Annotated in this window: 51 protein-coding genes and 1 pseudogene (1 of these 52 only partly in view); 19 read left to right on the top strand and 33 right to left on the bottom strand. The window is 71.1% G+C overall.

The window, feature by feature from the left end; translation table 11 throughout:
- On the bottom strand, positions 1 to 556 hold the 5' portion of the coding sequence (locus ACFSKW_RS38785) for an SDR family oxidoreductase (protein WP_379578608.1). 326 nt of this gene lie to the left of the window's left edge; the window shows 556 of its 882 coding nt (coding positions 1-556); its start codon is at positions 554 to 556; its stop codon lies off the left edge, out of view.
- 62 nt (positions 557 to 618) lie between these two features.
- Between ACFSKW_RS38785 and ACFSKW_RS38780 the strand changes: the two genes are divergently transcribed.
- Positions 619 to 1575 carry a helix-turn-helix transcriptional regulator gene (locus ACFSKW_RS38780; protein WP_379578606.1) on the top strand — a complete coding sequence of 319 codons (957 nt, stop codon included), beginning with the start codon at positions 619 to 621 and terminating at the stop codon, positions 1573 to 1575.
- A 115-nt stretch (positions 1576 to 1690) separates the two neighbouring features.
- A complete protein-coding gene (locus tag ACFSKW_RS38775; protein WP_379578604.1) occupies positions 1691 to 2566 on the top strand; it encodes a TIGR03619 family F420-dependent LLM class oxidoreductase in 876 nt (291 codons plus the stop codon).
- Positions 2567 to 2709: 143 nt separating this feature from the next.
- Here ACFSKW_RS38775 and ACFSKW_RS38770 read toward each other — a convergent pair whose 3' ends face one another.
- Positions 2710 to 2859, bottom strand: a complete 150-nt coding sequence (locus ACFSKW_RS38770; protein WP_379578602.1) for a hypothetical protein — start codon at positions 2857 to 2859, stop codon at positions 2710 to 2712.
- A 75-nt stretch (positions 2860 to 2934) separates the two neighbouring features.
- Between ACFSKW_RS38770 and ACFSKW_RS38765 the strand changes: the two genes are divergently transcribed.
- On the top strand, positions 2935 to 3753 hold the full coding sequence (locus ACFSKW_RS38765) for an alpha/beta fold hydrolase (protein WP_379578600.1): 819 nt from the start codon (positions 2935 to 2937) through the stop codon (positions 3751 to 3753).
- Here ACFSKW_RS38765 and ACFSKW_RS38760 read toward each other — a convergent pair.
- The 4 genes from ACFSKW_RS38760 to ACFSKW_RS38745 form a co-directional block, all read right to left on the bottom strand.
- Complete coding sequence (locus ACFSKW_RS38760; protein WP_379578598.1) at positions 3719 to 4420, bottom strand: hypothetical protein; 702 nt, start codon at positions 4418 to 4420, stop codon at positions 3719 to 3721. The genes ACFSKW_RS38765 and ACFSKW_RS38760 overlap by 35 nt on opposite strands.
- On the bottom strand, positions 4417 to 5277 hold the full coding sequence (locus ACFSKW_RS38755; RefSeq protein ID WP_379578596.1) for an ATP-binding cassette domain-containing protein: 861 nt from the start codon (positions 5275 to 5277) through the stop codon (positions 4417 to 4419). The genes ACFSKW_RS38760 and ACFSKW_RS38755 overlap by 4 nt, the downstream gene beginning before the upstream one ends.
- A complete protein-coding gene (locus ACFSKW_RS38750; RefSeq protein ID WP_379578594.1) occupies positions 5274 to 5627 on the bottom strand; it encodes a GntR family transcriptional regulator in 354 nt (117 codons plus the stop codon). Before ACFSKW_RS38750 ends, ACFSKW_RS38755 begins: the two co-directional genes overlap by 4 nt.
- 81 nt (positions 5628 to 5708) lie before the next feature.
- Complete coding sequence (locus ACFSKW_RS38745) at positions 5709 to 8216, bottom strand: helix-turn-helix transcriptional regulator (RefSeq protein ID WP_379578592.1); 2508 nt, start codon at positions 8214 to 8216, stop codon at positions 5709 to 5711.
- Positions 8217 to 8282: 66 nt separating this feature from the next.
- On the opposite strand from ACFSKW_RS38745, the gene ACFSKW_RS38740 reads away from it, so the two are divergent.
- The gene (locus ACFSKW_RS38740; protein WP_379578590.1) at positions 8283 to 9305 is read left to right on the top strand and encodes a phosphotransferase; all 1023 of its coding nucleotides are present in this window, start codon (positions 8283 to 8285) and stop codon (positions 9303 to 9305) included.
- Between the two features lie 111 nt (positions 9306 to 9416).
- A complete protein-coding gene (locus tag ACFSKW_RS38735; protein WP_379578588.1) occupies positions 9417 to 11381 on the top strand; it encodes a protein kinase domain-containing protein in 1965 nt (654 codons plus the stop codon).
- Here the strand turns inward: ACFSKW_RS38735 and ACFSKW_RS38730 are convergent.
- Genes ACFSKW_RS38730 through ACFSKW_RS38700 form a run of 7 tightly spaced genes read right to left on the bottom strand, consistent with a single transcriptional unit; the run spans position 11359 to position 17807 of the window.
- A complete protein-coding gene (locus ACFSKW_RS38730) occupies positions 11359 to 12681 on the bottom strand; it encodes an alkaline phosphatase family protein (RefSeq protein ID WP_379578586.1) in 1323 nt (440 codons plus the stop codon). The genes ACFSKW_RS38735 and ACFSKW_RS38730 overlap by 23 nt on opposite strands.
- Complete coding sequence (gene eboE, locus ACFSKW_RS38725; RefSeq protein WP_379578584.1) at positions 12681 to 13745, bottom strand: metabolite traffic protein EboE; 1065 nt, start codon at positions 13743 to 13745, stop codon at positions 12681 to 12683. The genes ACFSKW_RS38730 and eboE overlap by 1 nt, the downstream gene beginning before the upstream one ends.
- Positions 13745 to 14572, bottom strand: a complete 828-nt coding sequence (locus ACFSKW_RS38720) for a TatD family hydrolase (protein WP_379578582.1) — start codon at positions 14570 to 14572, stop codon at positions 13745 to 13747. The genes eboE and ACFSKW_RS38720 overlap by 1 nt, the downstream gene beginning before the upstream one ends.
- Complete coding sequence (locus ACFSKW_RS38715; protein ID WP_379578580.1) at positions 14572 to 15060, bottom strand: EboA domain-containing protein; 489 nt, start codon at positions 15058 to 15060, stop codon at positions 14572 to 14574. The genes ACFSKW_RS38720 and ACFSKW_RS38715 overlap by 1 nt, the downstream gene beginning before the upstream one ends.
- A complete protein-coding gene (locus ACFSKW_RS38710) occupies positions 15041 to 15898 on the bottom strand; it encodes a sugar phosphate isomerase/epimerase family protein (RefSeq protein WP_379578577.1) in 858 nt (285 codons plus the stop codon). The genes ACFSKW_RS38715 and ACFSKW_RS38710 overlap by 20 nt, the downstream gene beginning before the upstream one ends.
- Positions 15868 to 16680: an SCO3242 family prenyltransferase gene (locus ACFSKW_RS38705; RefSeq protein WP_379578575.1), complete on the bottom strand. Its 813-nt coding sequence runs from the start codon at positions 16678 to 16680 to the stop codon at positions 15868 to 15870. The genes ACFSKW_RS38710 and ACFSKW_RS38705 overlap by 31 nt, the downstream gene beginning before the upstream one ends.
- Entirely contained in the window at positions 16677 to 17807 is a 1131-nt protein-coding gene (locus ACFSKW_RS38700; RefSeq protein ID WP_379578573.1) for an inositol-3-phosphate synthase, read from the bottom strand. The genes ACFSKW_RS38705 and ACFSKW_RS38700 overlap by 4 nt, the downstream gene beginning before the upstream one ends.
- A 126-nt stretch (positions 17808 to 17933) precedes the next feature.
- On the opposite strand from ACFSKW_RS38700, the gene ACFSKW_RS38695 reads away from it, so the two are divergent.
- Genes ACFSKW_RS38695 through ACFSKW_RS38665 form a run of 7 tightly spaced genes read left to right on the top strand, consistent with a single transcriptional unit; the run spans position 17934 to position 28994 of the window.
- Positions 17934 to 18968: a Gfo/Idh/MocA family protein gene (locus tag ACFSKW_RS38695; protein ID WP_379578571.1), complete on the top strand. Its 1035-nt coding sequence runs from the start codon at positions 17934 to 17936 to the stop codon at positions 18966 to 18968.
- A 2-nt stretch (positions 18969 to 18970) separates the two neighbouring features.
- Positions 18971 to 20401, top strand: coding sequence for a sugar ABC transporter ATP-binding protein (locus ACFSKW_RS38690; RefSeq protein WP_379578649.1), 1431 nt, complete (start codon positions 18971 to 18973; stop codon positions 20399 to 20401).
- Entirely contained in the window at positions 20398 to 21423 is a 1026-nt protein-coding gene (locus ACFSKW_RS38685; protein ID WP_379578569.1) for an ABC transporter permease, read from the top strand. The genes ACFSKW_RS38690 and ACFSKW_RS38685 overlap by 4 nt, the downstream gene beginning before the upstream one ends.
- A complete protein-coding gene (locus ACFSKW_RS38680; protein WP_379578567.1) occupies positions 21420 to 22364 on the top strand; it encodes an ABC transporter permease in 945 nt (314 codons plus the stop codon). Before ACFSKW_RS38685 ends, ACFSKW_RS38680 begins: the two co-directional genes overlap by 4 nt.
- On the top strand, positions 22351 to 23577 hold the full coding sequence (locus ACFSKW_RS38675; protein WP_379578565.1) for an ABC transporter substrate-binding protein: 1227 nt from the start codon (positions 22351 to 22353) through the stop codon (positions 23575 to 23577). The genes ACFSKW_RS38680 and ACFSKW_RS38675 overlap by 14 nt, the downstream gene beginning before the upstream one ends.
- Entirely contained in the window at positions 23529 to 24389 is an 861-nt protein-coding gene (locus tag ACFSKW_RS38670) for a sugar phosphate isomerase/epimerase family protein (RefSeq protein WP_379578563.1), read from the top strand. Before ACFSKW_RS38675 ends, ACFSKW_RS38670 begins: the two co-directional genes overlap by 49 nt.
- Positions 24390 to 24422: 33 nt before the next feature.
- On the top strand, positions 24423 to 28994 hold the full coding sequence (locus ACFSKW_RS38665) for a ThuA domain-containing protein (protein WP_379578561.1): 4572 nt from the start codon (positions 24423 to 24425) through the stop codon (positions 28992 to 28994).
- Between the two features lie 60 nt (positions 28995 to 29054).
- Here ACFSKW_RS38665 and ACFSKW_RS38660 read toward each other — a convergent pair whose 3' ends face one another.
- Positions 29055 to 29342 (bottom strand): hypothetical protein, encoded by a 288-nt coding sequence (locus tag ACFSKW_RS38660; protein WP_379578559.1) that lies wholly within the window; start codon positions 29340 to 29342, stop codon positions 29055 to 29057.
- A gap of 213 nt (positions 29343 to 29555) precedes the next feature.
- Here ACFSKW_RS38660 and ACFSKW_RS38655 point away from each other — a divergent pair, with 213 nt between their 5' ends.
- On the top strand, positions 29556 to 30146 hold the full coding sequence (locus ACFSKW_RS38655; RefSeq protein ID WP_379578557.1) for a cysteine hydrolase family protein: 591 nt from the start codon (positions 29556 to 29558) through the stop codon (positions 30144 to 30146).
- Positions 30146 to 30883, top strand: a complete 738-nt coding sequence (locus ACFSKW_RS38650; RefSeq protein ID WP_379578647.1) for an SDR family NAD(P)-dependent oxidoreductase — start codon at positions 30146 to 30148, stop codon at positions 30881 to 30883. Before ACFSKW_RS38655 ends, ACFSKW_RS38650 begins: the two co-directional genes overlap by 1 nt.
- A 2-nt stretch (positions 30884 to 30885) precedes the next feature.
- Here ACFSKW_RS38650 and ACFSKW_RS38645 read toward each other — a convergent pair whose 3' ends face one another.
- Positions 30886 to 31995: a serine hydrolase domain-containing protein gene (locus ACFSKW_RS38645; RefSeq protein WP_379578555.1), complete on the bottom strand. Its 1110-nt coding sequence runs from the start codon at positions 31993 to 31995 to the stop codon at positions 30886 to 30888.
- Positions 31996 to 32027: 32 nt separating this feature from the next.
- Here ACFSKW_RS38645 and ACFSKW_RS38640 point away from each other — a divergent pair, with 32 nt between their 5' ends.
- Positions 32028 to 32930, top strand: coding sequence for a cyclase family protein (locus ACFSKW_RS38640; RefSeq protein WP_379578553.1), 903 nt, complete (start codon positions 32028 to 32030; stop codon positions 32928 to 32930).
- Positions 32931 to 32970: 40 nt separating this feature from the next.
- Here ACFSKW_RS38640 and ACFSKW_RS38635 read toward each other — a convergent pair whose 3' ends face one another.
- From ACFSKW_RS38635 to ACFSKW_RS38615, 5 genes are read right to left on the bottom strand one after another with little or no spacing between them, the layout of a single operon-like run.
- Positions 32971 to 33162, bottom strand: a complete 192-nt coding sequence (locus ACFSKW_RS38635; RefSeq protein WP_431899803.1) for a hypothetical protein — start codon at positions 33160 to 33162, stop codon at positions 32971 to 32973.
- Entirely contained in the window at positions 33087 to 33965 is an 879-nt protein-coding gene (locus tag ACFSKW_RS38630) for an RNA-guided endonuclease InsQ/TnpB family protein (protein ID WP_435191387.1), read from the bottom strand. Before ACFSKW_RS38630 ends, ACFSKW_RS38635 begins: the two co-directional genes overlap by 76 nt.
- Positions 33966 to 34016: 51 nt before the next feature.
- Entirely contained in the window at positions 34017 to 34721 is a 705-nt protein-coding gene (locus ACFSKW_RS38625) for a TetR/AcrR family transcriptional regulator (protein WP_379578550.1), read from the bottom strand.
- 40 nt (positions 34722 to 34761) lie between these two features.
- Positions 34762 to 36174, bottom strand: a complete 1413-nt coding sequence (locus ACFSKW_RS38620; RefSeq protein ID WP_379578548.1) for a glycosyltransferase family 39 protein — start codon at positions 36172 to 36174, stop codon at positions 34762 to 34764.
- Positions 36175 to 36180: 6 nt separating this feature from the next.
- On the bottom strand, positions 36181 to 36636 hold the full coding sequence (locus ACFSKW_RS38615; RefSeq protein WP_379578547.1) for a MarR family winged helix-turn-helix transcriptional regulator: 456 nt from the start codon (positions 36634 to 36636) through the stop codon (positions 36181 to 36183).
- A 59-nt stretch (positions 36637 to 36695) separates the two neighbouring features.
- Here ACFSKW_RS38615 and ACFSKW_RS38610 point away from each other — a divergent pair, with 59 nt between their 5' ends.
- Positions 36696 to 37517: an SDR family oxidoreductase gene (locus tag ACFSKW_RS38610; RefSeq protein ID WP_379578545.1), complete on the top strand. Its 822-nt coding sequence runs from the start codon at positions 36696 to 36698 to the stop codon at positions 37515 to 37517.
- An 817-nt stretch (positions 37518 to 38334) separates the two neighbouring features.
- On the opposite strand, the gene ACFSKW_RS38605 is transcribed toward ACFSKW_RS38610, so the two are convergent.
- The 3 genes from ACFSKW_RS38605 to ACFSKW_RS38595 form a co-directional block, all read right to left on the bottom strand.
- Entirely contained in the window at positions 38335 to 39843 is a 1509-nt protein-coding gene (locus ACFSKW_RS38605; protein WP_379578543.1) for an AMP-binding protein, read from the bottom strand.
- Positions 39843 to 40889: an LLM class flavin-dependent oxidoreductase gene (locus tag ACFSKW_RS38600; RefSeq protein ID WP_379578540.1), complete on the bottom strand. Its 1047-nt coding sequence runs from the start codon at positions 40887 to 40889 to the stop codon at positions 39843 to 39845. The genes ACFSKW_RS38605 and ACFSKW_RS38600 overlap by 1 nt, the downstream gene beginning before the upstream one ends.
- Positions 40890 to 40968: 79 nt before the next feature.
- Positions 40969 to 41754, bottom strand: a complete 786-nt coding sequence (locus ACFSKW_RS38595; RefSeq protein WP_379578538.1) for an SAM-dependent methyltransferase — start codon at positions 41752 to 41754, stop codon at positions 40969 to 40971.
- Between the two features lie 13 nt (positions 41755 to 41767).
- Between ACFSKW_RS38595 and ACFSKW_RS38590 the strand changes: the two genes are divergently transcribed.
- On the top strand, positions 41768 to 43006 hold the full coding sequence (locus ACFSKW_RS38590; RefSeq protein ID WP_379578537.1) for an alpha/beta fold hydrolase: 1239 nt from the start codon (positions 41768 to 41770) through the stop codon (positions 43004 to 43006).
- Here ACFSKW_RS38590 and ACFSKW_RS38585 read toward each other — a convergent pair.
- From ACFSKW_RS38585 to ACFSKW_RS38560, 6 genes are all read right to left on the bottom strand, one after another.
- On the bottom strand, positions 43003 to 44415 hold the full coding sequence (locus ACFSKW_RS38585; protein ID WP_379578535.1) for an ATP-binding protein: 1413 nt from the start codon (positions 44413 to 44415) through the stop codon (positions 43003 to 43005). The two genes, ACFSKW_RS38590 and ACFSKW_RS38585, sit on opposite strands and share 4 nt — an antisense overlap.
- Entirely contained in the window at positions 44412 to 46061 is a 1650-nt protein-coding gene (locus ACFSKW_RS38580) for an NAD(P)/FAD-dependent oxidoreductase (protein WP_379578534.1), read from the bottom strand. Before ACFSKW_RS38580 ends, ACFSKW_RS38585 begins: the two co-directional genes overlap by 4 nt.
- A 68-nt stretch (positions 46062 to 46129) precedes the next feature.
- Positions 46130 to 46867 (bottom strand): SDR family oxidoreductase, encoded by a 738-nt coding sequence (locus tag ACFSKW_RS38575; protein WP_379578532.1) that lies wholly within the window; start codon positions 46865 to 46867, stop codon positions 46130 to 46132.
- A 59-nt stretch (positions 46868 to 46926) separates the two neighbouring features.
- Complete coding sequence (locus ACFSKW_RS38570; RefSeq protein WP_379578530.1) at positions 46927 to 47793, bottom strand: RNA polymerase sigma-70 factor; 867 nt, start codon at positions 47791 to 47793, stop codon at positions 46927 to 46929.
- Positions 47794 to 47973: 180 nt separating this feature from the next.
- On the bottom strand, positions 47974 to 48840 hold the full coding sequence (locus ACFSKW_RS38565; RefSeq protein WP_379578528.1) for an NAD-dependent epimerase/dehydratase family protein: 867 nt from the start codon (positions 48838 to 48840) through the stop codon (positions 47974 to 47976).
- 76 nt (positions 48841 to 48916) lie between these two features.
- Positions 48917 to 49300: an SSI family serine proteinase inhibitor gene (locus tag ACFSKW_RS38560; protein ID WP_379578526.1), complete on the bottom strand. Its 384-nt coding sequence runs from the start codon at positions 49298 to 49300 to the stop codon at positions 48917 to 48919.
- Between the two features lie 85 nt (positions 49301 to 49385).
- Here ACFSKW_RS38560 and ACFSKW_RS38555 point away from each other — a divergent pair, with 85 nt between their 5' ends.
- On the top strand, positions 49386 to 50027 hold the full coding sequence (locus ACFSKW_RS38555) for a ThuA domain-containing protein (protein ID WP_379578524.1): 642 nt from the start codon (positions 49386 to 49388) through the stop codon (positions 50025 to 50027).
- Here ACFSKW_RS38555 and ACFSKW_RS38550 read toward each other — a convergent pair.
- Together ACFSKW_RS38550 and ACFSKW_RS38545 are read right to left on the bottom strand one after the other, a co-directional pair.
- Positions 49999 to 50643 (bottom strand): MerR family transcriptional regulator, encoded by a 645-nt coding sequence (locus tag ACFSKW_RS38550; protein WP_379578522.1) that lies wholly within the window; start codon positions 50641 to 50643, stop codon positions 49999 to 50001. The genes ACFSKW_RS38555 and ACFSKW_RS38550 overlap by 29 nt on opposite strands.
- Positions 50644 to 50658: 15 nt before the next feature.
- Positions 50659 to 51504, bottom strand: coding sequence for an SAM-dependent methyltransferase (locus ACFSKW_RS38545; RefSeq protein WP_379578520.1), 846 nt, complete (start codon positions 51502 to 51504; stop codon positions 50659 to 50661).
- 430 nt (positions 51505 to 51934) lie between these two features.
- Between ACFSKW_RS38545 and ACFSKW_RS38540 the strand changes: the two genes are divergently transcribed.
- Complete coding sequence (locus ACFSKW_RS38540) at positions 51935 to 52996, top strand: thiolase C-terminal domain-containing protein (RefSeq protein ID WP_379578518.1); 1062 nt, start codon at positions 51935 to 51937, stop codon at positions 52994 to 52996.
- 197 nt (positions 52997 to 53193) lie between these two features.
- On the opposite strand, the gene ACFSKW_RS38535 is transcribed toward ACFSKW_RS38540, so the two are convergent.
- Complete coding sequence (locus ACFSKW_RS38535; protein WP_379578516.1) at positions 53194 to 54420, bottom strand: RNA polymerase sigma factor; 1227 nt, start codon at positions 54418 to 54420, stop codon at positions 53194 to 53196.
- Positions 54420 to 54835: pseudogene (locus ACFSKW_RS38530) on the bottom strand (YciI family protein). Before ACFSKW_RS38530 ends, ACFSKW_RS38535 begins: the two are co-directional and overlap by 1 nt.
- Between the last annotated feature and the right edge of the window lie 638 nt (positions 54836 to 55473).

Here is a 55473-nt window from a genome sequence, read left to right as displayed (position 1 = left end):
TGTACGCCCTGCCGTGATGACCGTCCTCCAGCAGCGCGGCGACCGCGACGGCGGCGATGTCGGCCTCGTGGACGAGGTTCATCGGCTCGTCCGCGAACGGGTAGCGGACCACGCGCTCAGCCCGGATGGAGGGTGCCCAGATCTGCAGCAGGTTCGTCATGAACCCGCACGGCCGTACGTGCGTCCATTCCAGCCCGGACTCCTCGACCGCCCGCTCCACCGGGTTGGTGTGCAGACCGGCGGTCACCGACGCCGCCGACAGCACCACGATGCGCCGTACTCCCGCCTGCGCGGCCAGCGCGACGACCTCGCGCGCGCTCTCCTCCACCGAGAACAGGTACACGCGTTCCACGCCTTCCAGCGCGGCGGCCACGCTCGCGGGTGCGGTGAGGTCGCCCTCGACGACCTCCACCTGGGGCGGCAGGTTGGCCTCCGCGGGGTTGCGGGTCAGCGCCCGCACGTCGGCGCCCGCCCTCACGAGCCGGTCAACCACGTGGCGGCCGACGATCCCCGTCGCCCCGGTCACCAGGATCCTCATCTGCGTTCCTTCGTTCATGGAAGCAACGCTAGAGACAATTCATGTCACTTCCTGACCGGAATATGCGGGAACCTGGAATCATGGCGAACACGAGCGCGCGCATGCTGCGGCTGCTGTCCCTGCTGCAGAACCACCGGTACTGGCCCGGCCTGGAACTGGCCGATCGGCTCGCAGTGAGCGAGCGCACCCTGCGCCGCGACATCGACCGGCTACGGGAGCTGGGTTACCCGGTCGACGCCAACCGCGGCGTCGCCGGCGGCTACCAGCTCCGATCCGGTACGGCGATGCCGCCCCTGCTGCTCGACGATGAGGAGGCCGTCGCCATCGCGGTCAGCCTTCGCACCGCCGCCGGCGGCACCGTCGAGGGCATCGAGGAGACCTCGCTGCGCGCCCTGACCAAGGTCGTCCAGGTGATGCCGCCCCACCTGCGCCGCCGTGTGGACGCCGTACGGGACTCCACCGTCGCCGTGCCGACGGACGGCCCTCAGATCGACGCCGCCACGCTCACCGTGATCGCCCAGGCGTGCCGCGACGACGAACGGCTCACCTTCACCTACGCCGGCCCGTCCGGCGAGCCGGCCACCCGGCTGGTCGAGCCGCACCGGCTCGTCTCACTCAAGCGCCGCTGGTATCTGGTCGCCTTCGACCTTGATCGCGCGGACTGGCGCGTGTTCCGACTCGACCGCCTTACCGACCCGGCCGCCACCGGAGCCCGCTTCCGCCCTCGCGACCTGCCCGCCGCCGACGCCGCCGCCTTCGTCCAGGACCGGCTCGGCTCCCGCCCCACCCGGCACGACATCACCGTCCTCCTCCACGCTCCGGCCGGAGTGGTCGAGCAGGTCGCCGCCGTCACCGGCGGCCGGGTCGAGCCCGTCGACGACCGCTCCTGCCACCTGCGGCTGCAGGTGGACGCCTTCGACTGGCCGGTGCTCATCCTCGCCGCGGTGGGCGCGGAATTCGACGTCATCCATCCCCCCGCGTTCCGCCACTACCTTCGCGACGTGGGCGGGCTCTTCCTCCGCGCCGGCGCGGCCTAGCCGGCCCTCCGCTCGAGTCGGTGCGATGAGCCCCGAGGCGGTTGGCGGGCGTGGGGGTTCCCGGGGCTCTCACAGGTTGCCTTGACGCTGGCGTCAACGTTTTAGCGTGGCCGCCATGAAGTTCGGGATCAGCTACAGCACGCCGTATCACGGGGTCGACCCAGACAAGCTCGCCGCCTACGCCCAGCACGCCGAGGAAGGCGGCTTCGAGTCCCTGTACGTGCCGGAGCACATCGTGCTCTACCCCGGCGCGACCATCGGCTCCTTCGCCATGCCGCCGTCGCTGCCGTACGGTGATCCTCTCGACTGCCTGGGCTTCGCCGCCGCGCACACGAGCCGGATCCTGCTGGGCACGGGCGTGCTGCTGCTGCCGTACCACCACCCCGTGACGCTCGCCAAACGCCTGGCCACCATCGACGTGCTGTCGAAGGGGCGGATGCGGCTGCTGACGGTGGGGCTGGGGGCGCTGCCCGGTGAGGCCCAGGCGGTGGGCGTCGATTACGCCACCCGCGGCCGCAGGGCCGACGAGGCGATCGACGTGCTGCGGCTGCTCTGGGAGGGCGGCGAGGAGGGCGTCGGCTACGCAGGGGAGTTCTTCGCCTTCGAGAACCTGAGCAGCTTCCCGAAGCCTTACGGGGTCACGCGTCTGCCCATCCACGTCGGCGGGTCGAGCCGGGCGGCCGCGCGCCGCGCCGGGCTGCGCGGCGACGGGTACTTCCCCGGCGGCGCGCTCCACGCCGACGAGCGGGCCGTTCAGCTGGACATCGCCAGGAAGGCCGCCGTGGAGGCGGGGCGCGATCCGGAGGCGCTGGAGTACACCCGGTCCGCGTCGATGGACATCTCCGCCGAGCAGGTCGCGGCCCTCGCCGAGCAGGGCGTGACCCGTATCGTCGTCAGCTCCGGCGCCACGGAACCGGACGAGCAGCGCGACCAGATGTCCGCCTTCGCCGAGCGCCTCATGGGCCGGGCGGCAGCAGGCTCCAGTTCTTGAGGTGGCGAAGGCGCGGCCGGGTGCGGCAGGTCAGCCGCTCGGCTCGGGCACGGCCCGCTGTCCGGGCATGGCAGTAAGCCGCTCGCCCGGTCGGGTGCGGGCGAGGGCTCAGGTTGCCGGTCCTCCGTCCGGTCCGGCCTGCCTCAATGCCGGCGCGGGCGCAGCCGGTTCAGGAACCGTCGCGCCTTGGCCTGGTTCTGCGGGTCGTTGGCCATGCGCTTGGCCTTCTCGATCGTCTGCTTGCCTTGCGGGCTGCGCAGGTACGCGCGCAGCTTGTCCATGAGCGTGGTCATGGGCGTCCCCTACCCACGATGCCTCCACATTCGCCTCTCGCCCCCTGCGTAGAGTGTCCGGCGATGTGGACCACGATGACTCTTGAGCATGACGGCGTTCGGCTGGTCTGCCGCGACAGCGGAGGACCGGGGCCCGCCGTCCTGTTGCTTCACGGCCTGGCGGGGCAGTCCCGCGAGTGGGAACCGCTCGGCGAGCGCCTCGGTGGCCGCTACCGGCTTCTGGCTCTGGACCAGCGCGGACACGGCGACAGCGAGCCGCGGCCTGGCGACACCTCCAGGGCCGCCTTCGTCGCCGACGCCGTCGAAGCGATCCGAGCGCTCGACGTCGCGCCGGTGATCCTCGCAGGGCAGTCGCTCGGCGGGGTCACCGCCATCCAGACCGCCGCCGCGCACCCTGACCTCGTCGCCGCGCTCCTGCTGGTCGAGGCGGGCGCCGCACCGGGCGAGACCGGACTGCCCGGCCAGATCGACGGCTGGCTCGGCTCGTGGCCCGTCCCCTTCGCCACCCGGGGGGACGCGGCGGGATTCTTCGGCGGCGGGCCGGTGGGCGAGGGATGGGCCGCAGGGCTGGTCTCCACGCCGGACGGCCTGCGCCCGCCGTTCGACCCCGAGGTCATCGTGAACGTCGTCGCCGACCACGTGCATCGCTCGAACTGGGAGGCGTGGGCGCGCATCACCTGCCCGGCGACCGTCGTCCTCGGCGAGCAGGGCATCCTGCCCGCGGGGGAGGTGGCCGAGATGCGGCGCCTCCGCCCGGACGCCCGGTTCGTCACCGTGCCCCAGGCCGGGCACGATCTCCATCTGGACCACCCCGCCGCGGTGGCGGGCGAGCTCGATGAGCTCGCCCGGCGGCTGCTCGTCACACGTTGTTCCGCAACGGGACGTCGCGGATGATCAGCCAGGTGAGGCCAAGCCCGACGGCGAAGGTGGCCAGCCCCGCGGTGAGCGCGAGCCCCACCGACTCCTGGAGGTCGAAGCCGAGCTTGAAGGTGATGAACGGCAGCGGCATCTTGTCGCCGATCGTGCTCTGCGCGAACAGGATCATGACGATGCCGACGGGTACGGCCAGCAGCCCCCCGCCCTGCCACCGGTAGAACGCGGCCGAGACGAAGGCGCCGGTCACGAGCCAGGCGAGGAACATCACCGTGTACTCGACGAAGATCAGCGGAACCTGGGTGGGGGCGGTGAAGAGGTGGGCGTGGTCGAGCGCCCAGGTCCAGCCCGTCACGCCGTACAGCACGGATTCCAGCAGGAAGCTGATCACCAGCAGGACGGACAGGAACGGGGCGAAGATCGCGAGGGTGACCGCCGCCTGGAAGCCGAACTGGCGGCGGCTCTGCCCGTGGGCGATGAACAGCGGCAGGAACTCGGTGACCAGGGCGACGCCGGCGAACAGCGCGTACCAGCGGGTCAGCTGGACGGCCTTCTCCCACACGCTCTCGTCGAGGTCGCCCCAGACGGCGATGCCGACGGTGACCAGCGTGATGACCACGAAGTAGGCCAGCCAAGCGAAGCCCGCGACCCACATGTTGGCGCAGAGGAGGCGGCTGGGGAATCTCATGAGGCCGGGCCTCCCGTCAGGTGGATGAACAGCTCCTGCATCGCGATGGGGCCCGTCTCCAGACCCGCCCTGCGGGCCTCCGCGTGGTCGAGCCTGCCGTAGACCATGGCGGAGCTGGTGGGGCCGAGCTTCTTGGTGCCGAGGACGGTGAGGTCCCTGGTGAAGGACTCGACCTGCTCGGTGGGCCCCGTGACGGAGGTGCCCATGGACACCAGCTCGTCGGCGGGGGAGTGGACGACGAGGCGGCCCCTGTCGATGATCACGACCTCCTCGAACAGGGCGCTGACCTCCTCGATGAGGTGAGTGGACAGGATCATGGTGCGCGGGTGCGCCATGAAGTCGGCCAGCAGCGCGTCGTAGAAGGCCTGCCTGGAAGGGGCGTCCATGCCGAGGTAGGACTCGTCGAACATGGTCAGCGGAGCGCGCGAGGCGAGCCCCACGACCACACCGACGGCCGAGCGCTGGCCCTTGGACATGGTCTTGACGTTCTTCTTGGGGTCGAGCTCGAACAGGTCGATGAGCTCCTTCGCGTAGGCGGCGTCCCATCGGGGGCGCAGGTCCTCGGCGAAGTACAGGGCGTCCTCCACGGTGCCCAGGTCGATCGTCTCCCCCGCGTCGCGGATCAGCGAGATCTCCCTGGTGGTCGCGGTGTTCTCGAAGATGGGGCGGCCGTCGGCCAGGGCGCTGCCCCCGCTCTGCCTGCGGAAGCCCGCCAGAACCGACAGCAGGCTCGTCTTCCCCGCGCCGTTGCGGCCGAGCAGCCCGTAGATCTTGCCGCCGTCGAGCGCGAGCGACAGCCCCTCGATGGCCGTGACCTCGCCGTAGCTCACGCGGAGGTTCTCGACGTCGATCCTCATCGGCTGTTCCTGATGCGGTCGATCACGTCGTCGAGCGCGATGCCGATGGCCTTGGCCTCGGCCACCATCGGGTCGACCACCTCGCTGAAGAAGCCCTCCCTGCGCTCCGCGCGGAGCGTGTCCCGGGCGGCAGGGCTGACGAACATCCCGATACCTCGTTTCTTGTAGAGGACGCCTTCGTCGACCAGCTGCTGGAACGCCTTCTGCGCGGTGGCGGGGTTGATCCGGTAGAAGGCGGCGTACTGGTTGGTCGACATGACCTGCTCGTCTCCCTTCAGCGCCCCGCTCATGACCTCGGCCTTGATGCGGTCCGCGATCTGCCGGTAGATGGGGCTCCGGTCGTCGAACATGGCTTCTCGCTTCGTTGGTTCGTTACTCCTGTAATGAACCATAGAAGCCATGCCGGGGCGCGTCAACATCGCGGGAAGGGCTCAGCCCAGCAGGTCCGCCAGCGCCGCGCGGTCGCTGACGCCGGTCTTCTCGTAGACCGCGTAGAGGGTGTTGGCGACCGTCCTGATCGACACCACCAGGCGGGCCGCGATCTCCCTGTTGGTCAGGCCCTGGGCGGCGAGCAGGGCGACCTCGCGCTGGCGAGGGGTCAGGTCGGGCACGTCCAGATCGAGCAGCGCGGGGGTGCGGGCGCCCTGGCAGCGCCGCGCGAGCGCCCACGCCCTGGTCTCCGCCGCCCTGGCCGCGCGGGTCAGCCCCTCATGGCGGTGGCGGAGGGCGGCCTGGGCGGCCGCCTCGGCGGCGTGGACGATCAGGCCGAGCCGCTCGAAGCCGGCGGAGACGGCGTCCAGGTCGGGCCCGGTGCGGGCGGCGGCGTGCTCGGCGAACAGCGCGACCAGCGGGCCCTCGCCCGTCAGGCGGGCGGCGACCTGCGCCGGCCGGCCGAGCCGTACGACGTCGTGGAGGAGGAAAGGCACCTGGGCGGGCAGCGCCCGCTCGGCCGCGGCGAGCGCGGTCGAGACGGCGCCGGAGATGTCGCCGCGGGCGGCCAGCGTCCACACCTTCGCCTGCTCCACGGGGACGACGACGGGAGGGCCGAGCGGCAGCCCTCTGCGCTCGGCCAGCGCGATCGCCTCTTCCGCCGCCTCGACCTCGCCGAGCATCGCGTGGGCGTGGGCCAGTTCGCCCAGGCACAGGCCAGCCCACACGCTGCGCTCGGGCAGGCGGGCGATCGCCTCCCTGCACCAGCCCAGCGCGTCGGTGATGCTGCCGCGCAGCCTGAGCGCCTGCGCCTTGCGGGTGCCGAAGTAAATGATCGCCTTGGCCCACGCTCCGAATTCGCCGTCGAGGCCACGCCCCTGCTCGGCGTAGCGTTCGGCCGCGGCCAGGTCGCCCAGGAAGAGCGCGGCCTCCGAGGCGGCCTCCAGGATCGCCGCCCTGAGGCTCGGCAGCGCGTTCGGCGCGCGGTCGAGCGCCGCCTCGGTGCGGGCGACCGTCTCCAGGCACTCGGTCGCCCTGCCCTCGGCGGCCAGGATGACGGCCTCGGTCGTGCCGGACGCCAGCACGTTGCGCGGATGCGTGGAGGGCCCCATCGCGGCCGCGGCCCGCAGCGACGCCCTCGCCGCCTCCAGGTCGCCGGCGAACACCTCCAGCGAGGACCTGGTGCTGCGGGCGCCCTGTCGCGCGTCGGCGTCGGTGATCGAGCGGTCGATCGCCGTCATCAGTTCCAGCGCCTCCTCGACCCTGCCCAGCCCCCAGAACAGGTTGAACGCCCTGGTGGTCGCGCAGTCGGTGCGGGAGGAGTCGTCACGGGCCAGTGCGGAGGCGGCGGCGAACGCCTCCTCCGACTCTGCGTAGCGGTCGGCGTAGAACAGGATGCTGCCCAGCGCGAGCCTGGCCCGGAAGCCGTCGCCCGCCGCGCGGGCCAGGTGCTCGGCCAGCTCCAGGTCACGGGCCATCCTGGCCAGGTCGCAGGCGGCGAGCAGCAGCTCGGGGTCGCTGGCCGCGCCGCTGTCGAGCCGCCACACCGCCACGCGCAGCACGTCCTCGCGGCGGCGCAGGCCCGACGCCGCCACGGCGTCGGCCAGCTTGCGCAGGAGCTTGCGGGCGCGCAGGGTGCCGCAGCCGTGCCTGATCACCTCGCCGTAGAGCGGGTGGCCGAGCCGTACCTGCAGGCGGCGGCCCTCCAGCTCGACCGTCACGAGCTGGCGGTCCTCCAGGCGCTCGACCGCGGCGGCCGAGGCGAGCGACGAGAGCAGATCGGCGCCGAGCGGCTCGCCGTAGGCCAGCAGCTCCAGGACCTCACGCTCGTCGGGCGTCAGCTCGCCGACGCGCCCCGCGATCGTGTCCCGCAGCGACGGCGTGATCGACAGCGGCCCCCGCCAGCGCCACACGCCGCCGCTGTCGGCGAGCATGCCTGCCAGCACCAGCTCGCGCAGGTAGAGGGCGTTGCCCCGGCTCGCGTGCCACAGCCGCGTCACCGTGCCCGGCTCCACCCTGCCGCCCAGTGCCCGTTCGAGGACCCGCCCGGTCTCCTCCGCCGTCAGCGGCGCCAGCTCCATGCGCGGCAGCAGGTCGTCCTTCCACAGCGCCCGCACGGCGTCGGGCGCGGGCGTCTCCGTGCGTAAGGTCGCGATCACCCTGGTACGGCCGCGCGCCACCAGGTGGTGGACGAGCGCGGCGGAGGCGGCGTCGAGCAGGTGCGCGTCATCCACGACCAGGACGGGCGCGCGCACGGCGTCGGCCGCCCAGCCGAGCGGGTTGCCCGCGGGCGGCGTGGAGGGCAGCAGCGGCCCGAAGGCGCCAAGCGGCAGCTCGGCCGCCGCGGCCGTGGCCCGCACCCACGCCACGTCGTCGAGACCACCCACGGCCTGCGCCACCAGGCGGCTCTTGCCCACCCCCGGAGCGCCCACGACGACCAGGCCGGCGGCGGCTGACCTGATCTCGGCCAGCTCCGCCGCACGGCCTGCGAAGGGCCACGAACCTGCCACGCTGGAAGCGTATTTGAGTAGCCCTTACTCATGCGAGGAGATCGCGAGAGGGAGCAAGGTCGAGGCATGGACATCAGGGCCCTGGTACGGCGCAGCCTCGGCGACCCGCTCGCCGAGATCGCCGAGCAGCGCAGCGAGCCCGTGGCCCCGCATGGGTTCGGCGCGCTGTCCACCACCTCGCTGCGCAGGCTCCACGGCACCACGACGGGGGGCGTGCCGTGGTCCTTCTTCGTCAAGTCGATCGAGTCGCCGCAACGGCGTCCCGGGTTCGAGGACAAGGCCGCGCACTTCCCGTGGCGGGTCGACCTCGACACCTACCTGGCGGGCTTCGCGCTGCCGGAGGGCATGCGCCTGCCCCGCCTGCACCACGTGGAGGACCTGGGCGACGACCGCTACGTGATGTGGCTGGAGGACGTGCGGGCCGCCGACGCGGCATGGGACCTCGACAGGTACAGGTCCGCGGCCAGGCTGCTGGGGGAGCTGGCCGCCATGCATCCGGCGGCGGGGCCGAACGAGGGGCTGCGCCACTTCCTCGCCGGGCCCGTCGAGCACCTGTTCCTGCCCGCGCTGCGCGACCCCGGCCTCTGGCGGCATCCGCTCGTCGCCGCGCACGCCGATCCGCTGCTGCGCTCCGACCTGCTGGCGCTCGCCGCGCGGATCGACTCCCTGGTGGATGCGGTCGCCGGGCTGCCGCACACGCTTTCGCACGGCGACGCCTGCCCTGCCAACCTGCTCGTTCCCGCCGACGGCTCCGCGCGGTTCGTGGCGATCGACTGGAGCTGGCCCTGGGCGACCTGCGCGGGCTTCGACCTCGGACAGCTCCTGGTGGGCAGAGCCCACACGGGAGAGCTCTCGCCCGGGGACCTGCCCGCCGTCCACGAGGCGATCGAGACGGCCTACGCCGAGGGGTCGGGCTTCTCCGCCGACGAGGTGGCGCTCGGCTACGCCGCCACGCTGGTGCTGTGCAGCGCGTGGACGGCCCTGCCGTTCGAGCGTCTCGGCGACGAGCCGACGCCCGAGCTGCACGAGCTCTTCCGCCGGCGCGCGGGGCTCGCCAGGTTCGTCGCCGACGTCGGCCGCGGTCTCTGACGTGGGTCGATTCGCGGGTATCGGCGGTCCATGATCTGGGGCTCCCTTTCGGTGATATACAGGTGCCCTCTCTAGGGAGCTAACCGGGGGAAAAGGGGCATCGTGGTCGAGATGAGACCGCTCATACCTGAGGATCCAGCGGCGGTCGGGGGACACCGCATCCTCGGCAGACTGGGCGAAGGTGGTCAGGGCATCGTCTTCCTGGGCGAGGGGCCAGGAGGGCAGAGGGTCGCCGTCAAAGTCCTGCAGGGCTACCTGACGGCCAACGCGGAGGCCCGCGAGCGGTTCGTCCGCGAGGTGCGGATCGCCACCAGCGTGGCGAGGTTCTGCACCGCGCAGATCCTGGCGACCGGCGTGGTGGGCGACAGCCCCTACATCGTCAGCGAGTACGTTCCCGGGCCCTCGCTCGAGGAGTCGGTGCGCGACGCGGGGCCCCGCACGGGTGCGGCACTCGAACGGCTGGCGCTCAACACCGCCATGGCGCTGGCCGCCATCCATCGTGCGGGCGTGCTGCACCGCGACTTCAAGCCGGCCAACATCCTGCTGGGACCCGACGGTCCGGTGGTGATCGACTTCGGCATCGCCAGGGCGCTGGACGGCGGACTGGCGGGGATGACGCACCAGGGGCAGTTCTTCGGCACGCCCAGGTACATGGCGCCCGAGCAGTTCGCCGAGGCCCCTGTCGGGCCGCCCGCGGACGTGTTCGCGTGGGCGATGACGATGGTGTTCGCGGCGAACGGGCGGCCCGCGTTCATCACCGAGACCCTGCCGGGGCTGCTGCACTCGATCATGCATGAGGAGCCTGACCTCGGGGTGCTCGCCGGAGGGCTGCGTGACCTGGTGGCCCTCTGCCTGGCCAAGGATCCCGCGCGCAGGCCGACGGCCGAGCAGCTCGTGGCCCACCTGAGCGGCGCCCGCACCCCTGTGCCGCCCGCGACGCAGGCCTTACCGCAGGTCCCGCCCGCACCGCAGCCGCCCCCCTTCCTCCAGCAGGCGTCGCCGGGCTCCGAGCCCCCGTCGCCGGTCGCGCACCACACGTCCCCCGGCCCCCAGCCCGCGGCCACGGGCCTCCCGCAACCGCCGCCGTCTCCCGGGCACCCGTCTCCCGGACACGGGCATCCGTCTCCCGGGCACCAGCACGCGTACCCCGTCGACCGGCAGACAGGGCCCGTCAGCCCGCAGGCAGGGCCCGTCGCGCCGCCGTCGCCGCCGGTCGCCCTCCATGCGCCGACCGCCCCGCCTCAGGCGCCCCCGCCGGTCGCCCTCCATGCGCCGACCATCCCGCCTCAGGCGCCCCCGCCGGTCGCGCTCCAGCCGCCGACCATCCCCCCGCAGGCGCCCCCGCCCGGCCCGCCAGGGCAGGAGGGCAGACCGTCGAAGGGGAACAGGCGGCTGCTCGCCGTGCTGGCGGGGGCGACCGTCGTCGTGCTCGGCGCGGTCACAGCAGGGGTACTGCTCAGCAGGGACGGCAGCGCGCCGCAGGCCGTCGAGCGGGCGCAGGGCGACCCCCAGCCGAGCACCCTGCCCGTGGCCGTCCCCTCGAACCCCGACCCGTGGTCCAGCCCGGTGCCGAGCGGGTCGCCGAAGCCGAAGGCCAAGAAGACCCGGTCGCCGACGCCCACCCCGACCGCGGTCCCCACCCCGGTCAGGAAGGCGCGGCTCACCGAGCGCAACCTGCTGGCCAACGGCGGGTTCAACGGCGCCGACCTGGCCCCCTGGTACCTCAGAGGTACCGTCAAGCAGGTCACCAGCGGCCAGCGCAGCGGCTGGGGAGCGCTCTGGATGACCTCCACCTCGGGGATGGACGCCGCCGCCGAGCAGGTGACCAGGCTACGCCCGAACACCAAGTACACGCTGAGCGGCTGGGTCCGCTCCGACGGCAGGCGAACCGTGCTGGGCGTCAAGACCGCCGACCCCCACAGGGGCGGATGGAGGGCGCACAGCGGTAAGAAGTACGGCTACTACTCGATGACGTTCACCACCGGCAAGGACACGACGAAGGCGACGGTCTTCTGCTGGCGCAAGGACGCCGGCCAGGGCTACTGCGACGACGTCAGCCTCCGCGCCTGGCAATGAGCCCTTCGATCAGCCCCTTGACCGCCGTGGCCTCGTGCGCGTCGCCGTCGAAGGGACCGAGCAGGACAGGCCCGTCCTCGGCGCTGTCGGGCAGCCGGCCGTGGCTGCCCCGCACCGGTGACGGGTCCAGCGGCACCACCGACATCGTGTAGCGCAGGCCGAGCCGCTTACGGGCCAGCGCCAGCCCCGCGCGGACCTTGACGAGCGGGTCGGCGGGGTCCATGAAGAGCTCGGCCGGGTCGTAGCCGGGCTTGCGGTGGATCTCGACGAGCCTGGCGAAGTCGGGGGCGCGGGCGTCGTCCAGCCAGTAGTAGTAGGTGAACCACGCGTCGGGCTCGGCGACCGCGACCAGTTCGCCCGCCCGTTCGTGGTCGAGGCCGTAGGCGGCCTTGCCCGCGCCGTCGAGCACCTCGTCGACGCCCGGCAGCCCGGCCACGACCGAGCGCGTTCTCGGCAGGTCGGCGGGGTCGCGCACGTAGACATGGGCGAGTTGGTGGTCGGCGACGGCGAAGGCCCGCGAGGTCCACGGGTCGAGGTACTCCATCCCCGCCTGCGTGTACACCTCCAGCAGTCCGGCCGCGCGCAGCGCCCTGTTGATGTCGACGGGTCTGGCGGCGGGGGTGATGCCGTACTCCGACAGGACGACGAACGTGGCGTCCTCGGCCAGCAGGGGCGCGAGCGCGGCGTCGACGGCCTGGGCCGCGGCGACGGCCTCGGGCCCGTCGGGTCCGTACCGCTGCAGGTCGTAGTCGAGGTGCGGGACGTAGACCATCAGCAGATCGGGCCGGTGGGCGCGCAGGATGTGGACGGACGCGCCGACGATCCACTCGCTCGAGGCGATGCCCGCGCCCGGCCCCCAGTAGCTGAACAGCGGGAACGGCGGCAGCTCGTCATGCAGCGAAGGCGGCCTGGTGTAGCAGTCGGGCGACTTGCGGCCGTCGGCGTGGTAGATCGGGCGCGGGGTGATGAGCAGGTCGGAGGCCGCGCCCATGGCGTACCACCAGCACACGTTGGCGGTGCGCAGGCCCGGCACGGAGTCCCACAGCTGGCCGCCCTGGATGAGCGCGTTGTGCTGGCGCCACAGGAAGATCTCGCCGAGGTCCCTGAAGTACCAGCCGTTGCCCACGATCCCGTGCTCGCGCGGCGGCGCGCCGGTGAGCAGGGTGGCCTGCATGGAGCAGGTGACGGCGGGCAGCACGGGCCGCAGCGCCGCCGCCGCGCCGACCTTCGACACTCCCGGCATGTGCGCGAGCAGGCGCGGCGTCAGCCCGACCACGTTGATCACCACGATGGGCGCCATCACAGCTCCTTCAGGCCGAGAACGGCCAGCTCGCGCCGCATCCAGTCCAGCTCGGCCGCGATCCCGCCGGTGACGTCGGGCTCCGGCAGGACGCTCCAGGTATAGGTCTCGACCTCGATGTGCCTGGTCAGCGGCGCGGCCAGCACGGTCCGCAGCAGCTCGCCCAGATAGCCCGCGGTGGTGGTCAGCGGCGGGGGAGGGGCGGCGTGCAGCGGCATGTGGAAGTGGGTCCGCCACCTCTCCCCGTACGGCAGGCGCGCCAGCGCCTCGCCCAGGTCGTCGGCGTAGCCCGAGGCGCACCTGGTCTGGTGCAGGAACCGCGCCTCGTCGTAGGCCCCGAGCGCCCGCTGCGCCCCCGGAGGCGTCTCCAGCGCGCACGACGCCTGCAGCTTGACGATCGGCAGGTCGCCGAAGTCGAGGCCCTCGAAGCCGACCGCCAGGTGGCAGGCGTCCAGGCAGACGCCGAGCAGCTCGTCGCGCGGCAGCAGCTCGGCGGCCTGGGCGGTGGTCTCGATGATGCAGCCGGGCTCGGGCTCGAAGGCGACCCTGATGGTCCTGCCCGTCCTGGACCTGACCTCGCGCAACCCCTCGACCAGTGGCTTCAGCAGTGCGGTCGGCGCGCCTTCGGTGCGCCAGGCGAGCGGCAGCGTCGAGATCGAGCCCTCGGTCACGTCGTCCGGCAGCAGGGCGGCCAGGATCGCGGCCAGGTCGAGGGTGTAGCGCAGCCGCTCGGGTGAGGACCAGTCGGGGGAGTAGACCCGGTGCTTCACGACCTCCTGCTGGAAGCCCCGGTAGGGGAAGCCGTTGAGCGTGACGACCTCCAGGCCGTGGGAGTCGAGTGCGGCGCGCAGCCGTACCAGCTCCTGGGGGTCGTCGAGCAGCGCGCGGGCGGCGCCCGCGGGCAGCCACAGTCCCACGCCGAGCCTGGGTACCCCGAGCAGGGAGCGGACGCGGGCGCAGAAGCCGGACAGCTGGGCGTGGATGCCGGGAAGATCCTCTGCGGAGTGGACGTTCGTGCAGTAGGCCAGGTGGACGATGGAGCCGCCGGGGTGCAGGAAGCGCATCAGCCACCCCGCTTGATCGTGTTGCCCGCGTAGTCGGCCCCCGTGGCCTGCGCTTCCGGGGCGACGCCGTAGAAGGCGGACGGGTTGCGCCACAGCACCCTGTCGACGTCGTCCTCGGTGAAGCCTGCCGCGCGCATCGCGTCGCCCACGGCCCTGGTGCGCAGCGGATCGCTGCGGCCCCAGTCGGCCGCCGAGTTCACCAGCATCCGCTCGGTGCCGTACTCCTGGAGGATCGCCACCATCCGCCCCGGGTCCATCTTGGTGTCGGGGTAGATCGAGAAGCCCATCCAGCAGCCGGAGTCGGCGACCATGCCGACCGTCACCTCGTTGAGGTGGTCGATCAGCACGCGCTCGGGAGGCAGGCCCTTGACGACGTCGAGCGTGCGCCTGGTGCCCTCGGCCTTGTCCCTGTGCGGGGTGTGCACGAGCACGGGCAGGTCATGCTCGGCCGCCATGGCCAGCTGCGCCTCGAACGCCCTGTCCTCCGCAGGGGTCATGGAGTCGTAGCCGACCTCGCCGACCGCCACCACCGACTCCTTCAGCAGGTAGCGGGGCAGCTCGTCCAGCACGCCTTCGCAGCGCGGGTCGTTGGCCTCCTTGGGGTTGAGCGCGAGCGCGCACAGGTGGCGGATCCCGTGCTGCGCTGCCCGGTACGGCTCCCAGCCCAGCAGCGCGTCGAAGTAGTCGAGGAAGCTGCCCACGTTCGTGCGCGGCTGCCCCAGCCAGAAGGCCGGCTCGACGACGGCCCGCACGCCGGCGTCATGCATCCGCTCGTAGTCGTCGGTGGTCCTGGAGGTCATGTGGATGTGGGGGTCGAAGATGCGCATCAGATCCTCTCCAGCACGTCGCGGGGCACGGGTCTGCCCGCGGCCCTGCGCTCGTCGGCGTAGGCGGTCAGCATCCTGGCCAGCTCGGCGTCGGAACGCTCGTCGAGCCCGGCGATCCCGTCGAGCGGGATCGACATGAACACGCACTTCAGCACGCCCTGGCGGTAGGCGTGGTCGTCGAGCGTCCGCGCGCCGTAGGGGCCGAGGGCCGCGGCGACGAGCCTGGCGTCGTTGGTGCGCAGCGCGTCCTCCACCAGGGGCAGCCCCGCGTCGCCCAGGTCGAGGTCGGCGAGCGCGTCCAGGACGGCCAGGCGCTCGCCCGCGTCGCCGTTCCTGTACAGCGCGACGACCGTCGCCGCGTCGACGTGCCGGAGCAGAGCCCGCCTGGCCCCGGGCCCGCCTTCGCGCGCCGCCACGGGGAACAGGCGGTGAACCGCGCCCTGGTCGTCCTTCACCCGCCGCACGGCCTCAGCCGTCCAGTCGCCCATGTGCCCTCCTCAGGAAGTCGATCGACCGCCGGGCCACCTCGGGCGCGGCGTGGCCGTGCCTGGCCAGCTCGACCGCCACCTGGCCGCCGTAGCCCGCGAGCGCGGCCATGACCGGCGGGAAGTCGATGTCGCCCGCCCCGAACTCCAGGTGCTCGTGCACCCCTCGGCGCATGTCCTCGATCTGCACGTGCGCCAGGTACGGCAGCGCCCGCCGTACGCACGAGGGCACGTCCTGCGGTTCCAGGCACCTGCAGTGCCCGATGTCGAGCGTGAGCCCGAACCGGGGATGGCCGCCGAGCAGGCGCCGCAGCCGCTCGTAGTCGGCCAGGTCCTGGACGAGCATCCCCGGTTCAGGTTCGAAGGCGAGCGTGACGCCCGCCTCGTCGGCGTCGTCGAGCAGCCGTTCGCACCACCCGGCCAGCCTGGCCCACGCCTCCTGCTCGGTGACGTCGCAGGGCGTGGCACCGCTCCACAGGTGCACCACGGGCGCGCCGAGGTCGGCGGCGATCCGCATGGCCCTGCGCAGGTAGTCGGCCCTGCGCCACGCCTCGTCGCCGAGCAGTGTCGGATGGTGCTTGCGCCGGGGGTCGAGCGTGTAGCGCCCGCCCGTCTCGACGACCGCGGTCATGCCGAGCTCGCCGAGCAGCTTGGCGGTCGCCGCGACCTCCCTGTTCAGGCCGAGCGCGTAGGGATCGAGGTGGCCGTGGTCGAGGGTGATGGCGGCGCCCGTGTAGCCGAGGTCGGCCAGGACGGCCAGCGCCTCGGGCAGCCGGTGGTCGCGGAAGCCGTTGGTGCAGTAGGACCAGTTCACGAGGTCGCCACCCGTCTGGACAGCCATCCGCCGAAGGGGGCGGCCGCCAGGAGGGCCACCGACTGGGCGGGGCGGCCGTGGCCGGCGACGGCGGCGGCCTGCAGGGGGACGAGCGCCATGATGCTCAGCCGGACGGCCCGCCGTACGTGCTCGGGGTCGGGGTGGGCACGTAGCCCTGCATGGGCCCGCGCGACGGTGGCGAGGTAGCCGGCCAGCGGCGCGCCGGGGCAGGTCCAGGCGAGGAGCGCGGCCGCGGTGGCGCAGGCGGCGAGCGCGCCGCTGACGGTCGACGGCGTGGCGCCCTTCACCTCGGCGCGGCCGAGGACGCTGATGCCGTAGGTGTGCGCGCCGATGGCCAGGGCGGTGGGCACGGCTCTGGCCGCGCCGCCCGCGCCGAGCATGACGTCGAGCGCCCTGCACGCCGCCATGGCCGCGGGCCCCCACGGTGTGCGCTTGAGCCCGAGGTCGTAGGCCCACACCGCGCCCGCGAGCAGGCCCGCGAGGCCGAGCCCTCGCCTGCCGTCCGCGGCGAGGGCCGCGAGCAGGCCTGCGCCCGTGCAGCCCGCCGCCGTGGCCAGCGCCATTGCGGGGCTGATCCTGCCGGAGGGGATGGGGCGCTCGGGACGGTCGAGCGCGTCCTGGTGACGGTCCGACCAGTCGTTGAGCGCCATGCCCGCCCAGTAGAGCAAGGTCGAGGCCAGCGCGGGCCCTGGACGGGCCGGCAGACCGGCGGCCGCCGCGCCCGCCATCGTGTCACCTGGCACGGACAGCGCGGCGGGTGCTCTGATCAGCTCCAGCAGCGCCCTCATGCGAGCGACTCCGCGAAGGCTCGCAGCCTGTCGTACTGGGCGGGCAGCGCGTGCTCGTCGCTGCCGAGCGGGTCCTTGAAGAAGTAGCCGAGCTCGCCGAGGACGCCGTGCCTGCCCCGCTCGTGGGCGCGAGCCACGAGCCTGGCCAGGTCGAGCACCAAGGGGGCGGCGAGCGCGGAGTCACACCCCTGCCAGGTGAACTGCATGGTCATCCGCACGCCCATGAACCCCTCGAAGGTGACGTGGTCCCACGCCGTCTTCCACTCGCCGAGGTCGGCCACGTAGTCGATGTGCGTGCGGCCTTCGACCCGGCCGCCGAGGACGCCCTCCACCGCCCTGTCCTTCGAGGCCTCCTTGCTCCGCCTGGCCGCGGGGTCGGCCAGGGTGGCGCCGTCACCGCCGCCCAGCAGGTTCAGGCCCGACCACGAGCGGACCGCCAGCCCTCGGCCCTCGAACATCGGCGCGAGCGCGCTCTTCACCAGCGTCTCTCCCGTCTTGCCGTCGCGTCCGGCGTACGGCAGGCGCTCGGCGGCGGCGAGTTCGGCCAGCGCGGGCAGCGAGGGCCCGGTCGAAGGGGTGAACGCGACATGACCGCAGCCCGCGCGGAAGGCCGCGTAGGCGTACAGCGAACTGGCGGGCAGCACCGGCTCCCCTGACGCCAGAGCCGCCTCCAGCGTCGCGAGCCGGGCGAACTCGGGCCGCCACGGCACGGGCGGCTCCGTCGAGGAGAGGTCCACCACCACGACCCTCGACAGTCCCTTCCTCTCGCGGAAGGCGGCCAGGTCGCGGGCGATCCTGGCGGCGGCGCTCGCCTGGTCGCCCTCCTGGCCGTGGCCCGGCCTGATCTCCGCCTCGGCCGCGTCCAGGTCCTCCGCCAGCAACCTGGGGAGCGCAGGGGGGATCACCCCTGCCTCGCTCAGCCGTTCGGCCCGTTTCGTCAGGGAGGTGGAGGCGATGTCATGACCGCCGAACACCAGGTCGGCGACGCCGGGTAAGCCGCACGGAGGCAGCCGTTCCGCCACGCATCCCGTGGCGGGCAGCAGCCCCGACCTGATGGCCGCCGCCCCGGCTATGACGGTGGTAGCGACCGAGCCTCTAGCGCCGATGAGCCATACACCAATAGCCATAGTCGGTATATAAGCCGGAGACCTTCTGAAGTAAACCCCTGACTTTTGCTTGACCATCGTCATAAGTCGGATCTACGATCCCGAAACATGGAGGACATAAGCCGGGAATCGGCTGATAATCCCCGAGTGGGCATCATCGGGACCGGCTTCATGGGCCGCGTGCACGCCCGGTCCGCCCGGCTCGCAGGCGCCGTGATCGTCGGCGTCGCCGGGTCCAGGCCCGACAGGTCGCAGGGCCCCTACAGCTCGGCCGACGAGCTGATCGAGTCCGGTGCGATCGACCTGGTCCACATCTGCACGCCCAACCACCTGCACGCGCCCCTCGCGCTCAAGGCCATCGCCGCCGGCGTGGCGGTCATCTGCGAGAAGCCGCTGGCCACCGACGGGGAGACCGCCGCGCTCATGGCGGCCCGCGCCGACGAGGCCGGGCTGGTGGCCACCGTCCCGTTCGTCTACCGCTTCCACGCGATGGTCCGCGAGGCAAGGCAGCGCGTGGCTCGCGGCGACGTCGGCAGGGTCACGCTGATCCACGGCAGCTACCTGCAGGACTGGCTGCTGCGCCCCGAGGACGACAACTGGCGGGTCGACCCCGAGCTCGGCGGCCCCAGCCGTACGTTCGCCGACATCGGCTCGCACTGGTGCGACCTGGCCGAGTTCGTCACCGGCGAGCGCATCCGCGCGGTGTCCGCCCAGACGGGCGTCGTCCAGCGGGAGCGCGCCGGCCACGCCCCCGTGCTGACCGAGGACGTGGTCACCGTCCAGTTCCGCACGGCACACGGCGCGCTCGGCTCCGTCACCACCAGCCAGGTCTCGCCGGGCCGCAAGAACCGGCTCTTCCTCGAGGTCGCGGGCACCGAGCAGAGCCTGGCCTTCGACCAGGAGCAGCCGGAGAAGCTCTGGGTCGGCGGGCGCGAGGGCTCGACGGCGCTGGTGCGCGATCCGGGGACGCTGACCGCCGAGGCGATGCCGTACTCGCCGCTGCCTCCCGGGCACGCGCAGGGCTACCACGAGTGCTTCGAGGCGTTCGTCGCCGACAGCTACGCCGCGCTGCGCGGCGAGCACCGCGACGGACTGCCCACCTTCGACGACGGCGCCCGCGCCGCGCGCGTCTGCGACGCGGTGCTCGCCTCCGCCGCCTCAGGGAGGTGGGTGGAGTGCTGAGCATGACCGGTATCGGCAAGAGCTTCCTCGGCGTGCGCGTGCTGTCGGAGGTGGGCCTGGCCGTCGAGGCCGGAGAGGTGCACGCCGTCGTCGGCGAGAACGGCGCGGGCAAGTCCACGCTCATGAAGATCCTGGCCGGGGTGCACACGCCCGACGCGGGGACGATCACCATCGACGGGCGGGAGGTCTCCTTCAACCACCCGCTCGACGCCCAGCGGGCGGGGGTGGCGATCATCTACCAGGAGTTCACGCTCCTGCCCGAGCGCAGCGTCGCGGAGAACGTCTTCCTCGGCAGGGAGCCCCTGCGCCGCGGCCTGGTCGACAGAGCGGCGATGGACGGCGCGACCGCCGCCCTCCTGGCCGAACTCGGCGAGGACTCCTTCGGCCCCCGCGACCCTGTCAAGCGCCTGTCCGTCGCGCAGCAGCAGGTCGTCGAGATCGTCAAGGCGCTCTCGCTCGACGCGCGCATCGTCGTCATGGACGAGCCGACGGCCGCCCTCGCCGACCACGAGGTGGAGCTGCTGTACCGGCTGGTCAGGCGATTACAGGAGCGCGGCATCGCGGTGCTGTACATCTCGCACCGGCTGCGCGAGGTCTTCGACCTCGCCTCACGGGTCACCGTGCTGAAGGACGGACGGCTCGTCAGCACGGTCGCCGCCGCCGACGTCACCTCCGACGACCTGGTCCGCCTCATGGTGGGCCGAGATCTGGGCACCTACTTCCCTGCCCGCTCCTCCTCGACGGGGGACGTGCGGCTGAGCGTCACCGGCGGCGGCAACGCCCGCCTGTCGGACATCTCGCTGGAACTGCGGGCGGGCGAGATCGTCGGCATCGCAGGACTGCAGGGCTCGGGCCGCTCCTCCCTGGCCAAGGCGCTGTTCGGCGCCGCGCCCTTCACCACCGGCACCATGACCCCCGTCAGGCCCCGCTCGGTCCGCGAGGCCGTCGCCGCGGGGATCGGGCTCGTCACGGAGGACCGCAAGGCCGAGGGCCTGGCCCTGCGCCAGTCGGTCCGCGACAACGCGCTGCTGGTGGCGCGCGCGATCGGCCGTCCCGGCGCCTCGGTGCGCGACCTCCTCGACCGGGTACGGCTCTCGCCGCCGCGCCCCTCGCAGGAGGTGCGTTACCTGTCGGGCGGCAACCAGCAGAAGGTCGTCCTCGCCAAGTGGATGACGCTCGCCCCCGACGTCCTGCTCTTCGACGAGCCGACCCGAGGGGTCGATGTCGGGGCGAAGGCCGCGATCCACGACCTCATGCGGGAACTGGCCGAGGACGGCACCGCGATCATGATGATCTCCTCCGAGTTACCCGAGCTCATCGGGATGAGCGACCGCGTCATCGTCCTGCGAGACGGGCGCGTCGCGGGGACCCTGCCCGCGGGCTCGTCGGAGGAGGCCGTCATGCGGCTGGCCGCGAGCGAGGAGACGGCATGAACGACGCGCCCCCATCCGAGGCCACGGCCCCGCCCGAGGCGTCGCGCCCCGCGGCGGGCCGCGCAGCGGCGGCCACGCGCCGGTGGGCTGACCTCGGCTCCACCCAGGTCGTCTTCCTCGCGCTGCTGGTCACCATCGTGGTCGGCTGGATCCTCGTCGCCGTCGACGGCGGGAACCTGCTCACCGTGGAGACGATCGTCGGCGTCCAGCAGCGCAGCGCCGCCCTCGGCATCGTCGCCGTCGGCCAGACCCTGGCCATCCTCGCGGGATCGCTCGACCTGTCGGTCGCCTACCTGATCAGCCTCGCCTCCCTGGTCGCCGCCGAGATCATGCAGGCGGGCAGCATCCCGGGGGCCGTCGCCGCCGTCATCGGCGTCAGCGCGCTCGTGGGCCTGGTCAACGGGGTGGTGATCACCAAGCTCAAGGTGCACGCCTTCATCGCCACCCTCGGCGTCGCCCTCATCATCAAGGGAGTCCTCGACCACCTCTACGACGGCCCGGCGGGCCGCGTCCCCGAGTCCTTCCAGCACCTCGGCTATGACCGCGTCGGGCCGATCCCCGTCTCCGCGATGCTGTGGGCGGCCGTGGCGCTGACAGCATGGTTCCTGCTCAGCAGGACCAGGTACGGCTACCGCGTCTACGCCGTCGGCGGCGACCCCGACGTCGCCCGGCTGTCCGGCGTGCGCACCGACCGGGTGATCATCCTCACCCACGTCCTGTGCTCCCTGTGCGCGGGCGTCGCGGGCCTGCTGCTGGCCAGCAGGCTCGGCGCGGGCGTCCCCACCGTGGGCACCGACGGCGGCTACGACCTGGAGTCGATCGCCGCGGTCGTCCTCGGCGGCACCGCTCTGGCGGGCGGCAGAGGCGGGGTGGCGGGCACCGTCGGCGGCGTCCTGCTGCTGGCCGTCCTCGACAGCGTCTTCAACCAGCTCGAAGTCAACTCCTTCTTCAAGGACGTCGTCCGCGGCGTGGTCATCGTGGTCGCCGTGGCGGTCTACGCGAGGAAGAGGAGCACCTCATGAAGCGCGCGCTGCCGATCTTCGCGGTCCTGGCCGTCCTGCTGGCCGCGATCGCGCTGGCCAACCCGTTCTTCCTCGAACCCGTGGGCTTCCTGGCCTTCGTCAAGCGGGCCGCGCCGCTGGTGATCCTGGCGGCCGGGCAGTACTTCGTGATCGTCTCAGGCGAGTTCGACCTGTCGGTCGGGTCGCTGGTCACCGTCGAGGTGGTCGTCGCGGCCCGGCTGATCGACGGGAACGAGGACGCCACCTGGCCCGTCCTCGCCCTCGTGGTCGTCATCGGCCTGCTGGTCGGACTGGTCAACGGCGCGGTGACCACACTGCTGCGAGTGCCGTCGTTCATCACCACGCTCGGCATGATGCTCATCCTGTCCGGCGCGGTCTTCCTGTGGACGGGCGGGGCGCCGCGTGGCGCGCTTTCCCAGGCCTTCAGGGTCTTCGGCCGCGACACGCTGTGGTCGGTGCTGATCCTCGCGGCCGTGGGCGTCGCGGCGGTCCTGCTCATGCGCGCCGACTTCGGCCGCACGCTCATCGCGACAGGCGACAACGAGCGCGCCGCCGCGCTGTCGGGCGTCAGGGTCACCAGAGTCAGGATCCTCGCCTTCGCCATCTCGGGGCTGGCCGCCGCGGTCGCGGGCATCCTGCTCGGCGGCTTCGCCGGAGTGTCGGCGCAGGTCGGCCAGGGCCTGGAGTTCTCCGCCATCACCGCGGTCGTCCTCGGCGGCGTGGTGCTCGGCGGCGGCAGGGGGTCGGTCGTGGCCGCCATGGCGGGAGCGCTCACCTTGGAGGCCCTGTTCACCCTGCTCAACCTGTACGGGATCTCGGGGGCGCTGGAGTTCACCGTGCAGGGCGTCATCATCATCGCCGCCGTGGCGGCGGGAGCCGTACGGCTGCCCTTCTCCCTCACCCCCCGAAAGTCCAAAGGAGACGCACATGCCGCGTCATAAGCCCCTCTCTCTCGTCGCGACGGCGGCGCTCGCGCTGCTCGTCGCGGGCTGCACCAGCGACAAGCCGACGGACACGACCACGGCCGCGGCGTCCGCGGCGCCCGCCTCCTCCGCTGCCGCCTCCGAATCAGCGGCTGCGGGGACCGGCGCGCAGTCCTCGTTCTTCGTCCAGGCCGACTACGACGCCCAGCTCGGCATGCGCGCCAAGAGCGCGCAGGGCCCCGCGGACAAGCCGTGGGAGCAGGCCATCGACCCGCAGATGGTCAGCACCTCCCAGTACAAGAAGTCCGGCGGCCTGCACCTGTGCTTCTCCAACGCGGCGGTCAACAACCCCTGGCGGCAGGTCGGATGGAAGAGCATGCAGGCCGAGGTGGCGCTGCACAAGGAGATCACCACGTTCACGGCGCTGGACGCCGAGGGCAAGGACGACAAGCAGATCTCCGACATCGCCGAGCTCACGGGCAAGGGCTGTGACGCGCTGATCGTCTCGCCCAACACCACCGCCACCCTCACACCCGCGGTGAAGGCGGCCTGCGGCAAGCTGCCTGTCATCGTCTTCGACAGGGGCGTGGAGACCGACTGCCCGGTCACCATGATCAACCCGATCGGCGGCTACGCCTTCGGCGCCGACGGCGCCGAGTTCCTGGTCGAGAAGGTGCCCGCGGGCGGCAAGATCCTCGCCCTGCGCATCCTGCCGGGCGTCGACGTGCTGGAGACCCGCTGGTCGGCCGCCAAGGTGACGTTCGACAAGAGCCCGCTCAAGGTCGTCGGCGTGGAGTTCACCGACGGCGACGCGGCCAAGACCAAGAGCATCGTCAGCGACTACATCGCCCGTCACGGCAAGCTCGACGGCGTCTGGATGGACGCCGGCGCCACAGCCGTCGCCGCGATCGAGGCCTTCGAGGACGCGGGAGTGCCCGTCCCCGCCATGGTCGGCGAGGACCAGCAGGACTTCCTGCAGAAGTGGAAGCAGAATAACCTGACCGCCATCGCGCCCACCTATCCGACCTACCAGTGGCGCACGCCCGTCATCGCCGCCCTCAAGATCCTCAAGGGTGAGGAGGTTCCGAAGACGTGGAAGCTGCCCCAGCCGAAGATCACCTCTGACAACCTCGACACCTACCTGCAGCCGAACATGCCGCCGCTGCACTACGCGCTGTGCGGATGCGAGAGCCTGCCCGGCTTCCCCGAGACGTGGGGCGGCAAGAAGTGAACCTGGGGGTCAACACCTGGGTGTGGACCTCGCCGCTCACCGACCGCGACCTTGCGGCGCTCGCGCCCAAGGTCGCGGGGTGGGGGTTCGACGTCATCGAACTGCCCGTCGAGCGGCCGGGCGACTGGGACCCCGCCAGGGCGGCCGACCTGCTGGCCTCGCTCGGCCTGGCCGCCACCGTCGTGCTGGTGATGCCGCCAGGACGTGACCTCGTCGCCTCCGACACGGTCAAGGAGACCCAGGACTACCTCATGCACTGCATGGACGTGGCCGAGATCGTCGGCTCGCCCGTCATCGCGGGGCCCGCCTACAGCGCGGTCGGCCGTACCTGGAGGATGTCGCAGGGCGAGCGCGCCGCCGCGTACGCCGAGTTGCGCGAGAACCTCAAACCCGTCATCGACCACAGCGGGGTCAAGCTGGCCGTCGAACCGCTGAACCGCTACGAGACCAGCCTGCTCAACACCGTCGAGCAGGCACTCGAGGCGCTGCCCCAGGACGCCGGCCTGGCGCTCGACGTCTACCACCTGAACATCGAGGAGAAGGATCCCGCCGCGGCCGTCCGCGCGGCCGCGGGCAGGATCGCGCACGTGCAGGTCTGCGGCACCGACCGGGGGACCCCCGGCCAGGACCGCTTCGACTGGACCGCCTTCACCGCGGCCCTCCGCGCGGCCTCCTACGAGGGGCCGCTGGTCATCGAGTCCTTCACCGCCCACAACCAGACGATCGCCACCGCGGCCTCCATCTGGCGGCCGCTGGCGCCCAGCCAGGACGCTCTCGCCGTCGACGGGCTGGCCTTCCTCCGCACTCTCTGACTCTCCGCCCCTCCTGTCACCGGAGTCATCGCCATGCGTCGTGTTTGTGCTGCCCTGATCCTCCCCTTCCTGCTGTTGTTACCCGGTACGGCGAACGCCGCCGCCCGCCATGAGATCTTCCGTGCACTGCTGTTCACGAAGGCCGTCGGCTACGTCCACGGCTCCATCCCCGCCGGCATCCAGATGGTCAAGGACCTGGCCGCGGCCAACCACTTCGAGGTCGTGCAGACCGACGACTCCTCGGTGTTCAACGACGCCGACCTGGCCGGCTACGACGTGCTGATCATGCTGCAGAACTCCGGCATGGTCTGGGAGAACGACGCCCAGCGCCAGGCCGTGCAGAAGTACGTCCGCTCGGGCAAGGGCGTCGTCGCCGTCCACAACGCGCTCGACATGGGCATCGAGAACGACTTCCCCTGGTGGGACGACCTGGTCAACGGCGGCGCGCACATGCCCGCCCACTCGCCGGGCGTGCTGCAGGGCACCGCCAAGGTCACCGACAGGGTCCACCCCTCGACCAAGAAGCTGCCGCTGCGCTGGGAACGGCCCGAGGAGTGGTACAACTTCTCGCCCAACCCGCGCGGCAACGTGCACGTGCTCGTGTCGGCGGACGAGAAGACCTACAACCCGGGACCCTCGGCCATGGGCCCCGACCACCCCATCTCCTGGTGCCGCAACGCCGAGGGCGGCAAGGTGTGGGCGACCGCGATGGGCCACGACACCGCCGCCTACACCGAGACCGCCTTCCGTGACCACGTGCTCGGCGGCATCACCTGGGCCGCCGGCGCCGAGGCAGGCGACTGCGGCGGCACGGTGAACAGCAGCTTCGAGAAGATCACCCTCGACGACAACACCGCCGACCCGATGGAGCTCGACGTCGCCGCCGACGGCCGCGTCTTCTACGTGCAGCGCAAGGGCGAGATCAAGATCTTCAAGCCCGACACCCACGCCACGGTCACCGCCGCCACGCTCGACGTCTACACCGGCGGCGAGGACGGCCTGGTCGGCATGGAGCTCGACCCGGCCTTCGCGCAGAACGGCTGGATCTACCTCTACTACTCGCCCGCCTCCAGCGCCGAGGACGTCAACAGGCTCTCCCGCTTCACCGTGACAGGCGACAGCATCGACCTGGCGTCGGAGAAGAAGATCCTCGACGTGCCCGCCTACCGGCAGCGCACCTACCCCGAACCCGGACACACCGGCGGCGCCGTGGAGTTCGGCCCCGACGGCACCCTCTACCTCAGCACCGGCGACGACGTGCCGCCCAACCTGTCGCCCGACTGGCAGGGCTACTCGCCGATCGACTGGCGTCCAGGCCAGCACATGCTCGACGCCGCCCGCACCGCGGGCAACACCAACGACCTGCGCGGCAAGATCCTGCGGATCAAGCCGAAGGCCGACGGCGGCTACGACATCCCCTCCGGCAACCTGTTCGCGCAGGGAACGGCCAAGACCAGGCCGGAGATCTTCGCCATGGGCTTCCGCAACCCGTTCCGCTTCACCGTCGACCAGAAGACCGGCTACGTGCACGTCTCCGACTACGGCCCCGACCGTGGCGGCCCGACCACCGACAGGGGACCCGAGGGACTGGTCGAGTACAACGTCATCAAGAAGGCGGGCAACTTCGGCTGGCCGTTCTGCCACGGCGACAACCAGGCGTACGCGCCCTACAACCCCGACACCAAGGTCGTCGGGCCCAAGTTCGACTGCGCCAACCCCGTCAACGACTCGCCCAACAACACCGGGCTGACCGAGCTGCCGCCCATCGAGCTGCCCGTCATGTGGTACGGCTACGGCACCTCGCCGTCCTTCCCCGAGCTCGGCTCCGGCGGCTCGGCCCCGATGAGCGGCCCCGTCTACCGCTACGACGCGGCCTCCACCTCCGCCACGAAGTTCCCCGCCTACTTCGACGGCAAGAGCTTCTTCTACGAGTGGTCGCGCCACTACGTGAAGACCCTCCACCTCGACGACCAGGACAAGCTCCTCAAGATCGACCCGTTCCTCGGCGCCTTCGTCAAGCCGATGGACATGACGTTCGGCCGCGACGGCTCGCTCTACCTGCTCGAATGGGGCAGCTCGTTCGGCGGCGGCAACAACGACTCGGGCCTGTACAGGATCGACTACTCCGCCGGCGCCCGAGCGCCCATCGCCAAGATCACCACCTCGCGCACCGACGGCCCCACTCCGCTCAGCGTGGAGTTCGACAGCGCGGGCAGCTTCGACCCCGACGGCGACCCGATCGACTTCTCGTGGGACTTCGACGGCGACGGCACCTTCGACTCCACCGAGGCGAAGGTCACGCACGTCTACTCGGCCAAGGGACAGTACACCGCGCAGCTCAAGGTCAAGGACTCCACCGGCAAGGAGGGCTTCTCCAACGTCGTCATCACGGCCGGCAACACCAAGCCGGTGGTGACCGTCGAGACGCCGATCGACGGCAGCACGATCGAGTTCGGCCAGGACGTGCCGTACAAGATCAAGGTGACCGATCCCGAGGACGGCACGATCGACTGCGCCAAGGTCTTCGTCAACCCCGCGCTCGGCCACGACGACCACGAGCACGAGACCGTCGAGATCCCCGGCTGCCAGGGCACCATCTCGACCAGCGACATCGGCGGCCATCCGGCGGGCGCCAACCTCTACTACGTCATCAACGCCCACTACACCGACAAGGGCGACGACTCTCTCACCGGCTACGCCAAGGTCGTCCTGCAGCCGAAGAGGAAGCAGGCCGAGTACTTCAAGACGTCGTCGGGCGTCAGGGTGATCGACCAGGCGGGCGCGGAGAGCGGCAAGCGCATCGGCGACATCAGCGACAACGACTGGATCGCCTTCACCCCGCTCGACCTCAACGGCGTCAAGTCCGTCGCCTTCCGGGTCTCCAGCCCGTACGGCGGAGGCACGATCGAGCTGCGCGCCGACTCGCCCACAGGCGCGCTCCTCGCCAGCGCCCCCGTCCAGAACACCGGCGACTGGGACACCTACCAGATGACCAGCGCCGCCCCGGTGAAGAACGACGTGCGGACCAAGACCGTCTACGCGGTGTTCAAGAACAGCCGCAACAACGGCTTCGACCTCGACGCCGTCCAGTTCGCCGGCGAGGATGCGGGCGGCGGGCTCGACCCGGGCGTCTACACCGTCACCGCCCAGCACAGCGGCAAGAACGTCACGCCGGTGTCCCTGCTCGACGACGCCAAGATCGTCCAGCTCGGCGCGAACCAGGGCGATGAGCAGAAGTGGGAGGCGATCCCGGCCACCGCGGGCGGCTACCAGCTCAAGAACGTCAAGAGCGGCAAGTGCCTGGACGTGCCCGGCGGATCGACGGCGACGGGCACCCAGCTCGTCCAGTGGACCTGCCACCCCGACGGCGCCGCTCACCAGCTCCACCAGCGCTTCTTCATCACCGCCTCCGGCGACGACCACATCATCACGGCTGCGGCCAGCGGCCTGTGCGTCGACGTCAACGGCGTCTCCCAGGCCGACAACGCCGCCGTGATCCAGTGGACCTGCGTCAACGCCCCCAACCAGCGCTTCCGCTTCACCCCCGTCGCGGGAGCCGACAAGACGCCGCCGGTGACCACCGCCAAGGCCGCGCAGCCCAACGCCGAGGGCTGGCACACCACGGCCCCCGTCGAGGTCACCCTGACCGCCGAGGACGAGGCGTCGGAGGTCGCCGCGACCGAGTGGCGGCTCGACGGCGGCGCGTGGACGCCCTACACCGAGCCCGTCCTGGTGAGCGGCGACGGCGCCAGGAAGCTCGAGTTCCGCTCGCGTGACGGCGCGGGCAACGTCGAGGAGCCCAAGGCGCTCGACCTCAAGCTCGACACGACCGCCCCGGTGACCACCGCCGCCTTCGCCCCGCCCAACGCGGAGGGCTGGAACGACGGCGACGTCCCCGTCCTGCTGTCCGCCGCCGACGCCACCTCTGGGGTGTCGAAGACGGAGTACTCCCTCGACCAGGGCCCGTGGACGGCCTACGCGGGCACGCCCGTGGTCGTCAGCGGCGACGGGCCGCACGAGCTGCGCTACCGCTCGGCCGACACGGCGGGCACCACCGAGCAGGAGAAGGCCGCCGTCCTCAAGATCGACGGCACCAAGCCCACGCTCATGGTCTCGGGGGTCTCCGACGGCGAGGTGTACGGCGACGCCCAGGACCTGCGCATCACCTGGCAGGCCGTCGACACCACCTCGGGCGTCAAGACCACCTCCGGCACGCTGGACGGCAGCGCGCTCACGCCCGACTCGGTCGTGCCGCTGTTCCCGCAGACCCTCGCCCCGCACGCGGTCTCCGTCACGGCGGGGGACAACGCGGGCAACTCGATCACCACCAACGTCCGCTACACGGTGACCACGTCACTGCGGGACATGCAGAACCTCATCGACCGCTTCCGCGCGACGAACTGGCTGTCCGGGTCGGCCGCGCAGTCTCTCACGAAGGAGCTCTCCAAGGCCCGCAAGGCCGAGGCGTCAGGCAAGGACGCCAAGGCCGTCAGGCATCTGCAGGCGTTCAAGGCCCTGGTGGCCGACACCCGGCAGGTGCCCAGGGCCGACGTCCGCCAGGTCCTGACCAGGGACGCCGACAAGGTCATCTCGACCTTGGACTGACACACCGCACATGAGGGAGCCCCCGGACCCGGTGGTCCGGGGGCTCACGTCACCTTGGGATCAGGCGCTCACCCTGCGCTGCAGATCCATGAGGATCTCCATGGCCGCCGTGTTGAACTCGGTCTGGCTGGCGTTGAACTGGCTCTGGCTGGCCTTGAACTCCTGGACGTCGGTCTTGAGTGCGGTCAGCTCCCTGGTGACCTCGGACCGGAACGCCTTGAGATCGTTCGCCACGCCGTTGATCCGGTGCGTCAGGTCCTCCAGGCCCTGCATCATGTCCGTCCGAGTCTCGATGATCGCGTTCTCGATGTCGGTGGCGAACTGCAGGCCGGATTCCTTGATGCCCATCTGTTTTCTCCCTTACGGTGAGGGAGGGACCTGGACGGTAACGGCGTTCAGGTCCCGTTCTTGTGTTCTAACCGTAGCGTCTGACAGACCGTCACGACAGGGTAATGAACACTTTCCGTCAGCTAAAAACCACAGCATGTCATATTTTCTGAGATACATAAGAAAGTGCTAACCTCGCGACCAAGCAAGCGCTCGATCGCACGGAGGTGGCGGGTGGATCGCACGGCCGTCCTGGTGATGGAGATGCAGAGAGGCGTCGTCGGCGATATCGCGAAATTTCCGGACCTGGTGGTCGCGTGCGACAAGCGTGACGTGATCCGTAACGCGGCCCACGTCCTGAACGGCGCGAGGGCCAGGGGCATCCCGGTCGTCCACTGCACGGCCGCCTTCCGCGCCGACCGGGCGGGCTCGCACGCGAGCACCACCCCCTTCCTCGCCCACCTGCTGAAGGACCCCGCTCACATGCTCGACGGCACCGCGGCGGTCGAGGTGCTGCCGGAGTTACGGGACCCCGGCGACCTGGAGAGCCGCCGCTTCCACGGGTTCTCGCCGTTCACCGGAACCAGCCTCGACATGACCCTGCGGTCACTCGGAGTGACGCGGGTGGTCGCGGTGGGCGTCTCGCTGAACCTCGGCATCCAGGGGCTTGCCATCGAGGCGGTCGCGCTCGGCTACCGGGTCACGGTCGTCACCGACGCCGTGGCGGGCATTCCCGAGGACTACGCGCAGGCCGTACTCGACCACACGATCGGCCTGCTGGCGACCAGGGTGACGGCCGCGCGCCTCTGGGAGGACGCCGGGTGATGGAAGGGCTGCGGCTGGACGGCAGGACGGCGGTGGTGACCGGGGGAGCGGGCGCGATCGGGGCCGCGATCTGCGCGGACCTGGCCGCCCTCGGCGCGCGCGTGGTGGTCGCCGACGTGAACGAGCAGGGCGCTGCTGAGGTGGCCGGGCGCCTCCCGGCGAGTACGGCGGGCCGGGTCGACCTCGCGGACGCCGCCTCCATCGAGGCGTTCTGCGCGAGCGCGGGACCGGTGGACATCCTGGTCAACAACGCGGGTGTCTCCATCGTCGAGCCCTTCACCTCGGGCGATCCCGCTCACTGGGACCTCATGTGGCTGGTCAACCTGCGGGGGCCCATGCTCATGACCAAGCTCCTGCTGCCCGGCATGGTCGGGCGGGGCTGGGGCCGGCTGGTGTTCGTCTCCTCCGACGGGGCGAGGGCCGGCTCGGGTGGCGAGGGCGCCTACGCCGCGACGAAGGCGGGCCTGTTCGGGCTGGCGAAGACGCTGGCGCGGGAGGCGGCCAGGGGCCGGGTGACCTCCAACGTGGTCTGCCCTGGCCCGACCGACACCCCGATGCTGCGCAGGGTGGACGCCGAGAAGCCGGGACTGGTCGACAGGATCGCCAAGGGCATCCCGCTGCGCAGGCTGGGCGCGCCCGAGGACGTCGCGGGCCTGGTGGCCTACCTGTGCACCGACAGGGCGGCCTACATCACCGGGCAGACCCTGTCGGTCAGCGGCGGGGTGACGATGCAGTGAGCTCAGAGCGCGTCGTAGACCGCGGCGGTCAGCTCCCATGCGGGCGTGGTCGCGGCGAAGGCGGTGGAGAGCCTGTTCATGGTGTAGGCGATGGCCACCCCGCGCTCGGGGTCGCCCAGGCCGAGGAATCCGCCCAGGCCCGAGTGCCCGAACGCGGAGGGCGCGAACGGGGCGAAGCTCTCCGAGGAGGTCATGAAGCCCAGACCGAACGAGGTGCCGATCTGCAGCACCCGGTCCTGGCCCGCGACCCTCGGCCTGACGGCGTCGTTCAGCGTCTCGGGCCGCAGGATCTCTCCCGCGATCAGCGCGCGGTAGAAGCCGGACAGCGCTCGCGCGGTGGTCACCAGGCCCATGGCGGGCCAGCCCGCCCGCAGGATGTCAGGATGGTTGGCGCCGCCCTTGAGGCGGTGCACCCCCGGGTTGCCGAGCGCCCTGTTCATGAGGCTGTACGGGTCGAGGGCGGCCAGTTCCACCGCGGTGCGCGGAGCGAGCGGGTCAGCGGTCTCGGAGGGGGTGGTGGTCTCGGGCGGGTCGCCCGCCGACAGCCTGGCGGCCCTCGGGATGACCTCGTCGGGCGCGCCCAGCCACATGTCGAGCCCGAGCGGCCCGGCGATCTCCGCGGCCACCAGTTCGGCCACCGGTTTGCCCGTGACCCTGCGCACCACCTCGCCGACCAGGAACCCGTAGGTGAGCGCGTGGTAGCCGTGGGCGGTGCCCGGCTCCCACAGCGGCGACTGTACGGCCAGCCTGGCGGCGATCGCGGCGTGGTCGCCGTACTCCTCGACGGGCACCCGCTCCTCGATCACCGGCAGCCCCGCCTGGTGGGTCAGCAGGTGCTCGACGGTGACCGAGGTGGCGGCGAACTCGGGCCACACCTCCTTCACCGGCGTCGACAGGGCGAGCAGGCCCCGCTCGACCAGCAGCAGCGCGACGGTCGCCGTGACCGCCTTGGTGCAGGAGTAGGAGAGCACGGGTGTGTCCCGCTCCCACGGGCGTCCGGTGTGCCGGTCGGCGATCCCGCCCCACAGGTCCGCCACCAGCTCCCCTCCCACATGAACGGCGAAAGCCGCGCCGAGTTCGGTGTGCCGCGCGAACACCTCGTCAAGCCGCATGGACAACTCTCCTCAAGGAAGGAAGCGCTTGCTTGGTCACCGAGCCTAACAACTGGGGCCGCTTCGGCCCAGACGACCAGCGCGGCACGCTGAACCTCCTCACCCCCGAGGCGGTGCTGCGAGCCCTGGCATGCGCGAGGACAGGGAGGGTGCTCAGCCTGTCGATGCCGATCAGGGGCGCCACGTCCTCGCCGGCCCCCACCACCGTTCCCCACCTGCGTGGACGCCCGCTGCCCCAGCACTTCATGTCCGTGGACGGCGGCGACTACGCGGCGGGCGCCAGGGCGATCGGCGCCGGCCTACGCATGGCCGACGACGCGCTGGTCGTCACCCACCACGGCACCACCACGCACATGGACGCGCTCTGCCACATGTGGGAGGGCGAGGAGCTCTACAACGGGCACCCGTCGGGAAGGGTCCGCTCGTACGGCGCGACCCGCTGCGGCATCGAGCAGGTCGGAGGCGTCGTGGCGCGAGGGGTGCTGTTCGACGTGCCCGGCCATCTCGGCATGGCGCACCTGCCCGCCGACTTCAGGATCGAGGCCGCGCTGCTGGAGGAGATCAACCCCGGCGTGCGGCAGGGCGACGTGCCGGTGATCCGTACGGGCTGGCCGCTGACCTGGCCGGACACCTACTGGACGGGCCAGCCTGGCCTGTCACCGAGCGCGGGCCGCTGGCTGGCCGCGCGCGACGTCGCCGCCGTGGCCAGCGACAACGCCGCCATCGGCGGCCTGAACGCCGACCAGCTCGCCGACGAGGGCCTGGAGGACGACCTCCACCTCATCCTGCTGCACCGGCACGGCATCCACCTGGTCGAGATGCTGTGGCTGGAGGAACTGGCCGCGGCGGGTCCCGCCGACTTCGTCTTCGTCGCCGCCCCGCTGAAGATCGAGGGCGGCACCGGCAGCCCGCTCAACCCGCTGGCGATCCTTTGACATCCTCCCCCTCGTGAACGAAGAGGATTCCAACCCGTTCCTACGCTGAAAGGAGGACAGGTTGAGGTTCGCGGTTCGTCCGCCCCGGCAACCCGGAGCGTCCCCGCGCAGCCACCGCATGCCCTGCGGCGGTACCACGCATGTTGCATGCCGCGTTCACGTCCGCGTTGGCCCGATACCCGCAGACCACGCACAGGAAGAGAGCTTGGCTCTCGCGACTCTCCCGAGCGATGTGCTTGCAGGCGTTGCAGGTCTGCGACGTGTAACGCGGGTTGCAGTGCTGGTCTTCTCCACCCAATCCTTGCGCCGGTCGCTCTCGCGCGCCTTCAAGCGTGCGAGAGCGGCTTTGATCTTGCTGCGCCGGTTGGAGCCGCGCTCGGCGCGGGCCAGCTTGCGCAGCAGCCGCACCAGCCGCGTCTTCTCGCTCTCCCGCAGGCCGGGCGCGTGCAGCAGCTCGCCCGTGGACAGCGCCGCGCTGACGGTCACTCCACGGTCGACTCCCACCACCTCGCCCGTGCCCGGTCCGGCGATCGGTTCGGGGATGGCGGCGAAGGCGACATGCCATCGCCCCGCCCGGTCGCGGGTGACCCGGTAGGACTTCACCCCGTCCGGTACGGCACGCGACCAGCGCAACCGCACCCACCCCACCTTGGGGATCTTCACCTCGCCCACCCGCCGGGAGAGGCGGCGCACGTCGCCCGCCTTGACCGCGATGATCCGAAACCCTTCGTGCCGTCCGGCCTTGCGCCAGCTCGGCCGCCGGTGCGTCCCGGCGAAGAAGTCGGCCATGGCTTGGGCGAAGTCACGCAACGCCTGCTGCTGGACGGTCACCGATCCCGCGGCCAGCCAAGGATTGGCCGCTCGCGCCTCGGTCAGCTGACGGCACTGTTCGGCAAACCCCGGCGCGCCCTTCCGGCCCGGCTTCCAATGCGTGCGCTGCTCGACGGCGAGGTTCCACACATACCGGGCGTGCCCGCAATGCTCGGCCAACGCCCGCTCTTGGGCGGGCGTCGGCTGGAGGCGGTAGCGAGACACGCCGATCAACCTAGCGGGAAGGACCGACAAATCTTGATGCGCGCTTCGCGCTCAGGGCTGTCCCAGCTTCGCGGGGCCACCCCTTGCGGGGTCCGGATTCCTCCCGGCCCTGAAGGGCCGGGCTTCCTCCAGAGGTTCCCGTGAGTCTGAGGGGGCCGGCGGCCAGGTCAGGTCAGCGAGCTCGAGGACGCGCAGGGCCTGCGCGGCGGTGTCGCGCAACCTGGCCGGGTCGGTCGACCCCTTGCCGACCAGGCGCAGCCCCTGCAGCACCGTGAGCAGGAACCTGGCGAGCGAGCGGGGATCCTGGCCCTCGTCCAGCTCGCCCTGCTCGCGGGCCCTGGCCAGCGCGGTGGCGAGCGTGGTCTCGATGAAGTCCCAGTTCGCCTCCACCCGCCGCGCCAGTTCCTGGTCGTGGGGGGCCAGCTCGACCGCGGTGTTGACGACCATGCAGCCGCGGTGGTCGGTGTCGTGCGCGGCCTCGTCGGCGAACCTCAGGACCAGATCCCGTACGGCGGGCAGGACGGGTCCCGGCGCCGACAGCAGCCCCTCGAAGTCGACGCCCTGCGCGAGGTAGCGGTCGTAGGCGCGCAGGTAGAGTTCCCGCTTGCCGCCGAACGTCGCGTAGATGCTCGCCCTGCCGATGCCGAGGTGCTGGACCAGGTCGGACATGGAGGTGGCCTCGTAGCCCCGCCGCCAGAACAGCTCCATGGCCTTCTGCAGCGCCTCGTCGGGATCGAACTCCTTCGTCCTGGCCATGGTTCCGAAGCTAGGCCTTTCTGGAACGAGGTGTCAAATATCAGCTGTACTCCTGGAAACGCGGCCACGCCGCGCTCCACGGCATCCTGAGGCCCCTGCACACCAGCACCGGCAGGCCGCGGAACTCGTTGTCCACGCCCGCGGCGTTGTCGACCCTGCCGTGCTCGACACAGGTCTGGAACACCGTCTCCAGGCCGCCGCGCGGGTACTTCACCGCCACGGCCACATCGGCGCTCTCGGGCGGCGGGCCGTAGGCGTGGAGCTGGCTGTGGCCGCTGTAGACAGGCGGCAGGCCGCCCGCCAGGTGCAGCGCGCCCGCCTCGCCGTAGCTGCCCGCCAGCAGCACCGCCCTGGCCCGCTCCTCGGGCGTCAGCGTTTGTACGGCGGAGCGGACCGCCGCGGTGAACTCGGGCCAGCCGATCGACTCCCTGACGACCTCGTTGACCTGGGGGACCGGTGTCATCCCCACCAGGGAGACGGGGATCAGCGGCAGCCCGACGATCGCGCAGAACACGCCGTTGGCCGCCAGCGCGGGCCCGAGTCCCTGTGTGACGCCCGCGCAGAACAACAGGATGATGAGCCCCGCCGTGTAGTCGAACCTGCCGCCGCTGATCAGCGTCAGCGCCGCCGCGACGGGGTAGGCGACCGCCAGGCAGCGCAGTCGCTCGTCACGCCACAGCCGCAGCCAGCCGCGCGCCGCGACGAAGGCCACGACGGGGCCGAACAGCACGATCTGCATCGGGACGAAGAGTGCGCGCATCTCGGCGCCCTTGTCCGCGCTGAGAGCGGCCGCCATCTCCAGTTGCGGCCAGCCGTTCATCGCCTGGAAGAGCAGGTTGGGCGCGGCGACCAGCACCGCGAGCGCGGCGCCCGCCCACAGCCACGGATCGCGCAGGATCCTGCGCGGCCCCACGGCCAGCACGCCCGCGGCCAGGCCGATGACCAGCAGCGCGATCAGGTGCTTGTTGTAGGTCGCCACGCCGATGACCGCGCCCGCCGCGAGCCACCAGCGCCCATCGCCCCTGAGCAGCACCCGCAGCACGAACAGGATCGCCGCCGACCACAGCGGCAGGTCGGCGCTGAGCGTCAGCAGCGAGTGGCCCGCGATCAGCGTGAACGCGCCGGTGCCGATCCCGGCGGCGGCCAGCACCTGGGCCCTCCCCTCGCCGCCCAGTTCCCTGGTGATCAGGGCGACCACGAGGATCAGCACCACCGTGGACAGCACGGCCGGGATCCTGAGTCCCGTCAGCGTGTCGCCGAACAGCGCGATCGACACCTTGGCGAGCATCGGGGTGAGCGGCGGCTGGTCGACGTAGCCCCATGCGGGGTGCTCGGCCAGGTAGCGGAAGTACAGCTCGTCGCGGTGGTAGCCGTACAGAGGGCTGAGGGCGAGCAGGAGCGCCGACAGGAGGGCGGCGACGACGGTCAGCGGCCGCCAGGCTAAGGAGGGCATATCCGATCAAGGTAGCCCTCGGCGTTGCCTGTCGGCCACCCGCCTGAAAACCCGTTTGAACGCCGCGTAGGCCTCCTCGCCGACCGCCTCGGCGTGGCGCCGCTCGATGTCGGCCACGATCGCGTCCGACTTGACCATCTGGTCCAGCCCGAGATCGGTGGGGACGACCAGCTTGGCTCTGCGGTCACGAGGGTCGGGCTCCCTGCGCACGTAGCCCAGCTCGACCAGCTCGTCCACCAGCGTGCCGATGACCTGCTTGTGCTGGCCCGACTGCTGGGCCAGGTCGGTGGCCCTGCTCCCCGCCTCGTCGAGATAGGCCATGACCGCGCCGTGGCGCGGACGCAGCGCTGGATGGCCCTGTTCGGCCAGCGCGCCGAACAGTTCCTTCTGGAGGGAGAACAGCACCTGACCTGCCATGACACCCAGATCGGGGTTGGCCTGCTTGCGTTCGGCGCGGTTCAACGAGCCTCCTTTGATCATCAATCTTGACGGTCACTTTTTCTTACTATATCGTGCTTCGCATGACGATTCTCATCACCGGTGCGACCGGTACTGTTTCCACGGCTCTGCTCGGCTCCCTCTCCACCAAGCAGGATGTCAGGGTCCTGGTGCGTGATCCTTCGAAGGCCCCCTCCGGCGTCGAGGTGGCGGTCGGAGACCTGGACCATCCTGCGACGCTGGTCGAGGCCTTCCGTGGCGTCGAGACCCTGTGGCTGCTGACCGCGATGGGCCCCCAGGCTCCCCATGCGAGCATGAACGCCGTATGGGCGGCCAGGGAGGCCGGCGTGCGCCACGTGGTCAGGATGTCGGCGATCGGCGCGGGCCATGACGCGCCGACGCGCAACGGCAGGCTGCACGCCCTGTCCGACAACGAGCTGAAGGCGTCGGGCCTCGAGTGGACGATCATCAAGCCCGCCTTCTTCATGCAGAACCTGTTCGGTTCGGTCAACGGCGACACGATGTACGGCATGCTCGGCGAGGGCAAGGTCGGCCTGATCGACGCCCGGGACATCGGCGACTTCGGCGCCGCGGTGCTGGCCGACCCCAAGGCTCACGCGGGCAGGACCTACACGATCACGGGGCCGGAGAGCATCTCCCTGCACACGGCGGCCGCCAGCCTCGGCGCGAGCTATCAGCCCGTCTCCGAGCAGGCCGCGTTCGACGCGATGATCGGCGCGGGCATGCGGGAGTGGGACGCGGCGGTCAGCGTGGAGTACGGCAGGGCCTACTCGGCGGGGTGGGGCGACTACACCACCCCTGACTTCGCCGAGGTCGTCGGGCGGCCCGCGCGGTCGTTCGCCGACTTCGCCAAGGACCACGAGTCCCGCCTCCGCGCGTCCTGAACAGCGCCTTCCAGCAGGGGGCGTGCCGGCCCCCTCGGGCGCGTCCCGCGAACGTCGGCCTCTTCGGGAATCAGCCGGAGATTCGACCTTCCCCCACGGGACGGGCATTCGACCTTTCCCCCACGGGGGCTTCAACCTCTCCCCGCGAGGGCTCTCCCCTCCGGGCGGGCGTTCGACCTTTCCCCGCGAGGGCTTCGGCCTCTCCCCTCCGGGCGGGCGTTCGGCCTCTCCCCGCGAGGGCTTCGGCCTCTCCCCGCGAGGGCTTCGGCCTCTCCCCTCCGGGCGGGCGTTCGGCCTCTCCCCGCGAGGGCTTCGGCCTCTCTCCACGGGAGGTCGGATGTCGGCTCCCTCGGAACCGCCGGGCGTCAGCCCCTCCCCGGAGAAGAGCAGGACCTCCCGCGGAAAGGCGGGCGGCCTCGCGTGGAAAAGCCGCGTCGGCCTCCCGTGGAAAGACGAGCGTCGTCTCGCGTGGAAAGGCGAGCGTCGGCCCGATAGACCGGGTTTGGCGCCCTTCGGCGAAGCCCGCGCACCCCCTGCGCGACCGCTCCCCGGTCACCTCAGGGAGTTTCCAGCTCGTGGTCGCGCCAGTGCCGCTGCTCGGTGACCTTGATGCCGGTTGTCCCCGGCATCACCAGCGCCGTCGCGGTGCCTGAAGCCGGCCGCGAGGGCGAGCGGCGAGCGGACCCGCCCGGGGAGTTTCCTGACCCGCAGGAAGCCCTTCTGTCGGACCGTTGGCCGGGAGCTGGGAGCTGGGAGCCGGGAGCCGGGCGGAGGGCCCGGCAGGTGGGTGGTCCCTGGTTCGCCGGGGTCCGACGGCTCAGGCGCCCGGGTAGTTGCCGCCGCCGTGGGCCGCGTCCAGGGCGTCGTAGTCGGGGGTGAAGCCCTTCTTCGGGATGGACTCCACGATCTCGACGTGCCGGGGCTTCTTGTAGCTCGCCAGCCGCGTCCTGACGTGCTCGACCAGGTCCTCAGCCGACGCCTCTGCCTTCAGCGCCACCACCGCCTTCACCGCCTGGTGCCACCGCTCGTCAGGCACCCCGATCACCGCGGCGTCGGCGACCGCGGGATGTGACTTGAGTACCCGCTCGACCTCGGCGGGGTACACGTTCTCGTTGCCCGACTTGATCATTCGCAGCTTGGGGCCGATGAAGGTGATCGTGCCGTCGGGTTCGCGTCTGCCGAGGTCGCCGGTGTGATGCCAGCCGTACAGGGATTTCTGGGCATTAAGCTCCGGTCGGGCGAAATATCCGGAAAAGAGGGTTTTGCCGCGAGCGCAGATCTCGCCAACCTCGCCCGACGGGACCTCGTTCCCGTCGGCGGCCAGGATGCGCACCTGGACCAGGGGAGAGGGACGGCCCGCGAATCCCGCCGCCCCCGGCGCGAGGCCGAGGAAGGTGAGCATGCCGCCCACCTCGGTCTGGCCGTATCCGCCCATCTTCGACCTGCACCACGGCGAGTCGTTGGGAGTGGTCATCTCGTCCCACTCCGTGGAGTGGGAGACGAACCGCAGCGACGACAGGTCGTACTTGCGCTCCGCGTTCGCCGCCACCACCGCGTCGATCATCTGCCCGAACAGGAACGCCTGTGTCACCTTCTCCGCGTCGACCAGGCGGCACACCTCGTCGGCGTCGAAGGAGGGCGTGAACACGTTCGTCCCGCCGATCTGCAGCGTGGCCAGGCAGAACATCATCGTGCCCACGTGGAAGAGCGGCCCGTTGTTGAGGAACGTGAAGCCGGGCTCCATCTGCCTGACCACCAGCAGCGACGTGCTGTGTGCGAGCAGCGCGGCGCTGCTGAGGAGGGCGGCGTTCGGGCGCCCGTCGAAGGCGGCGGTGTAGAGGGCGAGGACGGGGACCGTGTCATCCGGTCCGGGTGAGCCGGGCATGGCGGGGTCCGGCGTGGCAGGGGTGGGGAACTCGGCGGCGCTCGCCTCCTCGACGAGGGCGGCGTAGTCCTCCACCCATGCCTCGGTCGCCAGGGGCGCCGCGGCCTCGGACCGCTCCCAGACCACCACGGCGGGAGCGAGGTCCTCGACGACGAAGCGCAGCTCGTCGGTGGACTGGCGCCAGTTGGCCGGGCAGAAGATCGCCCCGAGGCGGGAGCAGGCCAGCAGCAGTTCCAGGACGGCGTGCGAGTTCTGGCCGAGCCACAGCACCCGCTCGCCCGCCGTCACGCCCCTGCCCTTCAGCGCGCGGGCCAGGCGGGTCACCCTGGCGTCCAGTTCGGGATAGCTGAGCCGTACCTCGCCGTCGACCACCGCCGTCACCTGCGGGCGGCTGCGGGCGTGCTCGGCCAGGACGTCGGAGAGTGTCAGCGAGTGGATCATCACGCCTCCTGGAACGCGGGTATCACCTCGGTCGCGAAGAACCGCATGACCTTCTTCATCTCCTCCAGCGGCATCGGGCGCGTGCTGCCGAAGTCGCACAACAGGGTGGAGAACCCGGCCGCCTTCAGCACGCCGATCTGCTCGATCACCCGCGCGGGGTCGCCGATGACCTCCAGCTGCTCCCAGCGGAAGTCGTTCGAGACCGAGCCGCCCTTGAGGTAGCGGTCCTGGTAGTACTCGAAGCCCTGGGCGGCCCTGCCCGTCTTCGGGTCGATGGGCGCGCTGCGCTCGTTGAAGATGCGCGACCGGTCGAAGGCGGCCTCGAACCTCGCCTGGTCCTCGCGGGCCTGCTCGACGGTGGGGGCCACGTAGACGCTCCGCGCGACGACCAGGTCGGCCTCGACGCCCCCCGCGGACTCGCGCCAGGTCTCGGCCGCCTTCACGACCTTGCGGAACGGCGCGGCCGGGTCGGCCAGGATCGGCAGGCCTCGCTCGCCGTACATGGTGACGGTCTCGGGGGAGACGGCGGCGACGTGGATCGGCGGGTGCGGTGCCTGCAGCGGCCTGGGCGTCAGCGAGACCTCGCCCGTCCGGTAGAACTTGCCCTCGTGCTGGAAGGACTCCTGGGTCCACAGGCCGAGGACGACCTCCAGCGCCTCGTTGAAGCGGTCGCGTGCCTCGGCCAGGTCGATCCCGAACCCCTCGAACTCGAAGCTCTGGTAGCCGCGGCCGATGCCCAGGTCGAGCCTGCCGCCCGACAGGACGTCGACGAGGGCGGCCTCCTCCGCGACGTGGACCGGGTTGTGCAGGGGGAGGACCACGATGCCGGTGCCCAGCCGGATCCGCTCGGTGCGGGCGGCGGCGTGCGCCAGCAGCGTGAACAGGTTCGGGACCACGCCGTAGTCGCGGAAGTGGTGCTCGGCCAGCCGTACCCCGTCGAAGCCCAGCTCCTCGGCCAGCTCGATGAGCTCAAGGTGGTAGTCGTAGACGTCCTTGAAGCTCTGCCCGTCGAACCGGTGGAAGAGATGGAAGGTGGAGAACTTCATGCGTCTGCCCTTCGGCCGGTAAACCAAGCGCTCGCTTGGGAGCGTACCAGCTTCGGGCCCGCGAATGAACGACTCGCGATCAGAGCTTGCGCGCCACCCCGCCGAGCAGGTAGTCGCCCACACCCTGCAGCGGTGCCAGTTCCGCCACGTCGGGGCGCCACTCCGCCACGTTCACCAGGCCGGGCTCGACCAACTCCAGGCCGTCGAAGAGCGGTGTGATCTCCGACCGGTCACGCAGCCTGATGCCGGAGGTGGCCAGGTCGTAGACCGAGGCGATGTCCTCCGATTCCACGGGCCTGTTGGGGCAGGCGTGCGAGAGCACCAGGTGGCTTCCCCGCGCCATCCGCTCCTTCAGCCTGCCGAGGATGTGCTCGGGCTTGTCGGAGTCCTGGACGAAGTGGAGCACCGCCACGACCAGGATCGCGATCGGCTCGTCGAAGTCGAGCAGCCTGCGGGCCTCGTCACTGTCGAGGATCGCCTCGGGAAGGCGCAGGTCGCCCTGCGTGACGTCGACCCCCTCCGCGCCTGACAGGATGGCCCTGGCGTGCGTGAGCACGATCGGGTCGTTGTCCACGTACAGCACGCGCGCGTCCGGCCCCGCGACCTCGTGCACGTTCCCCTGCGTCGGCAGGCCCGTGCCGATGTCGAGGAACTGCCTGATGCCCCGCTCGGCCAGGAACCGCACGGCGCGCTGCATGAACGCCCTGTTCTCCCTGGCGGCCTGCCGCGTCTCGGGGACGACGGCCAGCACCTTCTCCGCGGCCTCCCTGTCGGAGCGGAAGTTGTCCTTGCCGCCGAGGTAGTAGTCGTACATGCGGGCCACGCTGGGAATGTGCGGGTTGATGCCAGGGGGAGCCTCATCCATGAAATGTGATCATATGACAGTGAAAGTCACTCTGCCGGGCCTGCGTGCCATCGACCACGAGTTCACCGTCCCGCTCGACCACGCCGACCCGGGCGGCCCCACCATCACGGTCTTCGCCCGCGAGATCGCCGACCCCACCCGATCGGACCTGCCGTGGGCGCTGTTCCTGCAGGGCGGCCCCGGTGGCCGCTCGCCCAGGCTGACGGCCCCCGCGCATTTCGCCCACATCTTGAAGACCCACCGCGTCCTGCTTCTCGACCAGCGCGGCACCGGCCGCAGCACGCCCGTCGTCGCCTCCGCCCTGCCGAGGGAACCCGAGGACCTGGCCGCCTACCTCACCCACTTCCGCGCGGACGCGATCGTCTCCGACTGCGAGCACATCCGCGCCGCGCTGGGCGTCGAGCAGTGGGAGAGCTGGGGGCAGAGCTACGGCGGATTCGTCACTCTCACCTACCTGTCGCAGGCGCCGTCGGCGCTCAGGGCCTGCCACATCACCGGCGGCCTGCCCGGACTCGACGCCACCGCCGACGACGTCTACACCCGCACCTACGGGCGGGTGCGCGACAAGGTCACCCGCTTCTACCGGCTCTTCCCCGGCGACGCAGAGAAGGTGCGGCGGATCGTCGAGCACCTGGACGGCAAGGAGGTGCTGCTGCCCGACGGCGACCGCCTCACCTCGAGACGCTTCAAGACGCTCGGCATGAGACTCGGCACCGGTGACGGCGCCGCCTCGCTGCACTGGCTGCTGGACGACGCGTGGGAGGGCGGCGAGCTGTCGGACGCGTTCCTCTACGAGGTCATGACGGCCACCGGCTTCGTGGGCAACCCGCTGTACGCGGTCCTGCACGAGCCGATCTACGCGCAGGGCGCCGCCACCGCGTGGGCCGCTGCCAGGGTCATGCCGGAGGATTTCGCCGCCCCCGAGATGCTCACCGGCGAGATGATCTACCCGTGGATGTTCGACGAGATCCGCTCGCTGCGGCCGTTCAGGGAGGCGGCGGAGCGACTCGCCGCCCACTCCGGCTGGCCCGCCCTCTACGACCCGGTACGGCTGGCGGGCAACCAGGTGCCCGTGGCCGCCGTCGTGTACCACGACGACATGTACGTCGACGCCGGCCTGTCGCTGGAGACGGCAGGCCGGGTGGCCAACACGCGCGCGTGGGTGACCAACGAGTTCGAGCACGACGGGTTCAGGGTCGGCGCGGACCGGGTGGTGCCGCGGCTCATGGACATGATCGCCGGTCGCTGCTAGGCGGGTGTCTCCCGCAGCGGGAGCCGTACCTCGAACCAGGTGTCGCCGGGCACCGACCGCACCTTCAGCTCGCCGTTGTGACGGCCCGCCACGATCCGGTAGGAGATGTCCAGCCCGAGCCCGGTGCCCTTCCCCACGGTCTTGGTGGTGAAGAACGGCTCGAAGATGCGCTCCTTGATCTCGTCGGCCACGCCGGGACCCGTGTCGCCGATCTCGACGATCGCCTCGTCCTCGTCGTGGGCCGTGCGGATGGTGAGCGTGCCCTCCTGGCCCATCGAGTCGAGCGCGTTGTGGATCAGGTTCGTCCACACCTGGTTGAGCTCGCCGCCGTAGGCGGGGATCGACGGCAGGGTCCTGTCGTAGTCGGTGACCACGGAGACCCCTGGAGGGATCTTCCCCCTGAAGATCGCCAACGTGCTGTCGAGCAGTTCGTGCACGTCGATCACGCTGTACGGCGCCCGGTCCATCTGGGAGTACTGCTTGGCCGAGGCCAGCAGCGAGCTGATCCGCTCGGTGGCCTCGGTCACCTCGCCCAACATCTGCGAGATCTCCGTGGCCTCCGACAGCCAGCGCAGCGCCGCGCCCGCGTGGTCGTCGCCCACCTTGGTGCGGATCTTGGCCAGCGTCTCGAGCGTGAACCCGGCGTTCACCAGCGAGGGCGCCAGCTCCCACGCGTCCTCGACGCCCAGGTCCTCCAGCGCCTCACCCACGGTGTCCTCGGCGTCGGAGATCTCCAGCGGGGTGCGAGGGGGGAGCGTCCCTACGGCCTGCGCGCAGGCGTCGGCCATCTCGATGAGGTGCAGCAGCTTCTGCGGCGGTATCCCCTCGGTCGCCAGCCCGGCCAGCTGGATGCGCGAGGCCCTGATGAGCGTCCGCAGCTCGCTCACGGCCCGCACGGCCGCCGCCGCCGGGTTGTTCAACTCGTGCGTGAGCCCCGCCGTGATCGTGCCGAGCGCGGTGAGCCGCTGCCGCCTGTCGATGATCTCGCGGGCCGCCCGCCCGCCGTACGTCATGCCCTCCAGCAGGTGGAAGGCCATCGGGAACCACTCGGTGACGATGTGGCCGAACTTCTTGGCCGGCAGCACGAACATCCTCGTGGGCGCCGTGGCGCGCAGCGAGTGCTGGTAGACGTCGGGCGCGCGGTTGCCGAGGTAGGCCTGGACGGCCCCGGCGTAGACGCCGGGCTGGGCGGTGCGCGGCTGGGAGACCGGGCCCGCGCTGGTGTCGGTCAGCATCTGCACCTCGCCCTCGATGAGGACGAAGAAGTGCTCGGACGGCTCGCCCTGCCGCAGGACGAACTCATCCCTTTCGTACGAGCGGACCTCGCCCTTGGCCGCCAGCAGGGTCAGCTGCTCGTCGGTCAGCCGCTCGAAGAGGAACAGCTTGCGCAGTTCGTCTATGTCGATCATTGCTTCTCCATGTAGCGGTGCACCAGAGCCACGGCCATAGCGCCCTCGCCGACGGCGGAGGCGACCCTCTTGATCGAGTCTGCGCGGACGTCACCGGCGGCGAACACGCCCGGCACGTTGGTCTCCAGGAAGTACGGCTGCCGCCGCAGCGGCCAGTTGCGCGGCCGCTCGCCGTACGCCACCAGGTCGGGCCCGGTGAGCACGAACCCCTTGGCGTCGCGCTCCAGCCCGTCGCCCAGCCACGACGTGTACGGCTCGGCCCCGATGAAGACGAACAGCCACTGCGCGTCGGCCGTCCACTCCTTGCCCTGGGTGGTCAGCGTCAGCCGTTCGAGGTGGTCGTCTCCCGCGCCGGCGGTCACCTGGGTCTCGTAGTGGACCTCGATGTTGGGGATCGCCGCGATCTGCTCGATGAGGTAGTAGGACATGGACTTCTCCAAACCTTCACCCCTCACCAACAAATGGACCTTGCTGGCGAATCCCGCCAGGTAGACGGCCGCCTGGCCCGCCGAGTTGGCCGCGCCGACGATGAACACCTCGCCGTCCTGGCAGGAGGCCGCCTCGGTGAGCGCGGCGCCGTAGTACACGCCCCTGCCGACGAAGTCGTCGAGCCCCGGAGCCTCCAGCCTGCGGTAGGTGACGCCGGTGGCGAGGATCACCGCGTGCGCGGCGATCTCCCCTCCGTCCCTGAAGCCGACCACCCTGGCCTGGCCCTTCGCCTCCAGGCTCACGACCTTGCGCGCGGTCAGCAGTTCCGCGCCGAACTTGAGCGCCTGCCTTCGCGCCCTGTCGGCGAGTTGCGCGCCCGAGACGCCGTCGGGGAAGCCCAGATAGTTCTCGATCCGCGAGCTCTGGCCTGCCTGGCCGCCCGAGGAGTACGCCTCGACCAGCACCGTCCGCAGCCCCTCCGAGGCGCCGTAGACGGCGGCGCCGAGCCCCGCGGGCCCGCCGCCGATCACGATGAGGTCGTAGAAGTCGGTCGACGGCGTCGTGGACAGGCCCACGGCCGAGGCCAGCGTCGACTGGTCGGGCGCCTGCAGGTGCTCGCCCTCCGCGGTGATCACCAGCGGCAGATGGCAGTCGCTGCCCACGGCCGCGACCAGCTGCTGCCCCTCCGGGTCCTCGGCCAGCATCCACTGGTACGGCACGTGGTTGCGGGCCAGGAAGTCGCGCACCCGGTAGGACTGAGCCGACCAGCGGTCGCCCACCACCTGCAGCTCCGGCCTGATCTGCCGGTCGCTGCGCTGCCACGCGTCGAGCTGGCCGTCGATCACCGGATAGAACTTCTCCTCCGGCGGGTCCCACGGCTTGAGCAGGTAATGGTCGAGGTCGACCACGTTGATCGCCTGGATGGCGGCGTCGGTGTCGGCGTAGGCGGTCAGCAGCACCCTGCGCGCGAACGGGTACATGTCCATCGCCGCTTCGAGGAACTGCACACCGTTCATCTGCGGCATCCGGTAGTCGGCCAGGATCGCCGCCACCTCGTCGCCGCGCAGGCGCATCTCGCGGACCGCCTCGATGCCCTGCTCGGCCGTCTCCGCGCGCACGATGCGGTACTGCTGGCCGTACTTCTTCCGAAGGTCGCGGGCGACAGCCCTCGACACGCCCGGGTCGTCGTCAACCGTCACGATGACCGGCTTGTCCATGCCCCCGTCCTTCCCCTTTACGCTTCTACACGAAGGATGTCATGGGTTGGCGGATGGTGAATCGGCGTTCAGGCCACGACCCTGCTCTCCCCACCGTCGACCAGCAGCGATACGCCGTTGACGAACGACGCCCGCTCGCTGGCGAGGAAGGCGACCACGTCGCCCACCTCCTCGGGGCGCCCGATCCGCCCGAGCGGCGTGCTCCCCGTGTGCCCGAGCGACCGCAGCCGCTCGGTGTCGATCGGGCCTGGGAGCACGTTGTTCACGAGGATGCCGTCCTCGCCCACCTCCCTGGCCAGCGTCCGCACCACGCCGGCGACGGCCGTGCGGGTGGCGTTGGACAGCGCCAGGCCGTCGATCACCTCCCGGGCCGACCTGCTCGTCACGGTGATGATGCGGCCCCAGCCGCGCGAGCGCATGTCGGGCAGAACCGCCCGCATCAGACGGACGGTGCCCAGCAGGTTGCGCTGCACGGCCACCTCCCAGTCGGCCAGGCTCACCTCGACGAACGTGCCGGCCGGTGGCCCACCCGAATTGGCGACCAGGATGTCGACCGGCCCCAGGACCTCTCGCGTCTCGGCCACCACCCGCTCGGCGGCGGCGGGATCCTCCACGTCGGCGAGGACGGCGTGCACCACGTGGCCGAACTCCTGCAGCTCCACCACGGCATCGGCGAGCCGTTCGGGGCTGCGCGCGCTCACGCACACGTCGCACCCCTCCCGCGCCAGCGCCTTGGCGGCGGCCAGCCCGATGCCCGCGCTACCACCGGTGACCAGTGCGACCTTGCCCGTGATGCCGAGATCCATGACAGCGAGACTACCGATCGCGTGACCTTGCCGCCGCGAGGCCCGATGCGGTTCTCCTCCTAGGCCGTCTGAGGAAAGTGGTCCGTCTCGGGGAAGGGGCGGAGCTTGTCGGGATTGAGCACCGCGTAGATGCCGTGGACCAGGCCGTCGCGGACGTCGAGGGTGGCCACCTGGGGTCGCCCCTCGATCACGATCCAGAGCGCGGGAGCGCCGTTCGCGTCGACCACCCTGGCGTCCTCGAACGAGTAGCGCCTGGTGAGGGCAGCGACGAAGGCCACCACCTTGTCGCGCCCCATGATCGGGTTGAGCGCGGCGCGGACCTTGCCGCCGCCGTCGTTCCAGGCCACCACGTCGTCGCTCAGCATCGAGGTGAGCGCCGCCAGGTCGCCGCCCTGCGCCGCGTCCAGGAAGCGCAGCAGCAGCTTGGAGTGGTCCTCGGCGCTCGGCCGGAAGCGGTCCCTGCCCTCGGCCAGCCGTACGGAGGCCCTGTGGTGCATCTGGCGGCAGTTGGCCAGGCTCGCGCCGACGATCTCGGCGATCTCCTCGTACGGCAGGTCGAACGCCTCCCTGAGCACGAACACCGCCCGCTCGGGCGGCGAGAGCCGCTCCATCAGGTGGAGGGTGGCGTACGACAGGGTGTCACGCAGCTCGGCCGTGTCGAGGGGCCCCACCTGGGCGGTCGGCACGGGCTCGGGCAGCCAGGGGCCCGTGTAGGCCTCGCGCTTGACCCGCGCCGACCTGAGCTGGTCGAGCGCCAGGCGGGACACGATCGTGACCAGGAAGGCGCGCGGCTCCTCGACCTTCGCCTGATCGGTCCCGCTCCAGCGCAGCCACGCCTCCTGGACGACGTCCTCGGCGTCCCACATGCTGCCGAGCAGGCGGTAGGCCAACCCGAGCAGCATGGGGCGGTATGTCTCGAAATCCACGGTTCGTATCATGCCGGGTCGCCCATGCAGGGTGGTCGGGCGGTCTGGCGCCCGATCTGCTCGTCCGTTCCTGGCCGCCCCGCCGTCCCGATCCCGGTCGCGTCGTGGCGCGTCGCGAAGATGTCCGGCCCCTGGGCCCGCCCGGCCGTCCTGTGCCGTCCGGTCATGTCGCGGGTCCCGTCACTCGGGATCGTCGAGGAAGGAGACGTGCCTGGGGCGCCAGTTGAGCCTCAGCCTCGCCCTGCTGTTGTCGGCGCCGCGCAGCTTGGTCATGAACGCCACGCCGAACCCGCCGACCGCCAGTCGCGCCACGAAGGCGGGGAAGCGCTTGGGCGCCGGAGCGCCGAGCCTGCCGGCGAAGGCGGGCAGCCACTCCCTGAGCGTCAGCGGGGTGTCGTCGACCACGTTGAGCGCGCCGGTGACGTTCTTGTCGAGCGCGGCCACGACGGCGGTGGCGGCGTCGTGCGCGTGGGTGAAGGAGAACACCGAGCCGCCGTCGCCGACGATCGGCATCTTGCCCGCGAGCACCGCCTGGGTGGTCGAGCCGTCCTTGTCGTAGACCGAGCCGGGGCCGGTGAGGTGACCGTAACGCAACACCAGGCCGCCGGCCTCCACGGTCATCCGCTCCAGCTCCACCAGTGCCGTGACGTTCGGGGTGAACTGCTGGGGCGCGTCCAGCCACAGCGGCGCGTCCTCGTCGGCCAGGCCCTCGGCGGGCGCGTAGGCGTAGGCGAGGCCCTGCGCGATGTGCCTGGCGTCGGGGGCGGCGGCGATGAGGTTGCGGGTGCCCTCGACGCGGAGCCGGTTGGTCAGCTCGAAGTCCCTGGCGAGGGTGCGGGGGTTGATGGCCTGCGGGATGGCGGTGAGCATGTTGATCACGGCGTCGGGCGCCGCCTGCCGTACCGCCTGGACGGTGGCGGCGCGGTCGAGCATGTCGGGGCCGCCCGTGGATCTGGACAGCGCGATCACCTCGTGACCGACGGCGGTGAGCAGCGGCACCAGCTGCCGCCCGATGACTCCGGATGCTCCTGCTACGAGAACTCTCATGGCGACTGGACGGGGCAGGCGCGCACTCTGTGACAGTGAACCGGCTCACATTCCCCAAAGGCGCGCCCGAGCCTTGCTAGACGTCGAAGACCGCTCCCGTGGCCAGGAACAGCTCGCACTGGTTGGCGAAGGTCTTCTCGAAGCGAACGGGTCTGCCCGCCCACCGCCCCGTCAGCGAGACCTCGTGCGGCAGGTACTCCTTGGTGCAGACGCCCTCCTCGCCCGGATACCGCGCAAGGTCGCCGTCGACGTCCGTCAGCAGCGCGCAGGCGGAGGCGGGCTTCGGATGGGCGCCGCCGGCGGGCCCGCAGGTCAGGTTCACCGAAGTCAACCAGCCGCCGGGGACGTTGACCTGGACCAGGAGGAGCGCCGTCGCCGACGACGCGGGCGCGGCCGAGACGGTCGCGGACGTGGAGATGAGAGCGGCGGACGCCAGGGCCGCCATCATGACGAATCTCATGCGGGAGATCGTTCCCAAGATCACCTTTTCGCCGGGTCAGCGGACGGCATGGATTTACCTGGGTCACTCGTGATGAAGTTGTGACGTGGCTAGAAATCTGATTCTTTCAGGAGGCCTGTTCCACGACTTCGACACCACGTCGGCGGCCCTCGCGCGAGTGCTGGCCGACGTCGGGGTGGAGTCCGAGATCACCGACGACATCGCGGGAGCGCTCAGCGAGCCGTCGGAGTACCAGCTCATCACCGTCAACGCGTTGCGCTGGCAGCAGAAGGGCTTCACGCTGCCCGCGCAGGCCCGCACCACGCTGCTCGACCACCTGGAACAAGGCGGCGGCCTGCTGTGCATGCACGCCGCCTCGATCTGCTTCGACGACTGGCAGGGATGGCCCCGCGTGCTGGGCGCCCGCTGGGTGTGGGGTACCTCGCACCACCCGCAGCTGGGCTGGACGAGCGTCCGCGTCCTCGGCGGCCATCCGATCGTCGAAGGACTGCGCGACTTCGACCTGGTGGACGAGGTCTACAGCGACCTGGAGGTGCTGCCCGACGTGCGTCCGCTGGCCTCCGCGCTGGGGCAGCCACTGCTCTGGGCCCGTCCGGTACGGCGGGGCCGCGTCGTCTACGACGCCCTCGGGCACGACGCGCGCTCCTACGACAACGAGGTGCACTGCACGCTGCTCAAGCGTGCGGCGCTCTGGCTGCTCAAGCGTCCCCTGGTCCTGGGGGACTGACCTTCAGTCTGCGGGCCGACTCCGACTCCTGGGCCAGGCGGCGCAGCGCGTCGAACGCCCTGCCGTACAGCACGGTGCCGAGGACCAGTGCCTCCACGGCCGCGTCGCGCGGGCCGTCGAGCGGGATGGTGTCGAGCTCGACCTCGGTGACGAGCTGGTGGGCCGCCTGGGCGTAAGGGGTCAGGTCGGTCTCCAGGCCGAGCTGGCGCAGCTTGACGAGGGTCTGGGCGAGCTCGTCGCGGCCAGGGGCGTTCCTGGAGACCTGCCAGCCGAGGTCGTCGATCATGCGGTCGGCCTGTTCGCGGGCCGCCGCCCACTCCTCGCCCTCGCCTGCCTCGACGACGGGGCTGATCGCGTAGTGGGCGGTGCCGAGCATGTAGTGCACGGGCAGGGTCTCGTCGTCGACCGCCTCGATCACCTTCTTGATGGAGGTGATCGGCAGGCGGCCCACCTCCAGCAGCGCCCTGATCAGCCGGAGCCTGCGCAGGTGCGACTCGTCGTACTCCGCGCGTGTGGCCGCCACCTGCTCACCCTGGTGGAGGAGGCCTTCCCGCAGGTAGTACTTGATGGTGGCGATGGCGACGCCTGACTCGGCGCTCAGCTGGGACATGCGCATGGTTAGATAGTACTACTACCCAACTATGCCGACCGCTCCCAGGATGCCTGGCTTGACGAGGTCCACCTCGACGGGCACGGCCGGGCGCCAGGCTTCCACGGGAACGATGCCCGGTTCCAGCAGTTCCATGCCCTCGAAATAGCGGGCGATGCGCTCGGGGTCGCGGCCGGTGAGCGAGCCGGTGGCGGTCGTGGAGTACACGGCGGCGCCCTCCCTGACGGTCTCCTCGGTGTGATCGCCGGCGTAGATGTGAGAGACGACGAGGTGACCGCCCGGCTTCAGCCGGGAACGGAACTCGGAGACGATGGCGAGGGTCTCGTCGTCATCGGGCACGAAGTGCAGAACGGCGACGAGCAGGATCGCGACGGGTCGCGTGAAGTCCAGCGGGGCGGCGTCGAGGATGGCGGCCGGGTCGCGCAGATCCCCCTCCATGACGACGACATCCGAAGCGGCTTCCTCGCGGCCTGGCGCGGCACCCTCTCGCGGGGCACCCTCGCGGCCCGGTAGGGCGCCCTCGCGGTCCAGCAGGGCCCTGGCGTGCGCGAGCACGGTCGGGTCGTTGTCGACGTAGACCACCCGGGCGCCGGCCCCCGCCACCTGGTGCACGTTCTCCTGCGTCGGCAGCCCCGCGCCGACGTCGAGGAACTGCGTGACCCCTTGGCCGCGCAGATGGCGCACCACCCTGCCGAGGAACTCCCTGTTGCGGCGAGCCTGCTCGCGGGCGTCGGGGGCGAGCTGGATGATCCTGTCGGCCGCGGCGCGGTCGGCCGGGAAGTTGGCCTTCCCGTCGAGGTAGTAGTCGTACATCCGCGCGACGCTGGGGATCGTGGGGTCGACTCCGGGCGGTGCCTGCTCGGTCATGCCCGCATGGTAAGCGATCGCGATCTTTCCGGCGAGAGCAAACCTAACAAGCGCTTGCCTAACTTCGTGCGTCGCACTACCGTGACGGGCGGGCGATCTCCCGCCTGCGACGCCATCAGCTCCTACGCCTCTGGACCGCCGCCCGCCGCCCGGATCGCGCCCCGCCGGCGGGCGGCAACCCATGCTCACGGTCACCACCCCGCCCCCACCGACATCCCACGCTCCGCCCGAACTGGAGAGGCCTCATCGAGCCACCGTCCGCCGACAGAACAGGACCACCGGCTCCACAGGCGCGACGAACCGACACGACCACCGGCCTCCACCGGCACGGCGGACTGGCAGCATCGAAAGGCCGCTGGGAGAAAGACCGAGGGAGGAACGGAAGGCCGCCGAGAAGGCACGGCCGCCCAGAGGGACGATCGGGAGGAGCATGCGCGGCACCATCGCCGGGATCGGGATGACCCCCCTCACCCGATCCTCCGGCAAGACGGAGTTGGAGCTGGCGGTCGAGGCGTCCCGCCTCGCCTGCGCCGACGCGGGCCTCGACCCCCGCGAGATCGACGCGGTCCTCAGCTACCACCTCAACGACTCCGCCCCGGTGGTCCACGTGGCAAGAGCGCTACGGATCGACCGGCTGGGCTGGCACAACGACATCTCCGGCGGCGGCACCCAGGCGGCGTCCATCCTCGGTGACGCGGCGATGCTCATCGAGACGGGCCTGGCGCGCAACGTGCTGGTCTACCGTGCCCTCAACGGCCGCTCGGGCAAGCGCATGAACACCGTCTCGACGGGCCCGCAGGAGCGCTTCACGATCCCGTACGGCATGGCGGGCCCGATCCCGATGTTCGCCATGGCCGCCACCCGGTACCTGTACGACACGGGCCTCACGCCGGAGCACCTGCACGCGGTGGTCGCCCAGTCCCGCGAAAACGCGGCCTCCAACGAGAGGGCGCTGCGCCGCGACCCGCTTCCCCTGGACGAATACCTGGAGAAGCCTTTTGTATGCAGTCCCCTGCGTACAGTCGACTGTTGTCAGGAGACCGACGGCGCTTGCGCGCTGGTGGTCAGCGCGTCGCTGCCCGGGCCGAGGATCAGGGCGGTGGTACGCGGCGGTGGGCCAGGCTGCTCGACGATGGACCGGTCGCCGGACGTCACGGCCATCTTCTCGTCGCATGTAGCCCCCATGCTGTGGACCGTATCCCGTATGCAGCCGACCGACGTGCGGGTGGCGCTGCTCTACGACGCCTACTCGTGGCTGGTGCCGCGCCAACTGGAGGACTTCGGACTGGTGCCACGGGCCGAACTGGGCGACCACCTGCTGGCGAGGGGACACGCGCGGGTCAACCCGCACGGCGGGCTCCTGTCGGAGGGCTACGTGCACGGGCTCAACAACGTGGCCCAAGCCGTGCGGGAGGTACGGGCAGGGGCCGAGGTCGCGCTGGTGACGGGCTTCGGCGGCTCATACGGCAGCGCCGCCCTCCTCACCGCCTGACGCCGCAACCGGGACTTCGGGGGGTGCTTCCGTCCGGACCCCTGCGCTCGAGGCCCGGTCGATGCGCTCGCCACCCGTCGCAGCCGCACTCTGCGGGCCGGGCGGCACCACGCCCCCGACCGCCGCCAGAGAGACGGCGTTGCCTCCATGCCCCATGCCCTCAGGTCCTCGAATCCCGGCTGGCCGAGCTGGAGAAGTCAGCCCAGCGTGGCCGCCTTGCGCAGCAGCACCGAGCGTTCGCGCTGGTTGGCGCACAGCCGGGCCGCCAGCTCCAGCTCGGCGCGTGCCTCCGGGCGCCGTCCGAGCCGGGCCAGTAGCTCACCGCGTACGGTCGGGACCAAATACGAACCGGGGAGCCGGTTCGAGGCGATCAGCTCGTCCACGATGGCAAGGCCTTGCGCCGGACCCGAGGCCATGGCCACGGCGACGGCCCGGTTGAGCACGACCACCGGCGAGGGTGCGACCCGGCCTAGTGCCTCGTAGAGCACCACGATCCGGTCCCAGTCGGTTGCCTCGACCGAGGGTGCCGACGCGTGGATGGCGGCGATCGCGGCCTGTAGACCGTAGGGGCTGAGGCCGTGGGTTGATGCCTTCGCCAGCGCGGCCAGCCCACGGTGGATCGCCGAGAAGTCCCACCGCCGCCGGTCCTGGTCCTCGAGCAGGATCGGGGAACCGTCCGGGCCGGTCCGGGCCGGGAAGCGCGCGGCCGTCAGCTCGCACAACGCGAGCAGGCCGTGCACTTCCGGCTCGTCCGGCTGCAGCGCGGCCAATGTGCGGGCCAGCCGGATCGCCTCGTACGCGACGTCGGGGCGCAGCAGCCGGTTGCCCGACGTGGCCGTCGATCCCTCGGTGAAGATCACGTAGATGACGCTGAGCACGTCGCCAAGCCGTTCCCGGCGCTCGCCTGCCGGCGGCAGCTCGAACGGCACCCCGGCCGCCGCGATCGTCTTCTTGCCCCGGGTGATCCGGGCTTGCACGGTCGGCACGGGTACGAGGAACGCGCGGGCGATCTCCTCGCTGGACAGGCCGCCGACCACGCGCAGGGTCAGCGCCACCCGGGCCTCGGGGGAGAGCACCGGGTGGCAGCTGACGAACATCAGCGCCAGCACGTCGTCGTCGATCCTGTCGAGGTCGATTTCTTCGTCAACCGCCGAGTCGACCGCCGGGGCGGCCGCCAGCAGGGCGTATCGGTCCTGGAGAGCGGCCCGGCGGCGGATCGCGTCGATCGCCCGCCGCCGGGCCGTGGCCATCAGCCAGCCGGCCGGATTGGCCGGAGCGGCTAGCGGCCACGACACCAGCGCCTCGGCCACCGCCTCCTGGGCCGCGTCCTCGGCCAGCCCGAAATCGCCGGTGAACCGGGTCAGCGCGGCGACGATCCGCGCCGACTCGATCCGCCAGACGGCCTCGACGTCGGCCGTACCCATCAGATTCGGCCGTTGCTCTCGCGTCCGGCCCAGTCCTTGACGATCACTCGTCGACCTGGGGGACCTCGTCGCTCCCGGGCACCCGCCGGACCTCGATCTTGGACCCGGGGGCCGCCGGGACCCGCTTGGCCCACTCGACCGCCTCCTGTTTCGAGGCGACGTCGAGCAGGAAGAAGCCCCCGAACAGCTCCTTGGTCTCGCCGTACGGCCCGTCCGTGACCACCGGGGCCTCGCCGCTGAAGTCGACCACGACGCCCTGGCCCGGATCGTCCAGCCCTTCCGCCGCGAGGAGAACACCGGCCTTGACCATCTCCTCGATGAACTGGCGGGTCGTGGCCATCATCTCGTCGATGTCGGCCATCATGGCCGCGTTCGACTCGTCGGTGCCCCGCATGATCAGCATGTACTTCGGCATCGCGTTCTCCTCGTCCGGCGGGGCCGCCTCTCGGCCCTCGCACCCTCACGTCGAACGAGTGGCCCGCGGATCGACACGGCCCCGGAGAAATCTCTCGCCGCGACGCAGCCGATCCTTCCGCGTTTCGCCTGTCAGCGCGGCCCCTGAGCGATGGCTGACGCGGACGCCCTGCTGATCAGAAAGCTTATCGTCGCATCTTCGGAAGGCGGCGGCCCTCACACGGATCTGGGGAAAGCATTCGGGACGGGCTCAGTGACTTCTTTCCGCTACCGGGCTGAAGAAGGGGCGACGGGATCTTTAGCGGCGTTTCGTCCGTAGTCCGGCCATCTCCAGGAGGGCATCAAACGGAGCGCTGCCGTGCATGACGACGGCAGACACGACATGCATCTGCATGCCTGCATCCGAGACGTTTGAGCGCACCCGCCTGATCAGACCATCATCCGGCGGCGCACCGACTTGGCCATGATCACTGGTGCGCCATGTCAGCAGGCCATTTCATTTAATGAGCCGTCCCAGACCAGATGCGCTCCCATAGCCCATGATCCATCGAGACGCGACAGCCGAGGTGGCTTCGTTTCAGCTCACCGTGGACTCGAGCGCGGGTGCCTCGTCGGATCGGTGTGTTTCGTGATACCCGC

This window comes from Nonomuraea mangrovi (assembly GCF_042681425.1).
GTDB lineage: Bacteria > Actinomycetota > Actinomycetes > Streptosporangiales > Streptosporangiaceae > Nonomuraea > Nonomuraea mangrovi.
Note: the sequence above shows the minus strand (reverse complement) of the source record. Positions and strands in the feature narration are given on the sequence as shown.

Coding starts and splice junctions, on each gene's coding strand:
- ACFSKW_RS38605 (WP_379578543.1), bottom strand. CDS start 39,843: ATGATCCACTCGCTGACACTCTCCGACGTCCTGGCCGAGCACGCCCGC.
- ACFSKW_RS38685 (WP_379578569.1), top strand. CDS start 20,398: ATGAACGACGCGCCCCCATCCGAGGCCACGGCCCCGCCCGAGGCGTCG.
- ACFSKW_RS38675 (WP_379578565.1), top strand. CDS start 22,351: ATGCCGCGTCATAAGCCCCTCTCTCTCGTCGCGACGGCGGCGCTCGCG.
- ACFSKW_RS38710 (WP_379578577.1), bottom strand. CDS start 15,898: ATGGCTGTCCAGACGGGTGGCGACCTCGTGAACTGGTCCTACTGCACC.
- ACFSKW_RS38545 (WP_379578520.1), bottom strand. CDS start 51,504: ATGACCGAGCAGGCACCGCCCGGAGTCGACCCCACGATCCCCAGCGTC.
- ACFSKW_RS38670 (WP_379578563.1), top strand. CDS start 23,529: ATGCGAGAGCCTGCCCGGCTTCCCCGAGACGTGGGGCGGCAAGAAGTG.
- ACFSKW_RS38690 (WP_379578649.1), top strand. CDS start 18,971: ATGACCGGTATCGGCAAGAGCTTCCTCGGCGTGCGCGTGCTGTCGGAG.
- ACFSKW_RS38550 (WP_379578522.1), bottom strand. CDS start 50,643: ATGCGCATGTCCCAGCTGAGCGCCGAGTCAGGCGTCGCCATCGCCACC.
- ACFSKW_RS38780 (WP_379578606.1), top strand. CDS start 619: ATGGCGAACACGAGCGCGCGCATGCTGCGGCTGCTGTCCCTGCTGCAG.
- eboE (WP_379578584.1), bottom strand. CDS start 13,745: ATGCGCTTCCTGCACCCCGGCGGCTCCATCGTCCACCTGGCCTACTGC.
- ACFSKW_RS38560 (WP_379578526.1), bottom strand. CDS start 49,300: ATGAGATTCGTCATGATGGCGGCCCTGGCGTCCGCCGCTCTCATCTCC.
- ACFSKW_RS38680 (WP_379578567.1), top strand. CDS start 21,420: ATGAAGCGCGCGCTGCCGATCTTCGCGGTCCTGGCCGTCCTGCTGGCC.
- ACFSKW_RS38735 (WP_379578588.1), top strand. CDS start 9,417: ATGAGACCGCTCATACCTGAGGATCCAGCGGCGGTCGGGGGACACCGC.
- ACFSKW_RS38660 (WP_379578559.1), bottom strand. CDS start 29,342: ATGGGCATCAAGGAATCCGGCCTGCAGTTCGCCACCGACATCGAGAAC.
- ACFSKW_RS38620 (WP_379578548.1), bottom strand. CDS start 36,174: ATGCCCTCCTTAGCCTGGCGGCCGCTGACCGTCGTCGCCGCCCTCCTG.
- ACFSKW_RS38645 (WP_379578555.1), bottom strand. CDS start 31,995: ATGCGGCTTGACGAGGTGTTCGCGCGGCACACCGAACTCGGCGCGGCT.
- ACFSKW_RS38740 (WP_379578590.1), top strand. CDS start 8,283: ATGGACATCAGGGCCCTGGTACGGCGCAGCCTCGGCGACCCGCTCGCC.
- ACFSKW_RS38540 (WP_379578518.1), top strand. CDS start 51,935: ATGCGCGGCACCATCGCCGGGATCGGGATGACCCCCCTCACCCGATCC.
- ACFSKW_RS38565 (WP_379578528.1), bottom strand. CDS start 48,840: ATGAGAGTTCTCGTAGCAGGAGCATCCGGAGTCATCGGGCGGCAGCTG.
- ACFSKW_RS38775 (WP_379578604.1), top strand. CDS start 1,691: ATGAAGTTCGGGATCAGCTACAGCACGCCGTATCACGGGGTCGACCCA.
- ACFSKW_RS38770 (WP_379578602.1), bottom strand. CDS start 2,859: ATGACCACGCTCATGGACAAGCTGCGCGCGTACCTGCGCAGCCCGCAA.
- ACFSKW_RS38610 (WP_379578545.1), top strand. CDS start 36,696: ATGACGATTCTCATCACCGGTGCGACCGGTACTGTTTCCACGGCTCTG.
- ACFSKW_RS38730 (WP_379578586.1), bottom strand. CDS start 12,681: ATGGCGCCCATCGTGGTGATCAACGTGGTCGGGCTGACGCCGCGCCTG.
- ACFSKW_RS38575 (WP_379578532.1), bottom strand. CDS start 46,867: ATGGATCTCGGCATCACGGGCAAGGTCGCACTGGTCACCGGTGGTAGC.
- ACFSKW_RS38755 (WP_379578596.1), bottom strand. CDS start 5,277: ATGAGGATCGACGTCGAGAACCTCCGCGTGAGCTACGGCGAGGTCACG.
- ACFSKW_RS38720 (WP_379578582.1), bottom strand. CDS start 14,572: ATGCGCATCTTCGACCCCCACATCCACATGACCTCCAGGACCACCGAC.
- ACFSKW_RS38700 (WP_379578573.1), bottom strand. CDS start 17,807: ATGGCTATTGGTGTATGGCTCATCGGCGCTAGAGGCTCGGTCGCTACC.
- ACFSKW_RS38750 (WP_379578594.1), bottom strand. CDS start 5,627: ATGTTCGACGACCGGAGCCCCATCTACCGGCAGATCGCGGACCGCATC.
- ACFSKW_RS38535 (WP_379578516.1), bottom strand. CDS start 54,420: ATGGGTACGGCCGACGTCGAGGCCGTCTGGCGGATCGAGTCGGCGCGG.
- ACFSKW_RS38705 (WP_379578575.1), bottom strand. CDS start 16,680: ATGAGGGCGCTGCTGGAGCTGATCAGAGCACCCGCCGCGCTGTCCGTG.
- ACFSKW_RS38665 (WP_379578561.1), top strand. CDS start 24,423: ATGCGTCGTGTTTGTGCTGCCCTGATCCTCCCCTTCCTGCTGTTGTTA.
- ACFSKW_RS38585 (WP_379578535.1), bottom strand. CDS start 44,415: ATGATCGACATAGACGAACTGCGCAAGCTGTTCCTCTTCGAGCGGCTG.
- ACFSKW_RS38650 (WP_379578647.1), top strand. CDS start 30,146: ATGGAAGGGCTGCGGCTGGACGGCAGGACGGCGGTGGTGACCGGGGGA.
- ACFSKW_RS38715 (WP_379578580.1), bottom strand. CDS start 15,060: ATGGGCGACTGGACGGCTGAGGCCGTGCGGCGGGTGAAGGACGACCAG.
- ACFSKW_RS38580 (WP_379578534.1), bottom strand. CDS start 46,061: ATGGACAAGCCGGTCATCGTGACGGTTGACGACGACCCGGGCGTGTCG.
- ACFSKW_RS38765 (WP_379578600.1), top strand. CDS start 2,935: ATGACTCTTGAGCATGACGGCGTTCGGCTGGTCTGCCGCGACAGCGGA.
- ACFSKW_RS38590 (WP_379578537.1), top strand. CDS start 41,768: ATGACAGTGAAAGTCACTCTGCCGGGCCTGCGTGCCATCGACCACGAG.
- ACFSKW_RS38760 (WP_379578598.1), bottom strand. CDS start 4,420: ATGAGATTCCCCAGCCGCCTCCTCTGCGCCAACATGTGGGTCGCGGGC.
- ACFSKW_RS38600 (WP_379578540.1), bottom strand. CDS start 40,889: ATGAAGTTCTCCACCTTCCATCTCTTCCACCGGTTCGACGGGCAGAGC.
- ACFSKW_RS38625 (WP_379578550.1), bottom strand. CDS start 34,721: ATGGCCAGGACGAAGGAGTTCGATCCCGACGAGGCGCTGCAGAAGGCC.
- ACFSKW_RS38595 (WP_379578538.1), bottom strand. CDS start 41,754: ATGGATGAGGCTCCCCCTGGCATCAACCCGCACATTCCCAGCGTGGCC.